The following is a 55,564-nucleotide window of genomic DNA, read 5'->3' on the forward strand; positions in this document are numbered from 1 at the left end:
CTCGACTCGCTCGACGCCGTCAAGGCCGAAGCCGCCGCTGCAGAACAGCAGCTGCAGGGCGAAACCCTGACCGGCGCCGGCGATGAGATCACCGACGCCGAGTTCGAGTCGTTGCTCGACCAATTGCATGGCAAAGGCCAGTTCTCGCCCGAGGTCGTCGCCAGCGAGCCGGTGGTGGTCACTGCCAGCGCCCCGGCAAGTGACGAGATCACCGACGAAGAATTCGAGTCGCTGCTCGACCAGCTGCATGGCAAAGGCACGTTCCAGGCCGATGCGTTGCCGGCCGCCAGCGCAGCGGTGGCAAGCGATGCGCCGGCGGCTGCCAGCAGCGAAGAAATCAGCGAGCACGAGTTCGAAGCGCTGCTCGATCAGTTGCACGGCAAAGGCAAGTTCTCCGGCGACACCGTCGCCGCCGAGGCGCCAGCTGCCGTTGTTGCCCCTGTGGCTGCCAAGCCGCAAAGCCAGCCCGTTGCCAAACCGGCACCTGCCGCTGCAGCCAAGCCCGCCGCACCCGCCCGTGCCCCGGCACCGGCGGCCGAGAAGCATGCGGTCAGCGAAGCGGAAACCACGGTACGCGTCGACACCGCGCGCCTGGACGAGATCATGAACATGGTCGGCGAACTGGTGCTGGTGCGTAACCGCCTGGTGCGCCTGGGCCTGAACAGCGGCGACGAGGCCATGTCCAAGGCCGTGTCGAACCTCGACGTGGTCACTGCCGACCTGCAGACCGCGGTGATGAAAACCCGCATGCAGCCGATCAAGAAAGTCTTCGGCCGCTTCCCGCGCCTGGTTCGTGACCTGGCTCGCCAGCTCAAGAAAGAGATCAACCTGGAGCTGGTCGGTGAAGAAACCGACCTGGACAAGAACCTGGTCGAGGCCCTGGCCGACCCGCTGGTGCACCTGGTGCGCAACGCGGTCGACCACGGTATCGAAATGCCTGACGAGCGTGAAGCCTCGGGCAAGGCGCGCACTGGCCGTGTGGTGCTGTCGGCCGAGCAGGAAGGCGATCACATCCTGTTGTCGATCTCGGACGACGGCAAGGGCATGGACCCGAACATCCTGCGTGCCAAGGCCGTGGAAAAGGGCCTGATGGACAAGGACGCCGCCGAGCGCCTGAGCGAGTCGGACTGCTACAACCTGATCTTTGCCCCAGGCTTCTCGACCAAAACGGAAATTTCCGACGTGTCCGGCCGTGGTGTCGGCATGGACGTGGTGAAGACCAAGATTTCCCAGCTCAACGGCTCGATCAACATCTTCTCGGCCAAGGGCCAGGGTTCGAAGATCGTCATCAAGGTGCCGTTGACCCTGGCGATCATGCCGACCCTGATGGTGATGCTGGGCAACCAGGCGTTCGCCTTCCCGCTGGTCAACGTCAACGAGATCTTCCACCTCGACCTGTCGCGCACCAACGTGGTCGACGGCCAGGAAGTGGTGATCGTGCGCGACAAGGCGCTGCCGCTGTTCTACCTCAAGCGCTGGCTGGTCCAGGGCCAGGTGCATGAAGAACAGCGCGAGGGCCATGTGGTGATCCTCTCGGTCGGTACCCAGCGTATCGGCTTCGTGGTCGACCAACTGGTGGGCCAGGAGGAGGTGGTGATCAAGCCGCTGGGCAAGATGCTGCAGGGCACCCCGGGCATGTCCGGCGCCACCATCACCGGTGACGGTCGCATTGCGCTGATCCTCGACGTACCGAGCATGCTCAAGCGTTACGCGGCGCGGCGTATTTGATTTCGGTGGCGCGCCCTGGCGGGCTGCGCCACCTAATGGAGTGTTTATGGCAGTCAAGGTCCTGGTGGTGGATGATTCCGGTTTCTTCCGCCGCCGCGTCTCGGAAATCCTCTCGGCGGACCCGACGATCCAGGTCGTGGGTACCGCGACCAACGGCAGGGAAGCGATCGACCAGGCACTGGCGCTCAAACCTGATGTCATCACCATGGACTACGAAATGCCCATGATGGATGGCATCACCGCCGTGCGGCACATCATGCAGCGCTGCCCGACGCCGGTGTTGATGTTCTCCTCGCTGACCCACGAAGGCGCCCGGGTAACCCTCGACGCGCTGGATGCCGGTGCGGTGGATTACCTGCCGAAGAACTTCGAAGACATTTCGCGCAACCCGGACAAGGTCAAGCAGATGCTGTGCGAAAAGGTGCATACCATTTCGCGCAGTAACCGCCGCTTTGGCGGTTACGCAAGCCCCGCGCCGGTCACCGCGCCAGCCTCGGCCAGCGTAGCCCACGCCCCGGCCAGCAGCCTTGCCAGCCACGCCCCGGCGCGTGCGGCAGCGCCAGCCCGTGCAACGGCCGCGGCACCTGCACACGCGCCAACGCATTCGCCAGCGCCCAAGCGCAAGCCCTACAAGCTGGTGGCCATCGGTACGTCCACCGGCGGCCCGGTCGCCCTGCAACGGGTGCTGACGCAGCTGCCGGGCAACTTCCCGGCGCCGATCGTGCTCATCCAGCACATGCCGGCGGCGTTCACCAAGGCATTTGCCGAGCGCCTCGACAAACTGTGCAGGATCAGCGTCAAGGAAGCCGAGGATGGAGACGTGTTGCGCCCGGGCCTGGCCCTGTTGGCGCCTGGCGGCAAGCAGATGATGATCGATGGGCGTGGCACGGTGAAGATCCTGCCCGGTGACGAGCGCCTGAACTACAAGCCGTGCGTGGACATCACCTTCGGCTCGGCGGCCAAGTCGTACGGCGACAAGGTACTGTCGGTAGTGCTCACCGGCATGGGTGCCGACGGCCGTGAAGGTGCGCGCCTGCTCAAGCAAGGTGGCAGCACCGTGTGGGCCCAGGATGAAGCCAGCTGCGTGATCTATGGCATGCCCATGGCCATCGTCAAAGCCAACCTGGCCGATGCGGTGTACAGCCTGGATGAAATTGGCAAGCACCTGGTCGAGGCCTGCGTCTGATGGATGTTTTGAGCCTTATTGGCCTGATTCTGGCGTTCGTTGCCATTGTCGGCGGCAACTTCCTCGAAGGCGGGCACGTCGGTGCGCTGCTCAATGGCCCGGCGGCGTTGATCGTGCTTGGCGGTACCCTTGCAGCGGCGCTGTTGCAGTCGCCGCTGGCGTCGTTCAAGCGTGCCTTGCAGATCTTGCGCTGGATCATCTTCCCGCCGCGGGTCGACCTGGCTGGCGGCATCGACCGGGTGGTGAACTGGAGCCTGACGGCACGCAAGGAGGGCCTGCTGGGCTTGGAGGGCGTGGCGGATGCCGAGCCCGACCCTTACGCGCGCAAGGGCTTGCAGTTGCTGGTCGATGGCGCCGAGCCCGAATCGATCCGCAGCATCCTGGAGGTGGATTTCCTCACCCAGGAAGGCCGCGATATCCAGGCAGCCAAAGTGTTCGAAAGCATGGGCGGCTACGCGCCGACCATCGGTATCATCGGTGCGGTCATGGGCCTGATCCATGTGATGGGCAACCTGGCCGACCCTTCTCAGCTGGGTAACGGCATTGCCGTGGCCTTCGTTGCCACCATCTACGGCGTAGCCAGCGCCAACCTGATCCTGCTGCCCGTCGCCAACAAGCTCAAGGCCATCGTCATACGCCAGTCGCGCTACCGCGAGATGCTGCTTGAGGGTTTGTTGTCGATTGCCGAGGGTGAAAACCCGCGCTCGATCGAGCTGAAGCTGCAAGGCTTCATGGAGTAACCCATGCGTCGCCGTCGTCATACCGAGGAACACGAAAACCACGAGCGCTGGCTGGTGTCGTACGCCGACTTCATCACCTTGCTGTTCGCCTTTTTCGTGGTCATGTATTCGATTTCTTCGATCAACGAGGGCAAGTACAAGGTCATCTCGCAAGCGCTGCTGGGGGTGTTCAACGACCCTGAGCGGAGCATGAAGCCGATCCCCATTGGCGATGAGCAGCCGCTTAGCGTCAGGCCGGCCGAGCCGTTGATCAAGGACAGCGAACAGATTGATGCGGGCCTTGCGCAGAACAGCGTCGACCCACTGAAAACCATCAGCGACGACGTGCGCGATGCGTTTGGCGACTTGATCAAGTCCGACCAGATGACCGTGCGCGGCAACGAGCTGTGGGTTGAGATCGAGCTCAACTCGTCGTTGCTGTTCGGCAGCGGTGATGCCATGCCCAGCGACAAGGCGTTCGACATCATCGAAAAGGTCGCGAACATCCTCAAGCCGTTCGCCAACCCGGTGCACGTTGAGGGCTTTACCGACAACCTGCCGATCCGCACGGCGCAGTACCCGACCAACTGGGAGTTGTCGTCGGCGCGTGCAGCGAGCATCGTGCGCCTGCTGGCGATGGAGGGGGTGAACCCCGGGCGCATGGCGTCGGTAGGTTATGGCGAATATCAGCCGGTGGCCAGCAACGACACGGCCGAGGGCCGTGCGCGCAACCGCCGAGTGGTGCTGGTGATATCCCGCAACCTCGAAGTGCGCCGCAGTTTGACCGGTTCCGGCACGGCCAACGCCACCCCGGACGCCGCCTTGCGCCGTGCTGGCACACAAAGTGCACCGGCAACGCCAGTAACGACGGCGGGGCAGTGACTCGTCAATTCTCTGTCGCCCCATACCCTGTGGGAGCCGGCTTGCCGGCGATGCAGGCAACGCGGTGTGTGGCACCGGCTCTGCCGGTGATCGCCGGCAAGCCGGCTCCCACAAGGGGTCGCGGCATCAATGAATCAAGAGTTGTCCTATGAGAGTCTGGGCAGTAGCCAATCAAAAAGGCGGGGTCGGCAAGACCACCACCACCATCGCCCTGGCCGGCCTGCTGGCTGAGGCGGGCAAGCGCGTGGTGGTCGTCGACCTCGACCCCCACGGCTCGATGACCAGCTATTTCGGGCACAACCCCGATGCCCTGGAGCACAGCTGCTACGACTTGTTCCTGCACAAGGGCCAGGTGCCTGACGGCCTGCCCGGGCAACTGCTGCTGCCTACCAGCCACGAGCGCATCTCGCTGCTGCCGTCGAGCACCGCACTGGCGGTGCTCGAGCGTCAGTCGCCCGGGCAGAGTGGCCTGGGCCTGGTGGTCGCCAAGAGTCTGGCGCAATTGTGGCAGGACTTCGACTTTGCCCTGATCGACAGCCCGCCGCTGCTCGGCGTGCTGATGGTCAATGCCCTGGCCGCCAGCCAGCAGTTGGTTATCCCGGTGCAGACCGAGTTCCTGGCGGTCAAGGGCCTGGAGCGGATGATTGGCACGCTGGCCATGATCAACCGTTCGCGCAAGCAGGCCTTGCCGTACCAGATCGTGCCGACCCTGTTCGACCGCCGTACCCAGGCCTCGCTGGGCACCCTCAAGGTGCTGCGCGATACCTATGAGCAGCAGGTGTGGCAGGGCTATATCCCGGTCGACACACGCTTGCGCGATGCCAGCCGCAACGGCGTCACGCCGTCACAATTCGATGGCAAGAGCCGCGGTGTGATCGCCTACCGGGCGCTGCTCAAGCACTTGCTCACCTACAAGACTGCCGTGCAGGTGGCGTCATGACCGTGAAAACCGGCACCCGGCCGCAACTGGCGCTGCAATCGTATCTCGATGGCCTGCTGCAGGAAGCCACCGAGGCTGAGGACCTACTTGACCTGCCCGCCGCGAGCGACGAGTTTGCCGCCGCCGTGCGCGAGGAGCAGGCCCGCGATGTACGCCAGCAGGCCCCTGTTGCCAGCAGCGTTGCGAAGCCTTTTGCCGAACCGCAGCTGAAGGTTCTGCCAACGGTGTTGCCTGTCGAAGAGCCGGTGGTGGCGGTGGTCGAGGCCGAGGTGGTGGCCGAAGCCAGCATCCCTGTCCTGACTGAGGTCCAGGCCCCTGAACCCGTCGCGCCGCTGGTCGAAGTGCACCTGCCTGCGCCGGATGTGCCGGCACCGCCTGCCACGCTCGACGGTCGACCGGCCTGGGCTGCCGAGCCGTTCGAGTGCCTGCTGTTCGACGTAGCCGGGCTGACCCTGGCGGTGCCGCTGGTGTGCCTGGGGTCCATCTACAGCCTGGAAGGCCAGGAACTGACACCGCTGTTCGGCCAGCCCGACTGGTTTCTCGGCATCCTAACCTGCCAGGCGGGCAACCTGAAGGTACTGGACACCGCACGCTGGGTGATGCCCGACCGCTACCGCGACGATTTTCGCCAGGGCCTGCATTACGTGATTTCCGTCCAGGGCTACGAATGGGGGCTGGCGGTGCACCAGGTCAGCCGCTCGCTGCGCCTGGACCCGTCCGAGATCAAGTGGCGCAGCCAGCGTGGCCAGCGCCCGTGGTTGGCCGGCACGGTGATCGAACACATGTGTGCGCTGCTGGACGTCGCCGAACTGGCCGAGCTGATCGCCAGTGGCGCAGTCAAACAGCTGCATGCCAAACACAAATAACTGCGAACACACCGCCATTGGCGGATTTTGAGGGCTAGGGGAATGAAAAAGTCGTCTGCACAGGGTTCTGAAGATCCGATCCTGCAGTGGGTAACCTTCCGGCTGGACAATGAGTCCTACGGCATCAATGTGATGCAGGTGCAGGAAGTGCTGCGTTACACCGAGATCGCCCCGGTACCGGGCGCGCCAAGCTATGTGTTGGGCATCATCAACCTGCGTGGCAATGTGGTGACGGTGATCGATACCCGTCAGCGCTTCGGCCTGATGCCCACCGAGGTGACCGACAACACCCGTATCGTCATCATCGAGGCCGACAAGCAAGTGGTCGGCATCCTGGTCGACAGCGTGGCCGAGGTGGTCTACCTGCGCCAGTCGGAGATCGAGACTGCGCCAAACGTGGGTAACGAAGAATCTGCCAAGTTCATCCAGGGCGTGTGCAACAAGAACGGCGAGCTGCTGATCCTGGTCGAGCTGGACAAGATGATGACCGAGGAAGAGTGGTCCGAACTGGAGAACATCTGAGTTGATTTTCGAGGTTGCTGTCATCTTCCTGGCGCTGCTGTGGGCGCTGAGCCTGTGGTTTTTCCTCAACTACAGCAAGCGCCAGCGCGAGCTGGCTGCCCAGCAGGCCCAGGGTGATGCGCTGCGTGACCAGCGCATCAAGGACCTGGCCAAGCGCCTGGATGACTACCAGAACGGTACCGTGCGCATGGGCGAAGCCATCCACGCGTTGCGCACCGAGGTGGCCACTGTGCCCGACCGGCTGGAGCGCCTGGAGCAACGTGACCCGAGCGATGTCACCTTCAGCCAGGCAGCCAAGCTGGTGGGCATGGGTGCAAGCATTTCCGAACTGACCGAAACCTGCGGGCTGACCCAGGCCGAGGCGGAGCTGATGAGCAAGCTGCACCGGGCTCCTTGACGGCGGTTGGCAAGTAACTGCGTCAGCAGGGTCGTCGTCTGTTTAGTCGAGTGACGCCTGCGCGGCGCTCGACCTGAACAGCGCTGTGAGACCTGCTCAGTGGCCTTGCGCATTGCCCGCATGGGCCACCTGTTCGAGCGGCAGCAGGCGCTGTTCTGGTAAACGGAGTAGTCATCGAGGTCGTCGAACAGTCCGCCCTTGGACAATCCCTCACCCAGGGTGCTGTCGTGCCCACGCGCTTATTGCAGCGCCAGCTTGACGATCAGGGCGGGGCACACGGCTGAGCAGGGACGTGACATGACGTTTGCCTGCCTGGCCAATCACGGGCGAAGGGGTGGGGGGAAGCTTTACGAACGGCATCTCAGTTGTTCACCCACGAGTGGTTGCCGCCGACCTTGGCAAAACGGTTCAGGGGCAGCAGCTTTTTCAGCGCTGCGTTGGCCTGTGCAACGTCGATGAAGCGGTAGCTATTGATACGCGGCATGGTGTGCAGGTTGATGATCTGGCGCAGGGTACGCAGACCCGGCAGGTGGCGGTCGACCACCTCGGTGACCAGCGCCGGGCCGGTGAGATAGCTGAGTTTGCTGGCATAGCGGTAGAAACCAGCCGGGTCCTGCGCCAGGCTCGGTCGGCTGTCGTAGAAGTCTGCGGCGGTCTGATAGCGTGCGAGCATTTCCTCGGAAATGGCCTCGAGCACGGGGTTGCCTGGGTGGCTGCCGATGAGGCTGGTGTTGTACAGGCAGTTCATGCTCATTTTCTCGTTGGACATGGGCGGTGCCAGCAGCAGGCCATTGGGCGCGGTGCGCAGCTCGACCTGATCGATCGATTCGCCGGGCGCCCCTACCGGCTGTCCATCGATGATCTCGCGGTGCTCCCCGGCTGCCAGCAACGAGTCGTCGACATCCATATACAACCCGCCTTCGTGATGCAGCATCGGGTAACGCAGAACATCGGATGCCGAGGCGTAGTTGGTCGCAATGCCGCCGTTGCCATCCAGTGCTGCCTCGTATTGCGCGTGATAGCGGCTCTGGCGAAACGCTCGGAAAAATGCTTGTTCCTCAAGTGGAAGCACCTGCAGGCCGGGCGCCCTGGCTGCCAGCAGGCTTGTGTTTTGTTCATAGGCTGTAGGTGAGGCCTTCGACAGGAACAGCCTTAGGCTGTATTCACTGTCGCTGAGGCGCTCGGCGTTGGCGGCAAGGTTGGCCAGTAATGGTTCGCTGATGACGTTGTTGCCGACCCACAGGCTGGATATCCGTTTGGGAATTGGCACGCTGTCTGGCGCTAGTGTCGGGATATGCACAGGCAGCGGCAAATCGATACCCAAAGCACGCAGGCTGCGGGTGCGCATGGTGTTGGTCACTGGGCGGGGTGTGTCGAGCGCGACCAGGTCGCGGCTGTGGGGGACTGCGATGAATGCTGGCGGGTTGACTTCGTTCAGGTCGTCCTTGCGAATGAATGCATCCCGCTCCAGGTCGTAGACCATGCGCGCGTTGTAGGTCTGGATGCTGGCGTCGAGGGTATCGAATTCGCCATCGTAGCGCGGTACACGTACCACCGCCCCGGCAATTGCCGGGTCGCCTTCGGCAAGGGGCGCGATGGGGTCGTGGTTGTGAAAATAGACCGCTCCCTCTGGCTCTGGAAGCCGCGGTGGTCTGGTCGGGCTCAACGGATAGCCGAACTGCCCGTTGACCTCGCGTGGCATGACAAAGCCGTCACTTTTGAATTCGAACAGGGCCTTGATGCTTGCCGTACCCTCCATCGCCAGCGGTGCGGCGTTGAACAGCCCCCAGGCAATGTTGCCAACACCATCCTGCTTGGCTTTCAGGCTACGGCCATTGATCACCTGGTCCAGGCCCAGGCCCAGCTGGGCAATGCCCCCGATCGCCAGCAGCGGTGCGAGCCCTGGAACTACCAGGCACAGGGGTGCCAGCAGGTTGAGGGTATTGGTGAGGTAGCCACGCCATTTGCCCTTGGTTACCTGGCTATCGGTGGTAATGACAAAGTCTGCATCGTCGTAACTGCGCTGGCGCTGGCGTTCGGTCAAGGCCGCGAACATATCCCCGGTCAGTTTGGGGTTGTATTTGCCAGGTTTGTAGTTGACATAGGTTCTGGGTGCCCAGACGCCATCATCGTTGAAAAAGCCATGTTCAGGCGGCAGTCGGTGACGGTTTGGATAATCGCCAAGGCCCTCTAGGGCGGTGTCCAGACCACTGAAATCGAGGCCTGGGGGACGGTCGGCGAGCCTGAAGTGCTGCTTGAGTGCGTCGCGCCGGGTAGGGTCTTTGCACTGATCGCCCACCCAGTCCTTGAGTAGGTTCTCGCTTTCGAATTCGAGCAAAGGCGAGCTGTTACCTGGCATGTACAGCAGGGTCAGATCGCTGCGAGGGTCGTTGATGTACAACAGGTCGGTGGCCGCATAGCCATAGATGTTCAGCGTGCTTACCCGTACTTTGCGGCGTCGCGGCATCAGGCCAGCGGCTCGCCATGCCAGTTTCCTGGCGGCATCGCTCAGGCGTCCCTGGCTGACTTGGGCGTTGCAGGCGGCGATGAAATTCAGCTTGCTGGCTAAGCGGTGATTGCTCAGGTGCTGTTGCCAGTAAGTGTCGAGCATGGTTTTGAACGGGCCGTGAAAATCCAATACCTCTATGAAATGCTGGAAGGCTTCAGCCGGTACCTGAACGTGGGTCGAAGCATCGTAACGAGCAGGGTGCGACCGCTGGAACAAGCCGTTGTACACTTCGAAGGCGGCGCCCTGATGGCCGAAGCCCAGCGCTGGCAGGCGATCGACCAGCTTCAAGGGCCCCTGGGGAAAAGCTCCCGCCCAGGGGCTGGCAAACAGCGCGCCGATCAGGTTGTTGTCGGACTCCCCTTGCCAGTTGCCCAGCAGCGCCTGGGTCATGCTCTGGGTCTGCTGGACCTCTGCCAGATACCCTTGCTCATCCGGCCGGTAGTGCAGGGTGACCACATCGACCAGGTCCGGGTCGATGTTCACACCTTGCCCGGCAAGCCACGCGCGGATCATGCGGTTGGCTTCGCGGTCCGGGCGCGGGATATTGGCCAGATGGTCTACGACGAACTGCACACCCTTGGCGTTGATTCTACTGTCGATCATGCGGGTCACCTTGTACGTGGGGGGCTGACAAGGTTGAGCGCGGGGGAGGGAGCGGGGTGGTACATGTTTCTAGGCGTGAAGATGCTGCGACAGGCCCCTATCAGCCTTCACCCTCGAAGCCGGCGGGTACCTTGCCGCGCAGGTGCCAGGCAAAGGCAATGATCTCGGCAATGGTGAGGTACAGTGCCTCGGGTATTTGATCGCCCAGCTCCAACCGCGCCAGCAGGCTGACCAACTCGGCGTTCTCGTAGATCGGCACTTCGTGTTCGCGGGCAATCGCCAGGATTTCTTCTGCCAGCGCGTCGTCGCCCTTGGCACTGAGCGTGGGGGCCTGCTGGCCGTCGTAGCTCAGGGCAATGGCCTGGCGCGGTTGTTTGCTGCTCATGCGGTTTCGTCCACCCAGCGTTGTTCCACACGTGTGCGCGGCCCTTGTGGCGGGATGCCTGGGTGGCATTCCAGCTCGCCGACGTCCACGCCCCGGGCTAGCAGGCGGTCGCGCAGCGCGCCGAGTTGGCTGTCGATCAGGCGTGCGGTCTGCTCGCGTTCGGCCCACAGTTGGCCGGACAGCCTTCCCTGAAGCAATTGCGCCTGAACCTGCAGGGGGCCGAGCGGCGCCAGGTCGAAGGCTAGCTCGATACGCCAGAGTGCCTGCAGGGGGTCCTGTTGTTCACGTTGGCGATCAGCCTGCTGTTGTGGGGTTTCCTCGCGCTGCATCTTGACCTGCAGGGGGATGAACTCTTGGCCATGGCGCACCGGGATTTCGGTTTGCCAAGTGGTCTGCTGGTTGCCGTTATCCAGCGTGCCGGATTGTTGCAAGCTGCTCAGGGCGTGGCTCTGCAGGCGTGAAATGGCGGCGGCGGCCAGGCGCAGCAACTGTTGCAGGTCGCCTTCATGTTCCATTGCCTGCAGCAGCCTTGAGGGCAGGGGGAAACTGCCCGGTTGCTGCCGCGGGCTGACCCGGTCGAGCATGCCCAGGGCGCTACGGGCCATGGCCGGCAATGCCTGGGCCAGGGCCGCCGAAGCCAGTATAGGGCTGGCCGGGGCGTTCGCTTGCGCCTGTGCCACCAGCCTGACCAGTTGTGCCTTCAAATCGGTCGCCACACTGGCGCTGAGGCCACCGAGCAGTTTTGCTTCGAGGAAGGTGCCGCTGTTGCTCAAGGCCTGGGCAAGCGCCTTGCCATCGCCCAGTTGGCGGGCGTCCGGCAGGTTGGCCAGTAGCCGCTCGGCACTGGCGCGTAGTTCGCCATTGCCACTCGGGTCGCTGGCCATTTGCTGCAGGGCATTGAGCAAGCCCGGCAACGAGGCCTGTCGGCCTTGTTGGGTGAGCAATTGCTGGGCGATGTTGAGCTGGTCCTGGCGGCCGCTGAGTGGCACGAATTGCAGCGACTGGTCGCCTTGCACGCGCGCGCTGAGCAGGCTGCCCACCGGTAAGGGGCGCGGGCTGTCGATGGTCAGGATGGAACCGGCCTGGGCGCTGTTGAGCAAACTCACCAGGGCGCGGTAGCTGGCCGGGGCCAGCAGTTGGTTGGTCAGTACTTTGCCTTGCAACAGGGTGCCCACCGGCACCTTGCTGGTATCGAGCTGGGTGAGGGTGGTGATGTTGCTGGCATTGGCCTGCTGGACGATGACCGCCAGGCGGTTGCTTTCTGGCTGGCTGACGGTGAACTGGCTGCCTCGCGGGAAGGGTTGGCTGGCATTGGCCTGGAGCTGCGCCTGGTTGCCGTTGGCCAGCATCAGCCGCAGCACCAGCTGGAATTCATTGCCCGACTGGCGCAGCGTCAGCACTTCGGCTTGCGCCGTTTCACCCGGCTTGAGCAGCCCGGGTTGCGCTTGCGTCAGGTTCAGCAGGTCACCGGTCAGCGCGGCCTTGATTGCCTGCGGGTTGACCACGGTTTGTGCGCCGAGACTATTGATTTCAGTCATGATTGTATACAACCTGTCGAACCCGCCCCTTGGCAGCGCGGCCGTGCATGTAATAATGCCGCCCGTCCGCCACTGCCAGTATAACGGCAGCGCGTGGGGCGACTTGAGCCGTAAACTGGATAAGGCGAAACCGTGACCCTTCACCTCCAAGCCGCAGGCCTGGCCTGCGAGCGCGACTGGCGCCTGCTGTTCGAGCACCTCGATTTCGAGTTGCGCCCGGGCGACATGCTGCAGATCAGTGGCCCCAACGGCAGCGGCAAGACCAGCCTGCTGCGCCTGTTGGCCGGGCTGATGCAGCCGACCGCCGGGCAGATCCTGCTGGGCGGCAAGCCATTGGCCGAACAGCGGCATGCCTTGGCCAGCATCCTGCTGTGGATCGGCCATGCTGCGGGCATCAAGGACCTGCTCACCGCCGAGGAGAACCTGGCGTGGTTGTGCGCACTGCACCAGCCGGCCAGCACCGAGGTGATCTGGGCTGCGCTGGCGGCCGTCGGCCTGCGCGGTTTCGAAGACGTACCCTGCCATACCCTGTCTGCCGGCCAGCAGCGCCGGGTGGCATTGGCCCGGCTGTACCTGGACAGCCCGCCACTGTGGATTCTCGACGAGCCGTTCACGGCCCTCGACAAGCAGGGCGTGGCTCAGCTCGAAGCGCACCTGGCGGCCCATTGCGAGCAGGGCGGCACCGTGGTGCTGACCACCCATCACAGCCTCGAGCGCAAGCCTTCCGGCTACCGCGAATTGAACCTGGGGCAATGGGCGGCATGAGCGTATTCATTCTGTTGCTGCGCCGCGAAGCGCGGCTGTTGTTCCGCCGGCCGGCAGAGCTGGCTAACCCACTGGTGTTCTTCGCCATCGTGGTGGCGCTGTTCCCGCTGGCGGTTGGCCCGGAAAGCCAATTGTTGCAAACCTTGTCGCCAGGCTTGGTCTGGGTTGCGGCCCTGCTGGCCGTGCTGCTGTCGTTGGACGGGCTGTTCCGCAGCGATTTCGAGGATGGCTCCCTGGAGCAATGGGTGTTGTCACCGCACCCGCTGGCGATGCTGGTGCTGGCCAAGGTGCTGGCGCACTGGATCTTTTCCGGGCTGGCGCTGGTATTGTTGGCGCCACTGCTGGCATTGATGCTGGGGCTGCCGAGCCATTGCCTGCCGGTGTTGCTCGGCTCGCTGCTGCTGGGCACGCCGGTGCTGAGCCTGCTGGGCGCGGTCGGCGCGGCGTTGACGGTGGGCCTGAAGCGCGGTGGGTTGCTGCTGGCGTTGCTGATTCTGCCGTTGTATATCCCAGTGTTGATCCTGGGCAGTGGTGCGTTGCAGGCAGCGTTGCAGAATATGCCGGCCACCGGCCACCTGCTCTGGCTGGCCAGCCTCACGGCCCTGGCGGTCACACTGGCACCCTTTGCGATAGCGGCCGGCCTGAAGATCAGCGTCGGTGAATAACGAGTCCCGGGCTCTCAAGCCCGGCTAATACCCTGGATGTACCCTGATGAAAATTAGCTGGACGTGGTTCCACAAACTGGGCTCCCCCAAATGGTTCTATGCCATCAGCGGCCGCATGCTGCCGTGGCTGACCGTCTCCGCCATCCTGCTGCTGGCCACCGGGGTGGTCTGGGGCCTGGCGTTTGCCCCTGAGGATTACCAGCAGGGCAACAGTTTCCGCATCATCTATATCCATGTGCCGGCCGCCATGCTGGCGCAGTCCTGCTACGTGCTGCTGGCGGTCGCCGGGGTGGTGGGGCTGGTGTGGAAGATGAAGCTGGCCGATGTTGCCCTGCAGTGCGCTGCGCCCATTGGCGCCTGGATGACCGCCGTGGCGCTGGTCACCGGGGCCATCTGGGGCAAGCCGACCTGGGGCAGCTGGTGGGTGTGGGATGCGCGGCTGACGTCGATGTTGATCCTGCTGTTCCTGTACTTCGGCATCATCGCCCTGGGCCAGGCGATCAGTAACCGTGACAGCGCGGCCAAGGCCTGCGCGGTGCTGGCCATCGTCGGGGTGATCAACATTCCGATCATCAAGTATTCGGTTGAATGGTGGAACACCCTGCACCAGGGCGCCACCTTCACCCTGACCGAAAAGCCCGCCATGCCCGCCGAGATGTGGCTGCCGCTGCTGTGTACGGCGCTGGGCTTCTATTGCTTCTTCGGCGCCGTGCTACTGCTGCGCATGCGCCTTGAAGTGCTCAAGCGCGAGGCGCGCGCCAGCTGGGTCAGGGAAGAGGTGTTGAACAGCCTGGGTCGGAGGGCCGCGTGATGAGCTTTTCTTCATTCGGCGATTTTCTCGCCATGGGCCACCATGGCCTGTACGTCTGGTCGGCCTACGGGATCTGCCTGGCGGTGCTGGCGCTCAATGTCGCCGCGCCGCTGCTGGCCCGGCGTCGCTATCTGCAAGAAGAGGCGCGCCGTTTGCGCCGGGAGAACAACCAGTGAATCCGCAGCGCAAGAAACGCCTGTTCCTGATTCTCGGCCTGCTGGTCGGGGTCGCGGTTGCCGTCGGCTTTGCCTTGAGCGCCCTGCAACAGAATATCAACCTGTTCTATACCCCGACGCAGATCGCCAATGGCGAAGCGCCGCTGGACACGCGCATTCGCGCCGGTGGCATGGTGGAGAAGGGCTCGCTTGAGCGCTCGGCCGATTCGCTCGATGTGCGCTTCGTGGTCACCGACTTCAACAAGTCGGTGCCGATCACCTACCGCGGTATCCTCCCCGACCTGTTCCGCGAAGGGCAGGGCATTGTCGCGCTGGGCAAGCTCAATGCCGAGGGCGTGGTGGTGGCCGATGAAGTGCTGGCCAAGCACGATGAAAAATATATGCCGCCGGAAGTCACCAAGGCCCTGAAGGAAAGCGGCCAGGCGGCCACCGGTACGGAGGCCAAGCCATGAACGCGGCGCTGGTAATCCCTGAACTCGGCCAGTTGGCGATGATCCTGGCCATCTGCTTTGCCGTGGTTCAGGCCACGGTGCCGTTGCTCGGCGCCTGGCGTGGCGACAGCCTGTGGATGAGCCTGGCTCGCCCGGCAGCCTGGGGGCAATTTGCCTTCCTGGCGTTTGCCTTCGCCTGCCTCACCCACGCCTTCATGACCGACAACTTCTCGGTCGCCTATGTGGCCAGCAACTCCAACAGCGCCTTGCCCTGGTACTACAAGTTCAGCGCCGTGTGGGGCGCGCACGAGGGGTCGTTGCTGCTCTGGGCGTTGATCCTGGGTGGCTGGACCTTCGCCGTCTCGGTGTTCTCGCGCCAGTTGCCGCAAGTGATGCTGGCGCGGGTGCTGGCGGTGATGGGCATGATCAGCGTAGGGTTCCTGAGCTTTCTGATCATCACCTCCAACCCCTTTCAGCGCCTGTTGCCGCAGGTGCCAACCGATGGCCGCGACCTCAACCCGTTGCTGCAGGACTTTGGCCTGATCGTCCACCCGCCGATGCTGTACATGGGCTACGTGGGTTTTTCCGTCGCCTTCGCCTTCGCCATCGCCGCCTTGCTGGGCGGGCGCCTGGACGCGGCCTGGGCCCGCTGGTCGCGGCCGTGGACCATCGTCGCCTGGGCGTTTCTCGGCGTGGGCATCACCCTGGGCTCCTGGTGGGCCTATTACGAGCTGGGCTGGGGCGGCTGGTGGTTCTGGGACCCGGTGGAAAATGCCTCGTTCATGCCCTGGCTGGTGGGCACGGCGCTGATCCACTCGCTGGCGGTGACGGAAAAGCGCGGCGTGTTCAAGAGCTGGACCGTGCTGCTGGCGATTGCCGCGTTCTCGTTGAGCCTGCTGGGCACCTTCCTGGTTCGCTCCGGCGTGCTGACCTCGGTGCATGCGTTTGCCGCCGACCCGTCTCGCGGCGTGTTCATCTTGATCTTCCTGCTGTTCGTGGTCGGCGGTTCGCTGACCCTGTTCGCCCTGCGCGCCCCGGTGGTGAAAAGCCAGGTCGGCTTTGCCCTGTGGTCGCGCGAAACGCTGCTGCTGGCCAACAACCTGGTGCTGGTGGTGGCGGCCTCGATGATCCTGCTCGGCACCCTCTACCCCTTGGTGCTCGATGCCCTCACCGGGGCCAAGCTGTCGGTGGGGCCGCCGTATTTCGACGCGCTGTTCCTGCCGCTGATGGCGCTGCTGATGATCGTGCTCGGCGTGGGTGTGGTGGTACGCTGGAAGGACACCCCCGGCAAGTGGCTGGCCAGCATGCTGACCCCGGTGCTGATCGGCAGCGCCGTGCTGGCGCCCGTGGCAGGCTTCATCGTCGATGACTTCGACTGGCCGACCCTGACCGCCTTCGCCTTGGCGGCCTGGGTGGTGCTCAGCGGGCTGCGCGACGTGCTCGACAAAACCCGCCACAAGGGCCTGGCCAAGGGCGTGCGTGGCCTCACGCGCAGTTACTGGGGCATGCAGCTGGCGCACCTGGGCCTGGCGGTGTGCGCCCTGGGCGTGGTGCTGTCGAGCAACAACAGTGCCGAGCGTGACCTGCGCCTGGCGCCGGGCGAAAGCGTAGAGCTGGGTGGTTACCAGTTCCTGTTCCAGGGGGCCAAGCACTTCGAAGGCCCGAACTTCATCTCCGACAAGGGCACCGTTGTAGTCAGCCGTGACGGCCGTGAAGTGACCACGCTGCACCCTGAAAAACGCCTGTACACCGTGCAGCAGTCGATGATGACCGAGGCGGGCATCGATGCCGGCTTCACCCGTGACCTGTACGTCGCCCTTGGCGAGCCGCTGGAAAACGGCGCCTGGGCCGTACGTGTGCATATCAAGCCTTACGTCCGCTGGATCTGGCTGGGTGGTCTGCTGACCGGCCTGGGCGGTTTGCTGGCGGCCTTCGACCGGCGCTACCGCGTCAAGGTCAAGACCCGGGTGCGTGATGTCCTGGGCGTGTCTGGAGCAGCTGCATGAAGCGTTGGATCATGGTGGTGCCACTGGCAGTATTCCTGCTGATGGCGGTTTTCCTCTACAAAGGGCTGTTTCTCAAGCCGGATGAGTTGCCGTCGGCAATGATCGGCAAGCCGTTCCCGGCGTTCTCCCTGGCCTCGACTCAAGGTGATCGCAACCTGACCCAGGCCGACCTCATCGGCCGCCCGGCGCTGGTCAACGTATGGGCCACCTGGTGCCCGTCGTGCAAGGTCGAGCACCCATACCTGAATCAACTGGCCCAGCAGGGCGTGGTGATCCATGGCATCAACTACAAGGACGACAACGCCGCCGCCGTGAAATGGCTGGCCGAGTTCCACAACCCGTACCAGCTGGACATCCGCGACGAGCAGGGCAGCCTGGGCCTGGACCTGGGGGTATACGGTGCGCCAGAAACTTTCCTGATCGACGCCAAGGGCATCATCCGCTACAAGCACGTTGGCATCGTCGATGCGACGGTGTGGCGCGAGCAGTTGGCGCCGCTGTATCAGGGCCTGGTGGACGAGGCCAAGCCATGAAGCGCTGGCTTGCTGCCGCCGTTCTCGGCTTGAGTGTGGCTGGCATGGCCAGGGCGGCCATCGATACCTACCAGTTCCGCGACGACGCCGAGCGCGAGCGCTATCAGCAACTGACCAAGGAACTGCGCTGCCCCAAATGCCAGAACCAGGACATCGCCGATTCCAACGCGCCGATAGCCGCCGACCTGCGCCGCGAGATCTTCCGCATGCTCGGCGAAGGCAAGAGCAACCAGCAGATCGTCGACTTCATGGTCGACCGCTATGGCGACTTCGTGCGCTACAAGCCGGCGCTCAGTGGGCGTACCTGGTTGCTCTGGTTCGGCCCGGGCATCCTGCTGGTGGGTGGCTTCGTGGCGCTGGCGGTCATTGTCCGTCGGCGTCGCGTGCCGGCTGCCCAAGGCTCGCATGAGCTGTCCGTCGAAGAACGCGAGCGTCTCGCCAAACTGCTGGATAAAGAACAGAACCATGACTGAATTCTGGCTAAGCGCGGGCCTCTTGTTGCTCGCCGCCCTCGGTTTTCTGCTGATCCCGATCCTGCGTGGCCGTAGCCGCCAGCAGGAAGAAGACCGCACCGCATTGAACGTTGCCCTGTATCAGGAGCGTGTCGCCGAACTCGCGGCCCAGCAGGCCGCTGGTGTACTGGACGCAACGCAACTGGCCAACGGCCGCGACGAAGCTGCGCGTGAGCTGCTGGCCGACACCGAGGGTGCCGAGGCGCCGCGCCAGGGCCACCTGGGCAAGGTGCTGCCCCTGTTGGCCGCGGTGCTGGTGCCAGCCGTGGCGCTTGGCTTGTACCTGCACTTTGGCGCCGCCGACAAGGTCGAGCTGACGCAGGAGTTCGCCGCAGCGCCCAAGTCGATGGAGGAAATGACCACGCGCCTGGAGCGCGCCGTCCAGGCCCAGCCGGACTCCGCCGAAGGCCTGTACTTCCTTGGTCGCGCCTACATGGCCGAGCAGCGCCCTGCAGATGCCGCCAAGGCCTACGAGCGCGCCGTGGCCTTGGCCGGCCGCCAGCCAGAGTTGCTGGGCCAGTGGGCCCAGGCTCAGTACTTTGCCGCCAACAAGCAATGGAGCCCGCAGGTGCAGGCGCTGACCGACGAGGCGCTCAAGGCCGACCCGAACGAAGTCACCAGCCTCGGCCTGCGTGGCATCGCCGCATTCGAGGGCGGGCGTTATCAGGAGGCTATCGATTACTGGAAGCGCCTGCTGGCGCAACTGCCTGAAGGCGATGCCTCGCGGGCAGCGCTGCAAGGCGGTATCGACCGCGCGGCTGAGCGCCTGGGCAGCACCGGTGCCAAGCCTTCGGTAGCGGTGGCTGCGCGCTTGAAAGTGCGGGTTGAACTGGCAGCCGCCTTGAAGGACAAGGTCAAACCCGACGACACCGTGTTCATCTTCGCCCGTGCCAGCAACGGCCCGCCCATGCCACTGGCGGCCAAGCGAGTGACCGTGGCGCAGTTGCCACTGGAAGTCGAGTTGTCCGACGCCGATGCGATGATGCCGCAGATGAAACTGTCCGACTTTGCTGAAGTCCAACTGGTTGCACGCGTATCGCGGGCGGGCCAGCCCACCCATGGCGAGTGGATCGGCCAGGGCGCACCGCTGGCCAACACTACCCAGGCCCTTCAGCACCTGACCATCGACAGCCCCGACCAGTAAGAGAACACTGCCATGCGAAACGCCGTCCGCCTGACCCTGATCACCCTGGCCTTGGGTTTGTCCGCGTGTACGGTGCGTGAGCCGTACGAGCAGCCGGCACCGCCGATCGAGACGGTGCCGCCGCACAAGGGGCCGGTGGTCAGGCCGTTGCCGGGCAGCCAGCCTTCCACCCAGCCGAGCAAGCCTGCGGCGATCCCCAAACCGATGCCGCGCACGTCTGCCAGCTTTGCCCCGCCACCGGGCGGGGCCAGCCACTGGGACCCCAAGCTGGGTGTGTATGTGCTGGAGAAAAAGCCCAACACCTTCTACCGGCAGCGCACCTATTACCGCTATGAAAACAGCGGCTGGAGCTGGTCGCTGAGCCCGGATGGCCCGTGGCAGGAAACCGACAGCAGTGGAGTGCCGGGCGGGCTTGGGCGGGCGTTCGCGCAGTAAACGTGTGGGCTTGTAAGTGCTCGTCGATGATTATGTGTCGCCCCTGAGATCGAGCGCCGCCCGCGCGGCGCATCGCGGCTAAAGCCGCTCCTACATTTGTTGCAACGTGCCATGGCCTGATAGGCCATAGTTGTCAGCCTTGTTGGCATGACGCCATATTTTGGCTGGCGCTGCCGCCGCTTCACTTGTCTTCAGTCCTGCGCCAAGGCGAACAGCCATGGCCTGACTGGAACGGCACGTTGCAACAAATGTGGGAGCGGGCTTGACCCGCGAAGCGCCGCGCGGGCGGCGCTGGATCTCAAGGGCCACACAAAAACATCGGCAAGCGCTCACAGACTCCCCATAATGCCCCTTCGAATTCGAGCCGGAGGGTGAGCATGAGGAAAACAGTCCTGGTACTGGTGGAGACCGTCGACGATTACCTGCCGCTGCTGGAACAGGCCGGCTACCGCCTGATACGCGCCCCGTCCCCGCAACTGCGCGCCGACGCCATCCAGCGCCACGCCGCCGAAATCGATGCCGTGCTCACTCGCGGCCCATTGGGCCTGACCGCTGCCGAAATCGAAGCCTTGCCCAAGCTGCAGATCATCTGCGTGATCGGCGCCGGTTACGAACAAGTAGACCTGGCCTCTGCCGCTGGCCGCGGCATCACCGTTACCAATGGCGCCGGCGCCAATGCCGCCGCTGTGGCTGACCACACCCTGGCCATGCTGCTGGCGCTGCTGCGCGACATCCCGCGTGCCGATGCCAGCACACGGCGGGGCAAGTGGAACCGGGTGATCAGCCCCTCTGTGAGCGGCAAACGGCTCGGCATTCTCGGCCTGGGCGCAGTGGGCCTGGCCATTGCCAAACGTGGCAATCTCGGCTTCGACATGACCGTCAGTTACCACAGCCGCACACCACGCCAGGACGTGCCCTACGCCTGGTACGAGAGCCCTGTGCAACTGGCTGGCGCCGTCGACATCCTGGTTGTGGCCACCCCTGGCGGTGCCAATACGCGTCATCTGGTCGATGCGCAGGTGCTGCAAGCGTTGGGCACCGAGGGCTACCTGGTGAATATCGCCCGTGCCAGCGTGGTGGACACCCAGGCGCTGGTCGAAGCACTGCAGCGTGGCCAACTGGCTGGCGCTGCACTGGACGTGTTCGATGACGAACCGGCCGTCCCCGATGCCCTCAAGGCCCTCGACAACACCGTGCTCACGCCCCATGTCGCCGGCCAGTCGCCGGAGGCTGCGCGTGACACGGTCGCCCTGGTGCTGCGTAACCTGCAGGCCTTTTTTGCCGGCGAGCCGGTGCTCACCCCGGTCAAATCGTAACCCTCGCTTTCGATCCAGGCCGGCGCTGGCCCGCCGGGGCTGCGAGCCGTTATGCGGGGGCGATCTATACTTGCCCTCCCAGCCAACGCGAGGAGCCCCACCATGACCTTGGAAAAGCACGGCAGTTGCCTCTGCGGCGACACCCGGATGCACGTCACTGTCGACAATACCCGCATCTGTGCCTGCCATTGCAGCATGTGCCGCAAATGGACCGGTGGGCCGTTGCTGGTCGTCCATTGCAGCCAGCCGCCGCAGGTCGAGGGACGCACGCCCAGCGTCTATGACTCCTCTGATTGGGCCCAGCGCGGCTTCTGCGGGCGCTGCGGTACTCACCTTTATTACCGGCTCAAGGCCAATGACGCCTATGCGGTGCCGGTGGGCCTGCTCGACGGCGATGATGCCTGGGATTTCGACTTGCAGATCTTCGTCGAACAGAAACCCGCTTGGTACTGCTTCGCCAACCAGACCACCGAGCTGACCGGGGAGCAAGCGTTCGAGCAGCTGGGTTGAGCGGCGCCTGCTTGCCAAACACGTGGATTGCTGAGAAAAGGGCGGCCTTGAATTTCACCGTTGGAGGATGCCCATGAGCAGCGAACTGCAGATCACCGACCTCGTCGAAGGCGAGGGTAAAGCCGCCGTCAAAGGTGCCCTCATCACCACCCAGTACACCGGCTGGCTGGCCGATGGCAGCGAGTTCGATTCATCCTGGTCGCGCGGCAAACCCTTTCAGTGCGTGATCGGCACCGGCCGCGTGATCAAGGGCTGGGACCAGGGCCTGATGGGGATGCGCGTGGGTGGCAAGCGCAAACTGCAGGTGCCAGCGCACCTGGGCTATGGCGTGCGCAGCGTGGGGGCGATACCGCCGAATTCGGACCTGACGTTCGAGATCGAGCTGCTGGAAGTGCTGACGCGGGATGATTGAGTAGTCCACTTCCTGCGCAAGGTCGAAAAGTACTACATGCCCTGTTGACCCGCGTCTGATTGAGAGGTGAAACCGGTATGGCTACCCTTGCAAACAGGTTAAGTGAAGGGGTAAATCCATGAAATCGTATTTTTCCTCGCGCGCAGTGCGTGAGGCAAACGCTTTGCTGGTCGCGTCGGGGGCACGAATGGAAATTGAGCTGCCGCGAGAATTGACAGGCATTGTCAGCAGCACGAGAAAAACACGCTCGGAGTTGAAGGCTGCGTTCGAGGCCGCCTACTCTCGGATACAAAAGGGGTAACAGCCTTATGGCCGACGGTTGTTACAACCACATTTATTCGGTCCTTGTAGAGAATGAGCAGGACACATTGGGGGTCATTGCGTATTCGTTGTATAAACGGCAGAAGATCGAATACATCAAAACATTCAAGGTCAAGTACGGCAGGGAGCCAAAGGACGACGACCTGACGCCGTTCCACGATGTGAGCAATAGTGAAACCCAACTTGAAAGCTACCGTAACCAGGCCAGCCAGCTAGCTCAGGGCTTTCTCGATGCATCTATCTCTACACAGGCGATGGAGCTCCAACAGTACTATTCCGACAAGGCCAGCAGTGAGATCAGGAATGCCAAACCGGGCTTTTGGCTTGGGGTGGCACAGAGCCTCGTGGGATCCGTTCTGTTCGTGTTCATGCTCGGCTTCCTTGTGTTTTTCACCTGGAGCCTGAATCAAGGCCCGAAACAGGTGATCGAGCAGGTTTTCGACGTGACCATCATCAATACCGTTTCCACGCAAGACTCCGCCCAGCTACCCTCGCTTCAATGAAAACGAGGTCCGGATATTCACCTTTCCAGAAATAATTCAGCAACACCCATGCCTTAGGCTCTGTACGAAAAGTATTGAGACGCAGGGCAGGCAAGGCGAAAACAGCCGAGGAAGCGGAGTGTACTGGAGTACATGAGCATTCCGAGGCTGTTTTCAACGCAGCACGGACAAGTCTCAAGGCTTTTCGTACAGAGCCTAGCCTAAGCGTTGCCCACGGAACGGCATTCACGCTCAAGGAGGAACCAAACGGGTTGAGGGCACTCTGACCCCTACTCGTTGCCAGGGATGGCATTCACTACAGGGACGCCTGGGCGCTTCAGCCATGGGCAATGTGGCGGGTCAACCCGATACTCATTGCCACAAGAGCCTGCTTACATGAAGTTGCCAACTTTCCTTCGACGTCGACGCCACCTGCTGCTGAGCCTGGCCCTCGTCGCTGCGGCCGTGCCACTGGCACTGGAGGTGGTCGAAAGCCGCGCTGAACCGGTGGACGGTACCCAGACGCTGGTGTTTCTGCGCCATGCCGAAAAGCCCGGTGAAGGGTTGGGGCAGTTGAACTGCCAAGGGTTGAATCGCGCGCTGGACCTGGCCACGCTGCTGCCTGAGCGTTTCGGCAAGGCCGATTATGTGTTTGCTGCCAACCCCACGCGGCATGTCGAAGAAGGCAGTACCGACCAAAGTTACAGCTACATTCGCCCGTTGATGACCATCACCCCCAGCGCCATCCGTCTGGGCTTGCCGGTGAACATCGATTACGGCGCCAACGACACGGATGATCTCGCAGACGAACTGCTCAGCGAAAAATACCGCAACGCCACCGTCTACACGGCCTGGTCCCATGGCTACCTGCCCGAACTCATCAATACCGTGGCCGGCAAGGCGCTGGGCGATGAGCGGGTGATCACCGAGGACTGGAACGGCGATGACTTCGACACCCTGTATGTGCTGACCCTGACCTGGCACGACGGCAAGGCCAGCTTGCTGAGCCGTAACGTGCGCCAGGGCCTGAATGGCGGCGAGCATAGCTGCCCGACCTGATCCACTGTTACTGTCTAGGTACGGGAGCCGAAACAGGGGCAATGCATGAAGCAGCACGTGACGGTCATTGGAGGTGGGGTGATTGGCCTGGCAACCGCCTATGCGCTGGTGCGCGAGGGGATGTCGGTAGACCTGGTCGAGGCGCGCGACAGCCTGGCGTCTGCCACCAGTTTCGCCAATGGCGGGCAGCTGTCATACCGCTATGTCGCGCCCTTGGCCGATGCCGGTGTGCCGTGGCAGGCATTGGGCTGGATGCTGCAGGGGGATTCGCCGTTGCGTTTGCGCTTGCGCATGGACCCGGCGCAGTGGCGCTGGTTGATGGGGTTCATGCTCGCCTGCCGCAGCAGCGTCAACCGTCGCAACGGCGCACAGTTGCTCGCGCTGGCACTGCAAAGCCAGGCCACGTTGGCCCGCTGGCGCGAGGACGATGGCATCACCGATTTTGCCTGGCGACGTAACGGCAAACTGGTCGCCTTCCGCAGTGCACGGGCGTTCGCCCATGGGCGTGAGCGTTTGCTTGAGCCGCAGGGCCAACGGGTGCTCGATGCCAACGAACTCAGGAGCCTGGAGCCCGCCTTGGCCGAGGTGCCGTTCGTGGGGGGTGTATTGACGCCCGATGAGGAAGTCGCCGACTGTCACCGCTTCTGTGAACGCCTGGCCGCGCACCTGCAGGCATCTGGGCAGTGTCGGTTCTTGCTAGGCAAGCCAGTTACTCAGCTGCACACGCACCAGGACCAGATCGTCGCGCTGCAGCTGGGAGGTGAGCGGGTCGATGTGCAGCGCCTGGTACTGTGCGCCGGTCATCGCAGTGCCGGGCTACGGCTGCCGGGCCTGAAACTGCCGGTTTATCCTTTGAAGGGCTACAGCCTGTCTGCGCCGATCGGCGCGGAGCATCGGGCGCCGGAGGTCAGCATTACCGATTACGAGCGCAAGGTCGTCTATGCGCGCCTGGATCGGCAGCTGCGGGTGGCGGCGATGGTCGATATCGTCGGGTTCGACGAGTCGGTGGATGCGCGCCGGCTTGAAAGCATGCGCCGGTTGGCGCGCGATACGTTGCCGGCCGCGGCGGATTATGGGCAGGCGGTGGAGTGGGCGGGGATGCGGCCGGCCACGCCTACCGGGGTGCCGATTATCGGCGCTACGGCCTACCGAAACCTTTGGCTGAACGTGGGGCATGGCGCATTGGGGTTTACCTTGGCCTGTGGCAGTGCGCAGCGGTTGGCCAGGATGATGGTTTGACTGCACCGGCCTCATCGCCGGCAAGCCGGCTCCCACAGGGTATGGCGATGAGGCCGGTACCAACCTAGCGCCCGAACTGCATCGGCCAGCCCACCACTTTCTTCGCCCGCGGCGTGGCGTAGGTCCGCACTTTCGACGTGCTCAACCCCATTCGCACCAGCGACTCGGCAATGGTCACCGCTGCACTCACACCATCTACCACCGGCACCCCGGTGCGCTGGCGGATCTGCTCATCCAGCCCGGCCATGCCGCCGCAACCCAGGCAGATCACTTCTGCCTTGTCATCGCGCACCGCGCGTTCGGCCTGTTCGACGATGGCCTGAACCGCGCGTTGCGGGTCGGCCTCAAGCTCGAGCACGGCCAGGCCGCTGGCGCGCACCGAGGCACATCGCGCGTACAAACCCGATAGTTTCAGGCGGTCCTCGATCAGCGGCACGGTACGGTCGAGCGTGGTCACCACCGAGTAGGCGTGGCCCAGGTACATCGCGGTGCTGGCTGCGGCGTCGGTGATGTCCACCACCGGCACGTTCAGCAGCTCCTGCAGGCCTTCGCGGCCATGTTCGCCGTAACCGGCCTGAATGACCGCATCGTACGGGCCCTCGTAGGCGAGTACACGGTCCATCACGGCGATGGCTGCCAGGTAGCTCTCGAAGTTGCCTTCCACCGATTCGGCCCCGAACCAGGGGGTCAGGCCGACGATTTCGGTGCCGGGCGAGGCCACGCTGCGCGCCTGTTCGGCGATGGCTTCGGTAATGGCTTCGGTGGTGTTCACGTTGGCGATCAGAATACGCATGGGTACTGCTCCTTGATCAGTGGCTGCTGTGGTCGACGGCGATGCACTCGCCGCTGACATCAGCGTATTGACGGTTGCGCGGGGCTATCAGCAGGTACACCGCCGCAGCGATGCCAGCGCCGATCAGCCACGAAAACGGCGCAATGGCATGGAAGTTGGGCACCAGTGCCAGGACGATGGCCAACAGCGCTGCAGGCACGAAGGCGGCGACAGCGCGCAGGTTGATGCCTTTGCTGTAGTGGTAGGCACCGGCCGGGTGTTCGCTGTACAGCTCCGGCACGTTGATGCAGCCTTTTCGCAGCAGCCAGTAGTCGGCCATGATCACCCCGTACAGCGGGCCGAGCAGGGCGCCCAGGCCGGACAGGAAATACACGATCACCACCGGGCTGTTGTAGAGGTTCCATGGCAGGATCAGCACCGCCAGGGTGGCGCTGATCAGGCCGGCGCGGCGGAAGTTCAGGTGGCGCGGCGCCAGGTTGCTGAGCACGAACGCTGGGGCGACGAAGTTGGCCATGATGTTCACCGCAACGGTGACGATCAGGAACGCCAGGCAACCCAGGACCAGGAACGCGGTGCTGGGGATGCTGGCAACGATCTGCGTCGGGCTGTCGATGATCTGGCCGTTGATCTTGAACTGCGCGCCGCACAGCACCACGGTGATCATTGCGAACACCAGAATGTTCACTGGCAAGCCCCAGAAGTTACCGACCCGGATGGTCTTGCGGCAGGGCGAGGAGCGGGCGAAGTCGCAGAAGTTGAGCACCAGGGTGCCGTAGATCGCCAGCCACAGCGCGCCACCGGCGAAGATATTGCGCCACATCTCGTAACCGGTCAGCGGTTCGGCCACCGACCAGGCAATCCGCGCATCGGCCTTGAAGTACATGAACAGCGCCAGGCTGGCCACGGTCAGCAGGATCACCGGGCCGGCGAAGGCTTCGTAACGGCGCACCATCTCCATGCCGTAGGCGAGGATCACCAGTTGCACCAGCCAGATGGCCACGAAGCACACCCAGCCCAGGCTCGAAAGCCCCAGGATACTGTTGTGGTCATAGCTGGCCAGTTGCGGCCACACAGCCGTGAGCAGCACCCGCAGCACCACCGAGGCCAGGTAGGTCTGGATACCGAACCAGGCGATGGCGATGACGGCGCGGATCAGCGCCGGGATCTGCGCGCCATGGATACCAAAGGCAATGCGGCTGATGACCGGGAACGGCACCCCGGTCTTTTGCCCCATGTAGCCGGACAAGTTCATGAAGAAGTACACCAGCGCCGCGCCGATCGCCAATGACATCAATATCTGCCAGCCACCCAGGCCCAGGGCGAACAAGCCCATGGCAAAGGAATAGTTGGCGATGTTGTGAACGTCATTGGTCCACAACGCGAAGATGCTGTAGCGCCCCCAGCGCCGGCCCTCGAGGCGGGTTGGTGCGAGGTCGCGGTTATGCAGGCGGGGGCTCAGTTCAAGGGGGGGCGCATGACCGGCGAGGGTGGATGAGGGGGTGCTGCTGGCGACGGATTGTTCAGGCGCGAGGTCGAGGCTGGTACGCATTCCGGCAGGCTCCTGATGCACGTGGACTGCGATGAGCGGGCATGCGCACGGGCTCGCCATCTCGTCGGTGCAGCGTTGGCATCACTGGGTTCTGGGCGCGGCGGCCGGGTTAGGCCGGCGTCGCGGGTTCTTGTGTATTTATGTTTTGTTTAACGTGTATACAAAACACGAACACACAAAAGCGAGTTCCATGCCAGGCCACAATCAGTGCTCAGGTAGCCACTATGTTGAATCTTTATTGTTTAAAGGTAAGTGGATGAAATAAATGAGATATAAGTTGACCGAATGAACAGGTTTAAATTTTCATAGGATGAATTAGTTGATCAGTTGGTCAAAATTAGTTGCGGAAGTGGTGTAACGTATTGGGGCATTGCTAGCACTTATGCACACAAAAATGGCACCTATGGTGACATTCGTGTGTACAAAAATTAGTCAGGTTTTCTTGGCCCTCCGTCCATAGGTGGCAGGCGCCGCTTGACCGGGCTTTTCTTGATGATCGCCGTGTTGGTTTCGGCCAGTACATTGATGCGGTCGAGCAGCGTGTCGAGCTGCTCCATTGAGCGCACATGCAGGCGGGCGATGAAGCAGTCCTCGCCCGTTACCTTGTCGCACTCGGTGAATTCCGGGATGGCGACGATTTGCCGTTCCACCTCCTGCAATTGCCCAGGCAACGGGCGAATACGCACGATGGCCTGCAGTTGGTAGCCGAAACTGCGGGGGTCGACATCCACGGTGTAACCGCGCAGCACACCGCGTTCCTCCAGGCGGCGCAGGCGCTCGCTGACGCTGGGGGCCGACAGCCCGCTAATCTGCGCCAGCGCTTTGAGCGAGCGGCGAGAATCTTCCATCAAGGCATTGATCAGCAATTGGTCTATCGTATCGGTCATCTTCGCCTCGTCAGGTAGAACCAGAGATTTGCCTTGATAGTAAAGGCTAGTTCGGAAAATGGCCTTGGTTATCCGCTGGAAGGCTGCTGCGAACCCCTTGCATACTGTGGCCATCGTCAATGGGAGGTGTGGGATGGACAGTTCTTTGCGCCGCGGCTCGCTGGAAATGGTGGCTGCCATGTTGATTTCTGGAACTATCGGCTGGTTCGTGCTGGTGTCCGGGCAGCCGGTGCTGGAGGTGGTGTTCTGGCGCTGCGTGTTCGGTACTGACACGTTGCTGGTGATCTGCGCCGCCTTCGGTTTCCTCAAGCCGGGCATGGTCAGCCGTACTGCCTTCCTGTTGGCCATCGTCAGCGGTGTAGCCATCGTCGGCAACTGGGTGTTGCTGTTCGCCTCTTATTCGCGGGCATCGATTGCCATCGGTACGGCGGTGTACAACGTTCAGCCGTTCATGCTGGTGGGGCTGGCGGCGATCTTTCTGGGCGAGAAGATCACGGCGGCCAAGGTCACCTGGTTGAGCGTGGCCTTCCTCGGCATGTTGGCGATCGTCAGCGCCCATGGTGCGGGGCAGGGCAGCGGCGAGGACTATTTGCTGGGTATTGGCCTGGCCCTGGGCGCGGCGCTCTTGTATGCCATCGCCGCACTCATCATCAAGCGCCTGAAAGGCACGCCCCCGCACCTGATTGCCTTGGTCCAGGTAGCCACCGGCGTGCTGTTGCTGGCGCCTTGGGTCAAGCTTGGCGGGCTGCCTGGCGAGCCGTCAGCACTGGCCAGCCTGTTGACCCTGGGCATGGTCCACACCGGGTTGATGTACGTGCTGCTGTACAGCGCCATCCAGCGGCTGCCCACAGCGCTGACCGGTGCGCTGTCGTTCATCTACCCGATTGCTGCGATTCTGGTCGACTGGGTGGCGTTCGGCCACCGACTGGTGCCATTGCAGTGGCTCGGCGTGGTGTTGATCCTGCTGGCAGCGGCGGGGATGCAGCAGGGTTGGTGGTTCCGTTCGGCGCAACTCGCAGCCAAAGGGTAGAATGCTCCCTTTTACCTGCTTGCGACCCGCCATGACTTCGCCGATCCAAACCCTCGAACAGCATCTGCTCACCGCCCTCGACCCCGCCCCGCAGGAAACCCGGCGCCTGTTCCATGGCCGCGGCCGCTGCTGGCCGGGGCTGGAGCAGGTCACCGTCGACTGGCTGCAGGGCGTGTTGTCGGTGGCGCTGTTTCGCGAACCGCCGCAAGGTCAGCTGGCGGAGCTGGAGGCCATGCTGCGTAACCTGGCCGAGCGCCCGCAATGGGGTGGCCAGGCTATCCTCATTCAGCACCGCTACCTGCCGGACAGCCCGGGCCAGTGGCTGTGGGGCGAACCATGCCAGCAGCGCGAGGTGATCGAAGATGGCCTGACCTACCTGCTCGACCTCGGCGTGCGGCAGAACAACGGCCTGTTCCTGGACATGCGCTATGGCCGGCGCTGGGTGCGCGAGCAGGCAGCGGGCAAGCGGGTGCTCAACCTGTTTGCCTATACCTGTGGTTTTTCGGTGGCTGCCATCGCGGGCGGCGCCGAACAGGTGGTCAACCTGGACATGGCCAAGTCGGCACTGTCGCGTGGCCGCGACAACCATCGGCTCAATGGCCACGACGCCTCGCGGGTGGCGTACCTGGGCCATGAGCTGTTCAAGTCGTGGGGCAAGGTGCGCAAGTATGGGCCGTATGACCTGATCATCATCGACCCACCGACCTTCCAGAAGGGCAGTTTCGTGCTGACCCAGGATTACGCGAAGATCTTGCGCCGGTTGCCGGAATTGTTGAGCGAGGGGGGGACGGTGCTGGCGTGTGTAAATGATCCGGGCATTGGGCCAGAGTTTCTGATCGAGGGGATGGCGGAGCAGGCGCCAACGTTGGCCTTCATCGAGCGATTGGAAAACCCGCCGGAGTTTCCTGATGCGGACCCGGCGGGTGGCTTGAAGGCTTTGGTATTCCGCCAGGTTTGATGCTGGTCACACTGGCCCCATCGCCCGGCTCGCACATTTACTGCGGTGCTGCATAACCCTGTGGGAGCCGGCTCGCCGGCGATAGGCCGGACCTGCCTGCATCAAGCTGTAACTCCACGCACCGGCAGCGGATACACCTGAGCAAAAAACACATTCTCGGTCTGGTCCACACGCTTTTTAAGCCGCTCGTTGAACGCCCGGCTCACCGCATACTGACCGCCGGAAATAGTGCGGAACTGCGCCGTCAGCACAAACCCGTTCAAGTCCATGCGGTCCACCCCGAACACCTGCAGTGGCCCCTGCAGGTTGATGCGCAGCATGGGGTCGTCGCTGATCGACTGCCCCACCTCATGGATCAACGCCAGCGATTCATCCACATCGCTGTCATAGGTGAACTGCACCGAGAAGAACGCGTAGGCGAATTGCCGTGACTGGTTGGTGACCGCCTTGATCTGCCCGAACGGTACCGAGTGCACGAAGCCCTTGCCATCGCGCAGGCGCAAGGTGCGGATGGTCAGGCTCTCGACGGTGCCGGCGTGGCCGGAGTCGAGCACGACCCAGTCGCCGATCGAGATGGTGTCTTCGATCAGGATGAACAGCCCGGTGATCACATCCTGCACCAGTTGCTGGGAGCCAAAACCGATGGCCAGGCCGATCACCCCGGCACCGGCCAGCAGGGGCGCGACATTGATGCCCAGGTTGGCCATGGTGGTGATGGTGCAGATGACCACCAGGATGACCTTGATGGCGTTGCGCAGCATGGGCAGGATGGTCCGCACCCGGGTACTGGGCTGGCGCGCGGCGCGCCGGCCGGCTGGAGGTTTGAGGGCCTCCTGGATGGCGGTGTCGAGCACCACCCACAGCAGCCAGGTGACCAGCAGGATCAGGCCGATGCTCGACAGCGAGTTGCTGATGGCCTGCCCCAGGCTGTTGCTCAACGCGAAGCCGATCACCGAGACGCCCCAGATGCGCCCCAGCAGCTCGATGAAGGCCACCGCCATGGCAATGCGCAGCAGTGCGTGGGCGAGACTGCGCAGCAGCTCCTTGTAGGGCCGCACCCGTTGCCCGGGGTCGGCTTCGCGCGGTGCCAGCAGGTGTTGCAACAAAGTGCTGAGAAACACCGTGCTGACCAGCAATACCGTCGTCAGCAGCGCGTTCTGCAGGGCCTTCTGGCTTTCTTCGCCGGCACCGATCAGGTGGATGGCCGAGACCAGGATCATCAGCAGGATCGGCAAGTACCACACGACCGAAAAGATCCGCAGGGTTTCCTGGACGGCGCGGTGTTGCACGCGGTCCTTGAAGGCGCGGTTACGGATCAGGTGCGCCACCGGGCGGCGCAGGCGGATCACCAGGCTGGCAAAGATGATCGTCGCGGCAAGGCCGGTGAACACCGCGACGCTGGCAGTGATATTGCCGCCCAGTTGGCGGGCGATCTGCGGGCTGGTCAAGGCATCGCTCCAGGCCGCCAGAAAGCCGATGAGAAACAGCGGTCGCGGCGCCAGGCGCTTGATCACGGCCACGGCGGGGCGCTTGTGGCCGGCATCGAACACGGTGACCAGGCACAGGATGATCGAGGTGGAGAACAGGCCGCTGCTGGTGGCGTAGGCCAGGCTCAGCCCCAGGGCGCGAGCGATTGATGGGTCGAGAAAACGGCTGACGTAAAGCGTCAAGGGCAGGCTGGCCAGCGCGGGCAAGGTATACGGCAGCAGGTAGCCGAGCAGGCTGCTGGCGCGTTGACGCTGGCGCAGCCAGGGTGTGGCCGTGGCGCGCTTGCTGCACCAGCGGCCGAGACTGGTCAGCACGGCGAAGCTCGCGGCCCAGGTCAGCGTCAGCAGGATGAAGTTGCCAGCCAGTTGCAGCGAATCACTGGCCGAGTGGCGATCGACCAGGCGTTCCATTTCCTTGGCGGCGCGGTCGGTGCGCAGGCGCCAGGCGTCGACCAGATGGGCGTCGAGGTCCAGCTCCTGGGCCGCACTGTCCAGGCCGTCGGCCAGGGCACCTAGCAAGCCACCTTGCAGGACCGGTTCCGGTTCGGCGGGTTGTTCTTCGGCGGGGGCGGGGTCTGCGGCAAGCAGGTGGGTGCTCAGCAGGCAGCCGAGCAGCAGGGTTGAGAGGTAGCGCAGCACTGGAGTACTCCTTGGGCCGGGATGAGCGGTGCAGGGTTACTCAAGGAACTGATGGGTGATGGGGGTAAAAAGTTCGATGTGGTGTGTTGGCAGTACAGGCCTCTTCGCGGGGCAAGTCGGGTCGCCGCACCGCCGCTCCCACAGGGCCCGTGCAACGCATAGAGTGGGAGCCGGCTTGCCGGCGATAGGGCCGGTACTGCCTGCATCGATTACTGGCCGGTATAGATCTGGTCGAACACGCCACCGTCATTGAAGTGGGTTTTCTGTACGGTGCGCCAGTCACCAAAGGTCTTCTCAACCGACAAGAAGTCGACTTTCGGGAAGCGGTCGGTGTACTTGGCCAGCACGGTTGCATCGCGCGGGCGCAGGTAGTTCTGCGCGGCGATTTCCTGGGCTGCCGGCGACCACAGGTACTGCAGGTATTCCTCGGCCACGGCCTGGGTGCCCTTCTTGGCCACGACCTTGTCGACCACGCTCACCGGCGGCTCGGCTTCGGCCGATACGCTTGGGTAGATCACTTCGAACTGGTCGCGGCCGAACTCGCGGGCGATCATCTCGGCTTCGTTCTCGAACGTTACCAGCACATCGCCGATCTGGTTGGTCATGAAGGTGGTGGTGGCGGCGCGGCCACCGGTATCCAGCACCGGCGCCTGCTTGAACAGCTTGCCGACGAAATCACGGGCCTTGGCCTCGTCGCCGCCTTGCTTGAGCACATAGCCCCATGCCGAGAGGTAGGTGTAGCGGCCGTTACCCGAGGTTTTCGGGTTGGGCACGATCACCTGCACGCCCTCCTTGAGCAAGTCAGGCCAGTCCTTCAGCGCCTTGGGGTTGCCCTTGCGCACAATGAACACGGTGGCCGAGGTGAACGGCGCGCTGTTGTTCGGCAGGCGCGTCACCCAGTCGTCCGGCACCAGCTTGCCGTTGTCGGCCAAGGCGTTGATGTCGGTGGCCATGTTCATGGTGATGACATCGGCTGGCAGGCCATCGATCACCGCACGCGCTTGCTTGCTCGAACCGCCGAAGGACATCTGCACGTTGACCTTCTCGTTGTGCTCGGCTTCCCAGTGCTTCTGGAACGCCGAGTTGTAGTCCTTGTAGAAGTCGCGCATCACATCGTAGGAAACGTTGAGCAGGGTTGGGGCAGCCTGGGCGAGGTTGCCCAAGGCAAGGCCTGCGGCGAGCAGCGAGGCGCTGAAGAGTTTTTTCACGATGCTTCCTTGTTCTTGAACAGTTATGGGCAGAGTGCCAGCGACTATAGCGGGTGCCCTGCAGCTGTTTAAAGAACAAAAAACGCTTTGGTTATTCCCGCTGCCTGCGTGGGCGCTTTTCATGGAGGCAGCGCCTGCTCTGTGGATACCCTCGGGAATACGGTAACCAAGGTAGCCTGGAACACGGTTATCTGGGCGGCCCGAGGCTCTGCACAAAATTTTGTGTACCGCAGTCACTGTAGGAGCTGGCTTGCCGGCGATCGGCTGCGAAGCAGTCGTAAATGCTGAATCCGCACTCTGTCTGGCACTGCGCAGATACCGGACTTACGACTGCTTCGCAGCCGATCGCCGGCAAGCCAGCTCCTACAGGACATATTCATATGGGGCCTAGTAAAACTGCCAGTTGCTGAAAAGGGTGGGCTATCGCAGATTCTGGGCAGGGATTCTGACTATGAGCGATCTGGCATGAGACATAAAAGCGAACCGTCGCCTGAGGGAAATTTTCTCGGCAAAAAGGTTATGAAGCAGCCGCCGCTGTCGTATACAGCTTACGGGGGGCTATGGGCTCGGCCTGACGTGTCATTGGGGTTCAATGGCGAATGGAAAAACGAGATTTTGCAAGCGTACGGTCTGGGCCAGGGACATCGCTTTTATAGCCCTGCATTGATGCGATTTCTCAGTCCAGACGCGTTGAGCCCGTTTGGGGAGGGTGGAGTTAACACATACTGTTATTGCGTGGGTGATCCGATAAACAGGCTCGATCCTTCAGGTAAAAGTTTCATGAAGATGTTGATGCCTGGGCGTAAAACTGGTTCAACTGAATTTGCAAAAAATGTTGGTATATCCAAGGGGGTTGTCAAGGCAATTGTGAAGTATGCACATGGGGAGGTGTCGATATCTAGGCGCTTTGATGGTGAGTTTCATGAGGCATTTAAAGCTCATGTAGCAGATGGGAAGTTGACTGACGTCTCGACAAGCCTTACTCGCGATAGCCATTTTGAGCAGAAAAGATATTTCAGGCTCGGTGACATAACGATCGAGGTTGGAAGTGAGCGCATTCTTTATCTTGATGCGATGTTAAAAAATGATGGTTATGTGCTGTTTGAACCCGTTATGCCGAATGCTATGCCAGCAGTAAGAAGTTCTTGATCAAATGGCCATCTTGCGACGACATTTCGCGCGCTTAATCGGTATTGATGAGCCATTCGCCCACAGCTCGAATCGATGTTCGGTGGAAGGCTCCGTCTTCGATTCGCGCGGCATCCCGCAGGGCCCCCATGGCGTTTAGCCGCCAAGTGCACCTGTGGGGTTGCCCGCATAGGGGCCGTAACAGTCGGCATCACAACTTCGGAAACAGTGCATTCCCGCAGCGCGAGCAAAACGCTGCACCATGCTCATGGCTCTGCTTGCTGCACGTCGGGCAGTCATGCTGCAACTGTTCCCCGCGCATGGCGTTGGCCAGCTCTGCGGTAAAAATCCCGGTTGGCACGGCGATGATCGAGTAACCGGTGATCATCACCAGCGACGATAGCACTTGGCCGAGCGGGGTCTTCGGCACTATATCGCCAAAACCCACTGTGGTCAGGGTGACAATCGCCCAGTAGATGCCTTTTGGGATGCTGGTGAAGCCGTGCTCCGGGCCTTCGATGACGTACATCAAGGTGCCGAACACGGTCACCAAGGTGGAAACGGTGACCAGAAAGACGATGATCTTCTGCTTGCTGCCGCGCAGCGCCGCCATCAGGTAGTTGGCCTGCTTGAGGTACTGGCCGAGCTTGAGCACGCGGAAGATCCGCAGCATGCGGATGACACGGATGATCAGCAGGTACTGCGCGTCGCTGTAGTAAATGGCGATGACCCCCGGGACGATCGCTAGCAGGTCGACCAGGCCGTAGAAGCTGAATGCGTAGCGCAGCGGCTTCGGCGAGCAGTACAGGCGTGTCAGGTATTCGGCCAGGAAGATTGCGGTGAAGCCCCATTCGATACCAGCCAGAAGGCCTGCGTAGCCCTGGTGAACAGCGTCAATGCTGTCGAGGATCACCGTGACCAGGCTGGCCAGGATGATCAGCAGGAGGGTCTTGTCGAAGCGTCGGCCGGCTACGGTGTCGGTCTGGAAGACGATGATATAGAGCCGTTCGCGCAGGCTCGCTGGGTTGTTCATGGGCTCGGTCCATAGGGCGATGGGCTGAGCCTAGGGGCTGGCTTTCAGCTGTGCAAGCGGCTCGCGTTCCCGCGCTGATTGAGCGACGCCAGATGATTGCCAAAGTGCATCAGCCAGCAGGCTACCACGAAGGGCGCGGTGAGCCCGGCGACAGGCAGCAGTTTGAACAACGGCTGGAGCACAAGCGCCAGGGCTATGGCCATCAGGGTGACCCATGGCCGTTCGCCTTGCCGGCTGAACGCCAGCGCCGCCAGCGCCGCGTTGAACCCGTACAGCCCCATCCAGGCAGCCTGTGTCTGCTCAGCCAGCAACGCCACGCCGCCGCCGATGGCCGAGCCGATCACGGCCCACATGGCGGCATAGGGGTTGGCAATGAACATGCCGACGATAATCAGCAGCCCGGCCAATGGATTATCAAGCAGGAAAATCTGGCCGACACCGCGCGCGAGGGCATACAGCGGGTCTGGCTCGGCAAAGATGGCCGTCGAGGGGGCAGCGATCAGCAGAGTGCCCCAGCCTAGCAGCACGAACGGCGCGGTGTAGGCGATCAGCAACTTGCCGCCGCGCTTGCGCCACTGGTGGGTGATGATGCTGGACAGCCCGCCGGCCGCGATGATCAGCGGCGGCATGATTGCCGACCACGGCAACACCGCGCTGATCAGGATGCCGATCAGTACGCCGTTGTAGCAATAAAGCCCGGCCTGGCGGTCGGCGCGGTCGTAGCCGCGGCGCTGGGCCGTCAGCAGGCCGGCGAGGGCACCGAGCAGGGCGCCGCCGACCAGGTTGGGAGCGGTCAGCAGGATGGCCAGTAGGCAGCACAGGCCGCACAGGGGGTTGCGCAGCAGCAGCACCTGGCTGAAACCGTTGAGCAGCGCCGTGGCCCAGTCGGGGCACGGGTTGACGAAATTTTTGCTGTACATGGGCAGTCGGTAAGGTTGATTGATGAGCGGTGGGCCTCTTTGGGCCTCGGTTTTCCGCAGGGCTTTGTAATGGGTGCAAGGGGAGGGCTTTGCCCTCCATTCGCTGGCAAGCCAGCTCCCACAGGTACAGCGGCGCTTTCAAGAGCAGCAGAGTACCTGTGGGAGCCGGCTTGCCGGCGAAAGGGGCGCAGAGCGCCCCCAACAATCTCAGACCAAGGTCTCGATCCGCAGCGTATTAGTCGAACCCGGCTTGCCGAAAGGCACGCCGGCGGTGATCAGCAGCGTGTCGCCACGGCTGGCCATGCCTTGTGCCTGGGCGATCTCCAGCGCGGTCGAGCAGATTTCGTCGACCTGGCGCAGGCGGTCGTTGACCACCGAGTGCACGCCCCAGGCCACGCTCAGGCGGCGGGCGGTGATCAGGTTTGGCGTCAGGTTGAGGATCGGTGCGCGTGGCCGCTCGCGTGCAGCGCGCAGGGTCGAGGCGCCCGACTCGCTGTAGTTGACCAGCACGGCTACCGGCAGAATGCCGCTGATACGGCGGATCGCGCAGCTGATGGCGTCCGACACGGTGGCCTCAGCCTTCGGCCGGCTTACGTCGAGCTGGGCCTGGTAGTCCGGGCCGTTTTCCACCTGGCGGATGATCTTGCTCATCATCTGCACGGCTTCCAGCGGGTAGTCACCCGAGGCGGTTTCGGCCGACAGCATCACCGCGTCGGCACCTTCGGCCACTGCGTTGGCCACGTCGGTGACTTCGGCGCGGGTCGGTGCCGGCGAGAAGCGCATCGACTCGAGCATCTGCGTGGCTACCACTACCGGTTTACCCAGCTGGCGGCAGGTGCCGATGATACTTTTCTGGATGTGCGGCACGCTCTCGGCCGGTACCTCTACGCCCAGATCGCCCCGCGCCACCATGATGGCGTCGGACAGCTCGGCGATGGCCTGCAGCTGCTCGACCGCCGATGGCTTCTCGATCTTGGCCATCAGGTAGGCGCGGTCGCCGATCAGCTGGCGCGCCTCAAGGATGTCTTCCGGGCGCTGCACGAACGACAGTGCCACCCAGTCCACGCCCAGCTCCAGGCCGAAGGCCAGGTCTCGGCGGTCTTTTTCGGTAAGCGGGGACAGGTCCAGCACCGCTTGCGGCACGTTGACGCCCTTGCGGTCGGACAACTCACCGCCGTTCAGCACGGTGGTATCGATAGCGTCGGCGTGCTTGGCGGTCACCCGCAGGCGCAGGCGGCCGTCGTCCACCAGCAGGTCCATGCCAGGCTGCAGCGCGGCGATGATTTCCGGGTGGGGCAGGTTGACCCGCTCGTTGTTGCCGGGCGTCGCGTCCAGGTCCAGGCGCAGTGACTGGCCGCGCTGCAGTTGCACCTTGCCTTCGGCCAGGCGGCCAACGCGCAGTTTCGGCCCCTGCAGGTCCATCAGAATGCCCAGCGGGTAATTCAGCTGCTGCTCGACTTCGCGGATCCACTGGTAGCGCAGGGCGTGGTCGGCGTGTTCGCCGTGGCTGAAGTTGAGGCGGAAGATGTTTACCCCGGCTTCGACCAGCTGGCGGATGTCATCGATGCCGTTGATCGCAGGGCCGAGGGTGGCGAGGATTTTGACTTTTTTATCAGGCGTCATGATTGTGCAGTCTCGAGGATCAGGATGGCGCGGAAGTCGTTGACGTTGGTGCGGGTCGGTTCGGTGACGATCAGCGCATCAAGCGCGGCGAAGTAGCCGTAACCGTTGTTGTTGTCCAGCTCATCGCTGGCCGACAGGCCCAGGGCTTCGGCGCGGGCGTAGCTGCAGGGCGTCATGAAGGCGCCGGCGTTCTCTTCCGAGCCGTCGATGCCGTCGGTGTCACCGGCCAGGGCATACACGCCTGGCAGGCCCTTGAGGCTTTCGGTGAGGCTGAGCAAAAACTCGGCGTTGCGCCCGCCACGGCCATTGCCGCGCACGGTGACGGTGGTTTCGCCGCCAGACAGGATTACGCAAGGCGCCTTGAGCGGCTGGCCGTGCAGGACGATCTGCCGGGCGATGCCGGCATGCACTTTGGCCACTTCGCGCGATTCGCCTTCCAGGTCACCGAGGATCAGCGGGCTGAAGCCGGCCTGGCGGGCCTTTACTGCAGCCGCCTCGAGCGATTGCTGGGGCTTGGCGATCAGCTGGAAGTGGCTGCGGGCCAGGGCCGGGTCGTCGGCCTTGACGGTTTCGGAGGCCGGGTTGTTGAGCCAGTCGATGACCGCCTTGGGCGCTTCGATGTTGTAGCGCTTGAGGATCGCCAGGGCGTCAGCCGAGGTGCTCGGGTCGGCCACGGTGGGGCCGGATGCGATGACTGTGGCCAGGTCGCCAGGCACATCGGAAATGGCATAGGTGTAGACGGTGGCCGGCCAGCAGGCCTTGGCCAGGCGGCCGCCCTTGATCGCCGAGAGGTGCTTGCGCACGCAGTTCATCTCGCCGATGGTGGCGCCGGACTTGAGCAGCGCCTTGTTGATGTGTTGCTTGTCGGCCAGGGTCAGGCCTTCGGCTGGCAACGCCAGCAGGGCGGAACCACCGCCGGAAAGCAGGAAGATGACGCGGTCGTCTTCGTTGAGGTTGCTGACCAGTTCCAGCACGCGCTTGGCCACGGCCAGGCCGGCGGCATCAGGGACCGGGTGGGCGGCTTCGACCACTTCGATCTTCTGGCAGTTGGCGCCATGACCGTAACGGGTGACCACCAGCCCGGAGACTTCGCCCTGCCAGCTTTTTTCGACCACTTCGGCCATGGCGGCTGCGGCCTTGCCGGCGCCGATGACGATGACCCGGCCGCTACGGTCGGCGGGCAGGTAGGGTTCGAGGACTTGGCGTGGGTGGGCGGCGGCGATGGCTGTGTCGAACAGGTCGCGGAGAAGTTTTTGCGGATCGACCGACATGGCAGGCTCCCAATTATTGTTGTTCTGCAGAATCGAAAACGCCCCTGGAACTGCCTCCGTGCAGGCCGAACCAGGGGCGGGTGTTGCTCGGTGCGGGGGCTGCGCAATAGCCCCCGAATTCAGCTTATTTGCCTTCGCCGCGGATCGAGAAGTTGGCCATGTGCTCCAGGCCTTTGATCAGCGCGGAGTGGTCCCAGTTGCCGCCACCCAGTGCCACGCAGGTGCTGAACACTTGCTGGGCGTTGGAGGTGTTGGGCAGGTTGATGCCCAGTTCCTTGGCGCCTTGCAGGGCCAGGTTGAGGTCCTTCTGGTGCAGGTTGATGCGGAAGCCTGGGTCGAAGGTGCCTTTGATCATGCGCTCGGCATGCACTTCGAGGATTTTCGACGAGGCGAAGCCGCCCATCAGTGCTTCACGTACCTTGGCAGGGTCGGCGCCGTTCTTGGCGGCGAACAGCAGGGCTTCACTGACGGCCTGGATGTTCAGGGCGACGATGATCTGGTTAGCTACTTTGGCAGTCTGGCCGTCGCCGTTGCCGCCGACGCGGGTGATGTTCTTGCCCATGGCTTCGAACAGCGGCAGGGCGCGCTCGAAGGCTTTCGGGCAGCCACCGACCATGATGCTCAGGGTCGCGGCCTTGGCACCGACTTCGCCGCCGGACACCGGGGCGTCCAGGTAGGCGGCGCCAGTGGCCTTGATCTTCTCGGCGAAGGCCTTGGTAGCGGTCGGCGAGATCGAGCTCATGTCGATCACCACCTTGTTCGGGCCTACACCTTCGGCCACGCCGTTTTCGCCGAACAGGACGCTTTCGACCTGCGGGGTGTCCGGGACCATGATAATGATGAACTCGGCTTCCTGGGCAACCTCTTTCGGGTTGGCCAGAGCCACTGCGCCAGCGGCGATCAGGTCAGCCGGGGCGGCGTCGTGGTGGGTGGAAACGAAGATGCTGTGACCTGCTTTTTGCAGGTTCTGCGCCATGGGTTTGCCCATGATGCCGGTGCCGAGGAAACCGATTTTAGCCATGAGAATTTGCCTCTTTGTAATTATTGAATCTCAAGTGCAACCCGGACCTTGTGGGAGCGGGCTTGCCCGCGAAAGCGGCTGTGAAGCCACTACTGCATTCGCGGGCAAGCCCGCTCCCACAGGTTCGGTGTTCTAGCCTTTAGATTGCGTTATGGGTTTTCAGCCAGCCCAGACCGGCTTCGGTGGTGGTCTTGGGCTTGTACTCCGCGCCAATCCAGCCCTGGTAGCCGATACGGTCCAGGTGCTCGAACAGGAAGCGGTAGTTGATCTCGCCGGTACCCGGTTCGTTGCGGCCCGGGTTGTCGGCGAGCTGGATGTGGTTGATCAGCTGCAGGTTGGCTTCCATGGTGCGCGCCAGGTCACCTTCCATGATCTGCATGTGGTAGATGTCGTACTGCAGGAACAGGTTGTCACTGCCGACTTCGGCCTGGATTTCCAGCGCCTGTTGGGTGGTGTTCAGGTAGAAGCCTGGGATGTCGCGGGTGTTGATCATTTCCATGACCAGGCGGATCCCTGCGGCTTTCAATTTTTCGGCGGCAAACCTCAGGTTGTCGACGAAGGTCTTGCGTACGTCAGCGCACTGCAAGCCTTGCGGGCGGACACCGGCCAGGGCGTTGACCTGGGTGTTGCCCAGCACCTTGGCGTATTCGATGGCCTTGTCGACACCGGCGCGGAACTCTTCCACGCGGTCGGGGTGGCAGGTGATGCCACGCTCGCCTTTGGCCCAGTCGCCGGCCGGCAGGTTGAACAGCACTTGGGTCAGGCCGTGCGCATCGAGCTGCTGTTTGATTTCAGCCGCGCTGAAGTCATACGGGAAGAGGTATTCGACGCCGCTGAAACCAGCATCGGCGGCAGCCTTGAAGCGGGCCAGGAAGTCCTGTTCGGTGAACAGCATGGACAGGTTGGCAGCGAAGCGAGGCATGAGTTGTCTCCTTGCGATGAAGGCCCCCAGGGCATGCCTGGGGGCGTCAGGCGATCAGTCCAGCAGCGAGATGGCGGTTGGCGCGTCGTTACCGACCAGGGCCAGGTCTTCGAACTCGTTGACCGCGTTGATCTCGGTGCCCATGGAAATGTTGGTCACACGCTCGAGAATCACTTCGACCACCACCGGCACGCGGAACTCTTCGGCCATTTTCTGTGCCTTGAGCAGGGCAGGGGCGATCTGGCCTGGCTCGAACACACGGATGGCTTTACAGCCCAGGCCTTCGACCACGGCGACGTGGTCGACACCGTAGGTGGCGGCGTCGGTGGAGTTGATGTTCTCGAACGCCAGTTGTACACAGTAATCCATGTCGAAGCCACGCTGCGCCTGGCGGATCAGGCCCAGGTAGGCGTTGTTCACCAGTACGTGGACATACGGCAGGTTGAACTGCGCGCCCACGGCCAGTTCTTCGATCATGAACTGGAAGTCGTAGTCACCCGACAGTGCCACGACCTTGCGTTTCGGGTCGGCCTTGACCACACCCAGCGCTGCAGGGATGGTCCAGCCCAGCGGGCCGGCCTGGCCGCAGTTGATCCAGTGACGTGGCTTGTACACGTGCAGGAACTGCGCACCGGCGATCTGCGACAGGCCGATGGTGCTGACGTAGGTGGTGTCCTTGCCGAACACTTGGTTCATTTCTTCGTACACACGCTGCGGCTTGACCGGCACGTTGTCGAAGTGGGTCTTGCGCTGCAGGCTCGACTTGCGTTCCTGGCAGTCTTGCAGCCACGCCTTGCGGCACTTCAGCTTGCCGGCGGCTTTCCACTCGCGGGCCACTTCGAGGAACACGTCCAGCGCCTTGCCAGCGTCCGAAACGATACCCAGGTCCGGGGTGAACACGCGGCCGATCTGGGTCGGTTCGATGTCGACGTGCACGAACTTGCGGCCTTCGGTGTAGACATCAACCGAACCGGTGTGGCGGTTGGCCCAGCGGTTACCGATACCGAACACCAGGTCGGATTTCAGCAGGGTGGCGTTGCCATAGCGGTGCGAAGTCTGCAGGCCGACCATGCCGACCATCAGTTCGTGGTCGTCCGGGATGGTGCCCCAGCCCATCAGGGTCGGGATAACCGGTACGCCGGTCAGTTCGGCGAACTCGACCAGCTTGTCGCTGGCGTCGGCGTTGATGATGCCGCCACCGGCCACCAGCAGTGGGCGCTCGGCGTCGTTGAGCAGGGCCAGGGCTTTTTCAGCCTGCACGCGGGTAGCGGACGGCTTGTTGACGGCCAGCGGCTCGTAGGCGTCGATATCGAATTCGATTTCGGCCATCTGCACGTCGAATGGCAGGTCGATCAGCACAGGGCCTGGGCGGCCGGTGCGCATTTCATAGAAGGCCTTCTGGAAGGCGTAAGGCACCTGGCCTGGCTCCAGAACGGTGGTCGCCCACTTGGTCACCGGCTTGACGATGCTGGTGATATCGACCGCCTGGAAGTCTTCCTTGTGCAGGCGTGCACGCGGGGCCTGGCCGGTGATGCAGAGAATCGGGATGGAGTCGGCCGATGCACTGTACAGGCCGGTGACCATGTCGGTGCCGGCTGGGCCGGAGGTGCCGATGCACACGCCGATGTTGCCCGGGTTGGCGCGGGTGTAACCCTCGGCCATGTGCGAGGCGCCTTCAACGTGACGAGCGAGGACGTGATCGATGCCACCGACTTTCTTCAGGGCCGAGTACAACGGGTTGATGGCAGCCCCTGGGATGCCGAACGCGGTATCTACACCTTCACGGCGCATGACCAGAACGGCTGCATCGATTGCTCTCATTTTGCTCATGGGTTGTGCCTCATCGATTTTGTAATTGTATACAACTTGCTTTGTGCCAGAGTGTATTCACGCCTGGCGGTTCAGGTCAATGGGTTTTCATCGGGGGAGGTTGCTTTCGTCCGAGCGCCCAGGAAAACGGCGATTTGCGTCATCGCATACGATCGTTTCAATTTATTGTATACAAAAGTGATTGCAGTTGTGTTCTATTTGGTTGATCGATTTTCAACTGCCCTCAGGGCTTCTCACAACAAGAAGAGGACCTTTCCATGAACGTTTTGAACCTCAAAGTCGCTGTCAGCCTGGTAAACGCCGCACTGGCGGCAGGCCGCAAGATCAATGCCGCGCCGTTGACGGTGGTGGTGCTGGATGCCGGTGGGCATGTGCTGGCTTTACAGCGCGAAGACGGCGCTAGCCTGATTCGCCCTGAAGTGGCCACAGGCAAGGCCTGGGGGGCGATTGCCCTGGGCAAGGGCTCGCGTCTGCTGGCGCTGGATGCGCAGCAGCGGCCGGCGTTTTTCGCGGCGTTGAATGGTTTGGGTGAGCGGCCGGTGGTGCCAGCGCCGGGTGGCGTGCTGGTTCGCGATCAGGACGGTAAAGTGCTGGGTGCGGTGGGGATCAGCGGGGATACGTCGGATATCGACGAGCAGTGTGCGATCAGTGCGATCGAAGAGGTGGGGTTGAAGGCGGATGCGGGTGTAGCGGCCTGAATCTCTATAGGCTGTATTGGCCTCACCGCCGGCAAGCCGGCTCCCACAGGTACACCACCGTTACCAAATAGTGTGGCGTGCCTGTGGGAGCTGGCTTGCCGGCGATAGGGCTGCAGAGCAGCCCCTTGGCCCTGTCAGGCGGCCTCGGGCTCACAGCCCTTGAGGACCAGCCGAATGATGGTCTCGGCTGCTGCTTCATAATCACTGTCGGCCAGCTTGGCCTTGCCGGTGATCACGGAAATCTGCCAGTCGAAATCCGCATAGGTCTGGGTCGCCGCCCAGATGCTGAACATCAGATGGTGCGCATCGACCTTGGCAATTTGCCCGCGCTCGATCCAGCGCTGGATACATTCGATGTTATGGCGTGCCTGCTCGTTGAGCTGCTCCACCTGGTTGGGCGAAAGGTGCGGTGCGCCGTGCATGATCTCGCTGGCGAAAACCTTGGAGGCATGGGGCAAGTCGCGCGAGATGCGGATTTTCGAGCGGATGTACGCACTCAATACTTCTTTGGGGTCACCGTCGGCATTGAACGGCGTAGATGCCTGCATGATCGGAGCGATGATGCTCTCCAGGACCTCGCGGTAAAGGTTGTCCTTGGATTTGAAGTAGTAGTACACGTTGGGCTTGGGCAGGCCGGCCTTGGCCGCGATATCGCTGGTCTTGGTGGCGGCGAAGCCCTTGTCGGCGAATTCCTCGCTGGCCGCGCGCAGGATCAGTTCCTTGTTGCGCTCGCGAATGGTGCTCATGGTCAGGGATCTTCCTCGTGTCTGGCCACCTCTAAGAGGGATCGGGCATGGTAGCACCGGGCCCGAGGGGCGCTCAAGGCAGCGACTTTCGGCTAGACTCCGGCCCACTCACTTCACGGGAAACAGGCAAACATGGCAGGAAGCAGTCTACTGGTACTGATCGACGACATCGCCACGGTGCTCGATGACGTTTCGCTGATGACCAAGGTCGCGGCGAAGAAAACCGCGGGCGTGCTGGGCGACGACCTGGCGCTCAATGCCCAGCAGGTAACCGGCGTGCGTGCCGAGCGTGAGATCCCGGTGGTGTGGGCGGTGGCCAAGGGCTCGTTCGTCAACAAGGCGATCCTGGTGCCGGCGGCGCTGCTGATCAGCGCGTTCATCCCTTGGGCAGTGACCCCGTTGCTGATGATCGGTGGCGCGTACCTGTGTTTCGAGGGCTTTGAAAAGCTCGCGCACAAGTTCCTGCATAGCAAGGAGGAAGACGCCGAGCAGCACAGCTCGCACAGTGAGGCGGTGGCAGACCCGAACATTGACCTTGTGGCTTATGAGAAAACCAAGATCAAGGGCGCGGTGCGCACCGACTTCATCCTCTCGGCCGAAATCATCGCCATTACCTTGGGCACGGTGGCCGACGCGCCGCTGACCCAGCAGATCATCGTGCTGTCGGGCATCGCCATTGTCATGACCGTGGGTGTGTATGGGCTGGTAGGCGGTATCGTCAAGCTCGATGACCTGGGCTTGTGGATGACCCAGAAGGCTTCCAGGGTGGCCCAAGCGGTGGGTAACGGCATCCTGCGGGCCGCGCCGTACATGATGAAGAGCCTGTCGGTGATCGGCACTGCGGCGATGTTTTTGGTCGGTGGCGGGATTCTGGTGCACGGGGTTGCGCCGCTGCATCATGCCATCGAGGGGTTCAGTGAAGGGCGGGGCGGGGCGCTGACCGGGGCGTTGCTCAACGGCGGTGTGGGGATTGTTGCGGGTGCCGCGGTGCTTGCTGTCGTAGCGCTGGCCGGCAAGCTGTGGCGGGCGGTAAAGCCAGCCACTTGATGCGTATGGCCGGGGCAAGCCCCGGATCGCCGGCAAGCCGGCTCCCACAGGTACCCCACCTATCTCAGGCGCGGCGCTATCTCTGTAGGAGCCGGCTTGCCGGCGATGGGCTGCAGAGCAGCCCCGCTATCAGAAGTGAACCTTGACCAGGAAGCTCGCCGTGTTTTGGTCGGTGGTGAACCCGTCGGAATCCTTGATCCCGTACTTGTTCTTCCAGTAGTCATACTCGAAACCCACGTACAGCTGCTTGTCACCCAGGTGCAACGCCTTGCCCAGGTCATATTTGACCTGCGGGTTGAAGTGCAGGTTGGCGTGGTATTCGCCACGGCGGTTCTCGTCGTTGTCGACCACCCAGTCCATGAAGCCGTCGATGAGGATGTCGGACGAGCCTACAGGGATGGTGTAGGACCACACCGGGGTGATCTGCCAGACATTGTCACCGGCGCGGCTGCCATCGGTGGTGCGCTGGTAGAAGTTCAGCTGGAAGTAGTCGAAGCCTGGGATATCCAGGTCGAAGCCCGGGCCGATCAGGTAGGACTCGGTATCACCTTCGCCGAACTCGTAGGTCATCGCCAGCAGCACGTCCTTGACCGGGCCGAAGGCCAGCTTCTGGTCGAAGATCTTGCCGAACGACAAGCGCGGGCTGATCTCGCCGTAGTAGGTGTTGTCGCCGTTACCGGCGTCCTTCTTGCCGTTGTAGAAAATCTTGTCGACGAAGATGAAGTTGTCGCCGTACTTCCAGCCATCGGCGTGCTCGAAGGTCACGGTTTGCTGGATTGCCGGGTTGACCTTGAAGTTCTTGCCCCACAGGTAGGTCAGGCTGTTGTTCTGCCACTGCAGCAGGTCGTCGGCATAGGTGGTGCCGCAGGCCAGCAGGCCGCCCGCGAGAATCAGGCTGTTGATGGTACGCATTGCAGATGTCGCTCCCTTGATTGATCTGTTGTCAGCGCTCGGTGTTGGCGCTGTTTTTGTCTTTTGAGTCAGCTTTTTTCGATAGGCCACAGCTATTTGGCAAGAGCTGCGCCAACTTTCCCGGGTTAGCTACAACCTTCCTGCTCGACTCGTTCCGAACGGTTGAAAATGGGTATTTCAGGCTGGCAACACGTTGGCTAACCGCCCGAATTCATTGACTGAGCGGTCAGTAAACGCGGGCAGGATCCGTCCTGCCCTGATCGAGGGGGCGCGCAGATTACTGGCTTGCGCGCCGGGCCTCAAGTGCTCTGTCCTGGAGCACAGTGAATCAAACTTGGGCGTTTGATCAGGTTTTCAGAAATGCACCTTGATCAGTGCGCTGGCAACGCTCTGGTTGCTCTCCAGATTGCCGCGGCTGTCGATGCCATATTTGTCCTTCCAGTAGCTGTATTCGAAGCCGACATACAGCTGTTTGGCGCCCAGGTTCAGCGCCTTGCCCAAGTCGTATTTGACCTGTGGGTTGAAGTGCAGGTTGGCGTGGTAGGTGCCGCGGCGGTTCTGGTCGTTGTCGGGTACCCAGTCCATGTAGCCGTCGATCAGAATGTCCGACCGGCCGACGGGGATGGTGTAGGACCAGCCGGGCGTGATCTGCCAGACATCGTCACCGGGGCGGCCGCCCTCTGTGTTGCGTAGGTAGAAGTTCAGGGTGAAATAGTTGAAGCCGGGAATGTCCAGGTCGAAGCCGGGGCCGATCAGGTAGGCCTCGTTGTCGCCTTCGCCGCGCTCGTAGGTCATGGCCAGCAGTACGTCCTTGACCGGGCCGAAGGCCAGCTTCTGGTCAAAGATCTTGCCGAACGACAGGCGCGGGCTGAATTCACCGTAGTAGGTGGTCACGCCTTTGCTGGCATCGGGCTTGCCGTTGTAGAAGATCTTGTCGACAAACAGGAAGGTGTCGCCGTACTTCCATTTGTTGGCGTGCTCGAACGTGATGGTCTGCTGGATATCAGGGTTGACCTTGAAGTCCTTGCCGTACAGATAGGTCAGGCTTTCGCCATGCCACAGCAGCCATTCGCCTGCGTGCGCGGGGAGGGTGGCCAGCAGGCTGCTGCCCAGCAACAGGCTTGATGCGATGCGCTTCATGTTGTGATTCCCGGACTTATTGTTTTTGTTGGCGGTGTTTTCGGCGCGCAGGCGCCCCGGGCAGCCCATTCCGGCGGGCCGACGGCACAGCGGTTGTTGCGAAAGACAAGAAAGGGCGACATTGCGCCGCCCTGCAACTCAGTGCTGGTGGCAGGCGTCGTTATGCGCCGCGCGATCAGCGCCACCGAGGATGTTGAACAGCACGTTCAGCACCAAGGCACTGACCGTGGCCATGGCAATGCCACTGTGGGTGATGGGTTCCATCCACTGCGGCATCTGCGCGAAGAACTCCGGGCGCACTACAGGGATCAGGCCGAAGCCCACACTGACCGCAACCAGCAGCTGGTTGCGACGGTCGCCGATGTCCGCTTCCTGGAGGATCTTGATCCCGGTGGCGGTGACCATGCCGAACATGGCAATGGACGCGCCGCCCAGAACCGCAGGCGGGATCGAGGCAATCAGGAAGGCGGCCTTGGGCAGCAGGCTGAGCAGGATCAGCAGCCCGCCGGCCACGATGGTGACGAAGCGGCAACGTACCCCGGTCATCTGCACCAGGCCGATGTTCTGCGCAAAGGAGGAGTGGGTGAAGGTGTTGAAGAACCCGGCAATGAACGACGCACCGGCGTCGCACAGCAGGCCACGGCGCAGCATGCCAGGGGTGACTTCACGATCGGTCACCTTGCCCAGGGCGAGGAACATGCCGGTGGACTCGACGAAGATGATCACCACCACCAGGCACATCGACAGGATCGGTGCCAGGCTGAAGGTCGGCATGCCGAAGTGCAGTGGGGTGACCACTTGCAGCCACGGTGCTTCGTTCAGGCCGGACAGGTCAACCATGCCGATGGAACCCGCCAGGATGTAGCCCAGGCCCATGCCCATCAGCACCGACACGTTGACCCAGAAGCCACGCATGAAGCGGTTGATCAGCAGGATCACGGCCAGCACCAGGCCCGCCACCATCAGGTAGATCGGCGAGCCGAAGGCTTCTGCCTCATGGCCGCCACCGGCCCAGTTGACCGCAACCGGGAACAGCGAAAGGCCGATCGAGGTAATGACGGTGCCGGTGACCAGCGGCGGGAAGAAGCGTACGACCTTGGACATGAACGGCGCGATCAGCATGCCGAAGAACCCGGCGGCGATGGTCGCCCCGAATATCCCCTGCAGGCCCACGCCAGGCATGCCAGCCATGGCCACCATGCTGCCGACGGCAGCGAAACTGGCGCCCATCATCACCGGCATGCGGATCCCTACCGGGCCGATACCGAACGACTGGATGATGGTGGCGACGCCTGCGACCAGCAGGTCGGCGTTGATCAGGAAAGCGACTTCTTCACGGGACAATCCGGCAGCCTGGCCAATGATCAAAGGCACGGCAATCGCCCCTCCGTACATCAGCAGAACGTGTTGCAGGCCAACCAGGATCAGTTGGAACAGGGGCAGAGGCTCTCGCGGCGGCGCAACAGGAATGTACGCCTTGCGTGACTCGGACATGCAGCACCTCGAGTTTTGTTTTTATTCTCGGATCCAAGCGCCAGGCGATTGGCCTGGGCGCTCGATGCTTGCTTGTTGCGTGTTGCTTGTAATTCGGGCCGGCAGTGCCGGCCCTTTTTGCGGCGCAAGGCCGCCCCTGCCAGGGCGCGCGGACGCCCGGCAGGAGAGGTGTATCAGTTGACTTGAGCGCCTTTGGCGATCCAGTCACCGACGAGCTTGCGCTCTTCGGCGGTCATCTGGGTGATGTTGCCCAGCGGCATGATCTGGCTGGCAACCGCTTGCGCCTGAATGCGCGCGGCCTGGGCCTGGATCTGTTGCGGGGTGTCGAACATCACGCCGGCAGGGGCGGCGCTGAACAGTGGGCTGGTCGGTTTGGACGAGTGGCACACGGTGCAGCGTTCCTGGATGACAGTGTGGATCTTGTCGAAGGCATCGCCGCCTGCCTGGGCAGTAGCCTGGGCCGGGGCCTCGGTTGCTGCTGGGGCTTGAGCTGCCTTGGCAGCGTCCTCGGCGCGCTGCTCGGCAGCGGTCTTGCCGCCCACGGCGGTCGCCGGCAGTGGCTGGTACTCAACCTTCGCCGCCGCCTGCTCTGGTGCAACAGCCATCGGCTTGGGGCCGGTGACGTAAGCCAGGCAGATCATCGCCAGGGCGCCGACAGGCAGGGTCCAGGCGTACTTGGCGCTGTCGTGGCGGGTGTTGAAGTAGTGGCGGATCAGTACCGCAGCTACTGCAATGCCGGCCAGGATCAGCCAGTTGTACTGGCTACCGTAGGTGCTCGGGAAGTGGTTGCTGATCATGATGAACAGCACCGGCAGGGTGAAGTAGTTGTTGTGACGCGAACGCAGCAGGCCCTTGGCCGGCAGGCGTGGGTCCGGGGTGGTGTTGGCTTCGATCGCGGCTACCAGCTGGCGCTGGGCAGGCATGATGATGCGGAACACGTTACCGACCATGATGGTGCCGATGATGGCGCCAGTGTGCAGGTACGCGCCACGGCCGCTGAACACTTGGCTGAAGCCCCAGCATGCGGCGATGATCAGTACGAACAGCACGCCGCCAAGCAGCGCCGGGCGTTTGCCCAATGGCGAATCGCAGAGCAGGTCGTAGATGAACCAGCCGGCCACCAGCGAACCGATACCGATGGCCACGCCCTCGGCACCGCTCAGGGTGCTGCCAGGGGCCAGCAGGTACAGGGTCGGGTTCCAGTAGAACACTACGCACAGCAGGGCGATACCGGACATCCAGGTGAAATAGGCTTCCCATTTGAACCAGTGCAGGTTCTCGGGCATCTTCGGTGGCGCCAGCTTGTACTTCTCGAGGTGGTAGATACCACCGCCGTGGATGGCCCAGAGGTCACCCGACAGCCCGTCACGCGGATTGCTCCGGTTCAGGTTGTTTTCCAGCCAGACGAAGTAGAACGATGCACCGATCCAGGCGACCCCGGTGATCATGTGAACCCAGCGAATGCTCAGGTTCAGCCATTCGTGAAGGTGTGCTTCCACAGTATGTACCTCTGCCAGTCACCAAACGATGACCGACCTTTTCTTATTGGTGGGGATTGAGGATCAGCATCTGTTCCTCGGTGAAGTAATGCTCATCGCAGTTGTTGCCAGAACCACTGCGATCAACCACCAGGAAATCATCCCGCTTTTCGATCGTAAGCACCGGGTGGTGCCAAACGCCGCGATGGTAATTGACGCCCTGCCTGCCATTACTGCGGAAGGCACGGACCAAGCCTGATACAGGTGCATCGCCAACCGGCGCGACCACGATCAGAAAGGGGTTGCCGAGCAGCGGGATGAAAGCCTGGCTGCCCAGCGGATGGCGTTCCAGCATGCGCACGGTCAGCGGCATGTCCTGCGCGTCGGCGCGGAAGATGCTGATGATCGCATTGTCTTCAGGCTCGGCGGTCTCGACCGTGGCGAGCTTGTGAAAGCGCATGGTCGAGCCATTGTTGATCATGAAGTGGTCACTGCCATCGGTTTCGATAACGTCACCGAAGGCGGCGAAGGCTTCTTTGGTCAGGGGCTCGATCATCAGGGTGCGCATGCGGTTATCTCTTCTATGTTCGTTATTCTGGATAAGGCTCTTTCGTTGCTGTGGCGATTACAGCTGCAGCAAGCGGAACAGGGCGATCAGGTTGATCTGCGCCAGGGCTTCCTTGAACTCGGCATCCGCGTCGTTGTGAATGCGTTTTTCGAAAGCGGCGAGGATCTGGTGCCGGTTGCTGCCCTTGACCGCCATGATGAACGGGAACTGGAACTTGGCCTTGTAGGCATCGTTCAGCTCGGTGAAACGGGCGAACTCTTCGGCGGTGCACTGGTGGATACCGGCGCCGGCCTGCTCGTTGGTGCTCGATTCGGTCAGCTCGCCCTGCACGGCGGCTTTGCCAGCCAGGTCCGGGTGAGCGTTGATCAGTGCCAGCTGGTCTGCGTGGTTGGCGCTGAGCAGGATGTCGCTCATGCGCTGGTGCAGCGCCTCGATCTCGTCCAGCTCGGCCAGTTGACCGAGGTCATAGGCTTTTTCGGCGACCCACGGCGAGTGCTCGTAGATATCAGCGAAGGCCTTGACGAAGGCGTCACGGTCCAGGGTCGATGGCTTGAGGGTCTTGAAGGCGGTCATCAGGCGTTCTCTTTCTTGTACGGGTGGGTGGCGTGCCAGTGGCGGGCGATGTCCGCTCGACGGGCGAACCAGACCTGGTCGTGGCTCTTGGCATAGTCGACGAAGCGCTTCAGCGCGGCCAGGCGCGCCGGGCGGCCGACCAGGCGGCAGTGCAGGCCGATGGAGAGCATTTTCGGTGCCTCGGCGCCTTCTTCGTACAGCACGTCGAAGGCGTCTTTGAGGTACTGGAAGAACTGCTCGCCGCAGTTGAAGCCCTGCACCTGGGTGAAGCGCATGTCGTTGGTGTCGAGGGTGTACGGGATCACCAGGTGCGGCTTGCCGGTCGGGTTGTTCGGCTCCCAGTAGGGCAGGTCGTCGTCGTAGGTGTCGCTGTCATAGAGGAAGCCGCCTTCCTCCATGACCAGACGGCGGGTGTTCGGGCCGGTGCGGCCGGTGTACCAGCCTACCGGGCGCTCGCCGGTCAGTTCGGTGAGGATGCGGATGGCCTCGAGCATATGCTCGCGCTCCTGGGCCTCGTCCATGTTCTGGTAGTCGATCCAGCGGTAGCCGTGGCTGCAGATTTCATGGCCGGCTTCGACCATGGCGCGGATCACATCCGGGTGGCGCTGTGCGGCCATGGCCACGGCGAACACGGTGAGGGGGACGCCGCTGTCCTTGAACAGCTTCAGCAGGCGCCACACACCGGCGCGGCTGCCGTACTCGTACAGCGACTCCATGCTCATGTTGCGCTGGCCCTGCAGCGGCTGGGCAGCGACCATCTCGGACAAGAAGGCTTCGGACTCTTTGTCACCGTGCAGGATGTTGCGTTCGCCGCCTTCCTCGTAATTGAGGACGAAAGACAGCGCGATGCGAGCGTTGCCCGGCCATTGCGGGTGAGGAGGGTTGTTGCCGTAACCGATCAGGTCGCGAGGGTAGTCAGCGCTCACTGCAGTCTTCCTTCTTGTGCGTTAGTGCGGGTGGTGGGCGGGCCGCGTCGGTATGTCGCACCACCGGATGGGCTGATTGTATACAACTTCTGAAATCTTTTGTAAGCCTGTTTTTCCGCATTTCTTCCCTTTTGTCGCCGCGCAGCGACCTGGGAATACAGTGCAAGAAACCTGCCTGATTGGTCAGCTAATTACGTTTGCCTCGCTACAGGGCCTGTATTTGCGACCGGTGGGTCGTTTATGGGCAGGAAATGCTGGGTGCGACGGATAGGTTCAAAAAATTGTGTACAATCTAGCGATGGAATGTCTTAATGGCGTCATTCCCGCCTGCCGCAGGCGCTATGCTGGTGCGATGGCTGAGTATTTTTTGCCCACAGATTGAACAAGAGGCGACACGCAATGGGACGTTTGACCACACACGTACTGGATGCCGCGCATGGCTGCCCGGGCAGCTCGATCAAGGTCGAGCTGTACCGCGTCGAAGGCCAGCAGCTGGAGTTGGTGAACACCGCCCTGACCAACAGCGATGGCCGCGTCGACGCGCCGCTGCTGCAGGGTGACGACTACCGCACCGGTGTTTACCAGTTGCAGTTCAGCGCTGGTGATTACTATCGCGCCCGTGGCGTGCAGTTGCCGGCCCAGGCGTTTCTGGATGTTGTCGTGCTGCGCTTTGGCATCGACGAGGCGCAGGAGCACTACCACGTGCCGCTGCTGATTTCGCCGTACAGCTATTCGACCTATCGTGGAAGCTAGTTGGTCGCTAGAAGAATCTTCGTAGGTCCTTTGGCCCGCTCTCACACTGGCGGGCTTTTTTTATTTCGGATATTCGGCATTTTATCACCTGGATAAAGAAACACCTTCCCCGTTTTATAGGGCGAATGGTCATGGGGTGACACAGCTATCGCGCCCGCAGCGTTTGCGGCCATGCCTACGATTGCAGCCCCTACTTGTTCGCTTGAGCCACTGCTGTAAGCCTCCTTTGCAACTTCAAACCATTCGGGGACTGTTTCGAAGAACATGCTTGATTCGCTCATGCTCTTCCTCAAAGGCCGAGAGGGCAGTGTGAGGGGGGAGCCAGCACTCAAGCGGTCGTTGCTTTGCGATCTTCTGATATAGCTGTCACCTTTCCAGGCTGGAAGGTTGGTGTCGCCATGTGCACCCAGACCGCCGTTTATCCCAAAAACGGTTCTGCCATATACCGTTGATGTATCGATCTCATCGTGCACTCGCTTGCGAGTCGGCGAGAATTGCTCATAGGGCACCTCGCCCGTGGTGACTATGCGCTTGATTGTGATGCCTATGGCCTTGAGCACTTCCCAAGGAGAATGCCCGTCACGGTCCACCCTGTTGATAGGGTCTCCCTTACAGTAGGCGTATGCATTGATGCCGCCTCTTCCAAACGGGCTCAAATTATCTGGGCTGCAGAATCTTGCCTGCGTCGGGCAGTATATGCGGTAGCCGTTGCCGAGCTGGTAAAACCCGAAAACCGGGTCCCGGCATTCGCCATTGAAACCAATCCGGCCTTTGCCTGCCACTGAGTAGCCATAAGGGGTGTAGACACATTGGCCAAGCATCATGGTGTGCATTGGGAATGCCCCTTGCAATTACGCCTGTGCGGTGTTGAGCGTTTGTATCAGGCCCCGACGATTATCACACCTGACAAAAATGGCAGTGCGGTCCGGTCAGTGTGAGAGCTGCCTTGCAGAGAATGAGCGAAGAACGAAGGGCGCCGAAGCGCCCTTTTTACTGAGGTGGGTTAGAGGAACACAAACTTGGCAATGAAGATCGCGCACAGCACCCACAGGCTGGCCGAGATCTCCTTGTACTTGCCAGTACCCGCCTTCAATGCCACATAACTGATAAAGCCCAGGGCAATACCATCGGCCACCGAGAAGGTCAGCGGCATCATGATCACCGTGACGATCGCCGGAATGCTGTCGGTGGCTTCGTCCCAGTGGATGTGCGCCATGCTGCCCATCATCAGCATGGCCACGTAGATCAACGCACCCGCAGTGGCGTACGCCGGAATCATCCCGGCCAGCGGGGCGAAGAACATCGCTGCGACAAACAGCAAGCCGACCACTACTGCCGTAAGGCCGGTACGCCCGCCAGCGGCCACACCCGCGGCGCTCTCTACATAGCTGGTAACCGGCGGCACGCCAACCACTGCGCCGAATACGCTGGAAGCACTGTCAGCCTTCAACGCGCGCGACAAGCCTTCGATACGCCCATCCGGCGCCACCAGGTTGGCTCGCTGCGCCACGCCCATCAGGGTGCCGGCAGTGTCGAACATGTGCACGAACAGGAACGCCAGCACCACACTGATCATGCTGACGTTGAACACGCCTGCCACGTCCATCGCCATCCAGGTCGGTGCCAGGCTCGGCGGCATCGACATCACGCCGCCAAACTTCACCAGGCCCAGGCCCCAGCCCGCCAGAGTGACGCCGATGATGCTGATCAGGATTGCGCCAAACACGCGCTTGTAGCTGAGGATGGCGATCAGCAGGAAGCACACCGCTGCCAGCAACGGGCCGGGCTCATGCAGCGAGCCCAGCTTGATCAGCGTGGCCGGGCTGTCGACGATGATG

General features: G+C 62.5%; 55 protein-coding genes and 1 pseudogene (2 of these 56 running past the window's edge). 31 read left to right on the forward strand and 25 right to left on the reverse strand.

The annotated features are described in order from the left end of the window. The 8 genes from ACFY68_RS13015 to ACFY68_RS13050 form a co-directional block, all read left to right on the forward strand. Positions 1–1,728, forward strand: partial view of a chemotaxis protein CheA gene (locus ACFY68_RS13015; protein ID WP_387527681.1) — the 3' portion only. Its footprint begins 486 nt before the window's first position; only the last 1,728 of its 2,214 coding nucleotides appear in the window; the start codon falls outside the window, past its left edge; its stop codon occupies positions 1,726–1,728. A gap of 46 nt (positions 1,729–1,774) precedes the next feature. Then, positions 1,775–2,914: a chemotaxis response regulator protein-glutamate methylesterase gene (locus tag ACFY68_RS13020; protein ID WP_387527684.1), complete on the forward strand. Its 1,140-nt coding sequence runs from the start codon at positions 1,775–1,777 to the stop codon at positions 2,912–2,914. Then, on the forward strand, positions 2,914–3,654 hold the full coding sequence (locus ACFY68_RS13025; protein ID WP_346614004.1) for a flagellar motor protein: 741 nt from the start codon (positions 2,914–2,916) through the stop codon (positions 3,652–3,654). Before ACFY68_RS13020 ends, ACFY68_RS13025 begins: the two co-directional genes overlap by 1 nt. Positions 3,655–3,657: 3 nt before the next feature. Then, on the forward strand, positions 3,658–4,515 hold the full coding sequence (gene motD / locus ACFY68_RS13030; RefSeq protein WP_387527687.1) for a flagellar motor protein MotD: 858 nt from the start codon (positions 3,658–3,660) through the stop codon (positions 4,513–4,515). Positions 4,516–4,663: 148 nt separating this feature from the next. Continuing rightward, the gene (locus ACFY68_RS13035; RefSeq protein ID WP_387527690.1) at positions 4,664–5,455 is read left to right on the forward strand and encodes a ParA family protein; all 792 of its coding nucleotides are present in this window, start codon (positions 4,664–4,666) and stop codon (positions 5,453–5,455) included. After that, positions 5,452–6,321 (forward strand): CheW domain-containing protein, encoded by an 870-nt coding sequence (locus ACFY68_RS13040; protein WP_387527693.1) that lies wholly within the window; start codon positions 5,452–5,454, stop codon positions 6,319–6,321. The genes ACFY68_RS13035 and ACFY68_RS13040 overlap by 4 nt, the downstream gene beginning before the upstream one ends. A gap of 42 nt (positions 6,322–6,363) precedes the next feature. Beyond that, on the forward strand, positions 6,364–6,843 hold the full coding sequence (locus ACFY68_RS13045) for a chemotaxis protein CheW (protein ID WP_003254393.1): 480 nt from the start codon (positions 6,364–6,366) through the stop codon (positions 6,841–6,843). A 1-nt stretch (position 6,844) separates the two neighbouring features. Further along, positions 6,845–7,240, forward strand: a complete 396-nt coding sequence (locus ACFY68_RS13050; RefSeq protein WP_387527703.1) for a DUF2802 domain-containing protein — start codon at positions 6,845–6,847, stop codon at positions 7,238–7,240. A 361-nt stretch (positions 7,241–7,601) separates the two neighbouring features. Here ACFY68_RS13050 and ACFY68_RS13055 read toward each other — a convergent pair whose 3' ends face one another. From ACFY68_RS13055 to ACFY68_RS13065, 3 genes are all read right to left on the reverse strand, one after another. Continuing rightward, entirely contained in the window at positions 7,602–10,352 is a 2,751-nt protein-coding gene (locus ACFY68_RS13055; protein WP_387527706.1) for a dermonecrotic toxin domain-containing protein, read from the reverse strand. Between the two features lie 100 nt (positions 10,353–10,452). Beyond that, entirely contained in the window at positions 10,453–10,737 is a 285-nt protein-coding gene (locus ACFY68_RS13060) for an EscU/YscU/HrcU family type III secretion system export apparatus switch protein (RefSeq protein WP_387527709.1), read from the reverse strand. Beyond that, positions 10,734–12,275: a flagellar hook-length control protein FliK gene (locus tag ACFY68_RS13065; RefSeq protein WP_387527711.1), complete on the reverse strand. Its 1,542-nt coding sequence runs from the start codon at positions 12,273–12,275 to the stop codon at positions 10,734–10,736. The genes ACFY68_RS13060 and ACFY68_RS13065 overlap by 4 nt, the downstream gene beginning before the upstream one ends. A 132-nt stretch (positions 12,276–12,407) precedes the next feature. On the opposite strand from ACFY68_RS13065, the gene ccmA reads away from it, so the two are divergent. The 16 genes from ccmA (at position 12,408) to ACFY68_RS13145 (ending at position 25,092) form a co-directional block, all read left to right on the forward strand. Further along, positions 12,408–13,040, forward strand: coding sequence for a cytochrome c biogenesis heme-transporting ATPase CcmA (gene ccmA, locus ACFY68_RS13070; RefSeq protein ID WP_387527714.1), 633 nt, complete (start codon positions 12,408–12,410; stop codon positions 13,038–13,040). Continuing rightward, the gene (gene ccmB, locus ACFY68_RS13075; protein ID WP_371263234.1) at positions 13,028–13,705 is read left to right on the forward strand and encodes a heme exporter protein CcmB; all 678 of its coding nucleotides are present in this window, start codon (positions 13,028–13,030) and stop codon (positions 13,703–13,705) included. The genes ccmA and ccmB overlap by 13 nt, the downstream gene beginning before the upstream one ends. Before the next feature lie 46 nt (positions 13,706–13,751). Further along, positions 13,752–14,516 (forward strand): heme ABC transporter permease, encoded by a 765-nt coding sequence (locus ACFY68_RS13080; protein WP_387527718.1) that lies wholly within the window; start codon positions 13,752–13,754, stop codon positions 14,514–14,516. Further along, positions 14,516–14,692 (forward strand): heme exporter protein CcmD, encoded by a 177-nt coding sequence (gene ccmD, locus ACFY68_RS13085; protein ID WP_346614015.1) that lies wholly within the window; start codon positions 14,516–14,518, stop codon positions 14,690–14,692. Before ACFY68_RS13080 ends, ccmD begins: the two co-directional genes overlap by 1 nt. Further along, positions 14,689–15,144 (forward strand): cytochrome c maturation protein CcmE, encoded by a 456-nt coding sequence (gene ccmE / locus ACFY68_RS13090; RefSeq protein ID WP_346614016.1) that lies wholly within the window; start codon positions 14,689–14,691, stop codon positions 15,142–15,144. The genes ccmD and ccmE overlap by 4 nt, the downstream gene beginning before the upstream one ends. Beyond that, complete coding sequence (locus ACFY68_RS13095) at positions 15,141–17,129, forward strand: heme lyase CcmF/NrfE family subunit (protein ID WP_387527722.1); 1,989 nt, start codon at positions 15,141–15,143, stop codon at positions 17,127–17,129. The genes ccmE and ACFY68_RS13095 overlap by 4 nt, the downstream gene beginning before the upstream one ends. After that, positions 17,126–17,662: a DsbE family thiol:disulfide interchange protein gene (locus tag ACFY68_RS13100; RefSeq protein WP_387527725.1), complete on the forward strand. Its 537-nt coding sequence runs from the start codon at positions 17,126–17,128 to the stop codon at positions 17,660–17,662. The genes ACFY68_RS13095 and ACFY68_RS13100 overlap by 4 nt, the downstream gene beginning before the upstream one ends. After that, entirely contained in the window at positions 17,659–18,135 is a 477-nt protein-coding gene (locus ACFY68_RS13105; RefSeq protein WP_346614019.1) for a cytochrome c-type biogenesis protein, read from the forward strand. Before ACFY68_RS13100 ends, ACFY68_RS13105 begins: the two co-directional genes overlap by 4 nt. Further along, complete coding sequence (gene ccmI / locus ACFY68_RS13110; protein WP_387527728.1) at positions 18,128–19,318, forward strand: c-type cytochrome biogenesis protein CcmI; 1,191 nt, start codon at positions 18,128–18,130, stop codon at positions 19,316–19,318. Before ACFY68_RS13105 ends, ccmI begins: the two co-directional genes overlap by 8 nt. Positions 19,319–19,330: 12 nt before the next feature. Continuing rightward, positions 19,331–19,753: a hypothetical protein gene (locus ACFY68_RS13115; RefSeq protein ID WP_387527731.1), complete on the forward strand. Its 423-nt coding sequence runs from the start codon at positions 19,331–19,333 to the stop codon at positions 19,751–19,753. 377 nt (positions 19,754–20,130) lie between these two features. Next, positions 20,131–21,069 (forward strand): 2-hydroxyacid dehydrogenase, encoded by a 939-nt coding sequence (locus ACFY68_RS13120; RefSeq protein WP_387527734.1) that lies wholly within the window; start codon positions 20,131–20,133, stop codon positions 21,067–21,069. 102 nt (positions 21,070–21,171) lie between these two features. Continuing rightward, complete coding sequence (locus tag ACFY68_RS13125; protein WP_387527737.1) at positions 21,172–21,579, forward strand: GFA family protein; 408 nt, start codon at positions 21,172–21,174, stop codon at positions 21,577–21,579. A 73-nt stretch (positions 21,580–21,652) separates the two neighbouring features. Then, a complete protein-coding gene (locus ACFY68_RS13130) occupies positions 21,653–21,991 on the forward strand; it encodes an FKBP-type peptidyl-prolyl cis-trans isomerase (protein WP_387527740.1) in 339 nt (112 codons plus the stop codon). Between the two features lie 308 nt (positions 21,992–22,299). Then, positions 22,300–22,815: a hypothetical protein gene (locus ACFY68_RS13135; protein WP_346614025.1), complete on the forward strand. Its 516-nt coding sequence runs from the start codon at positions 22,300–22,302 to the stop codon at positions 22,813–22,815. A gap of 375 nt (positions 22,816–23,190) precedes the next feature. Further along, the gene (locus ACFY68_RS13140; protein ID WP_346614026.1) at positions 23,191–23,853 is read left to right on the forward strand and encodes a histidine phosphatase family protein; all 663 of its coding nucleotides are present in this window, start codon (positions 23,191–23,193) and stop codon (positions 23,851–23,853) included. A gap of 45 nt (positions 23,854–23,898) precedes the next feature. Beyond that, positions 23,899–25,092, forward strand: coding sequence for a D-amino acid dehydrogenase (locus ACFY68_RS13145; protein WP_387527743.1), 1,194 nt, complete (start codon positions 23,899–23,901; stop codon positions 25,090–25,092). A 64-nt stretch (positions 25,093–25,156) separates the two neighbouring features. Here ACFY68_RS13145 and ACFY68_RS13150 read toward each other — a convergent pair whose 3' ends face one another. The 3 genes from ACFY68_RS13150 to ACFY68_RS13160 form a co-directional block, all read right to left on the reverse strand. Beyond that, the gene (locus ACFY68_RS13150; protein ID WP_387527746.1) at positions 25,157–25,885 is read right to left on the reverse strand and encodes an aspartate/glutamate racemase family protein; all 729 of its coding nucleotides are present in this window, start codon (positions 25,883–25,885) and stop codon (positions 25,157–25,159) included. Positions 25,886–25,901: 16 nt separating this feature from the next. Next, positions 25,902–27,434, reverse strand: coding sequence for an NCS1 family nucleobase:cation symporter-1 (locus ACFY68_RS13155; protein ID WP_387527749.1), 1,533 nt, complete (start codon positions 27,432–27,434; stop codon positions 25,902–25,904). A gap of 428 nt (positions 27,435–27,862) precedes the next feature. Further along, on the reverse strand, positions 27,863–28,321 hold the full coding sequence (locus tag ACFY68_RS13160) for an Lrp/AsnC family transcriptional regulator (protein WP_387527752.1): 459 nt from the start codon (positions 28,319–28,321) through the stop codon (positions 27,863–27,865). 133 nt (positions 28,322–28,454) lie between these two features. Between ACFY68_RS13160 and ACFY68_RS13165 the strand changes: the two genes are divergently transcribed. Further along, positions 28,455–29,351: a DMT family transporter gene (locus ACFY68_RS13165; protein WP_387527755.1), complete on the forward strand. Its 897-nt coding sequence runs from the start codon at positions 28,455–28,457 to the stop codon at positions 29,349–29,351. Positions 29,352–29,382: 31 nt separating this feature from the next. Beyond that, positions 29,383–30,309: a class I SAM-dependent methyltransferase gene (locus ACFY68_RS13170; protein WP_387527758.1), complete on the forward strand. Its 927-nt coding sequence runs from the start codon at positions 29,383–29,385 to the stop codon at positions 30,307–30,309. A gap of 101 nt (positions 30,310–30,410) precedes the next feature. Here the strand turns inward: ACFY68_RS13170 and ACFY68_RS13175 are convergent, their stop codons facing one another. Together ACFY68_RS13175 and ACFY68_RS13180 are read right to left on the reverse strand one after the other, a co-directional pair. Then, positions 30,411–32,435: a mechanosensitive ion channel family protein gene (locus ACFY68_RS13175; protein ID WP_387527761.1), complete on the reverse strand. Its 2,025-nt coding sequence runs from the start codon at positions 32,433–32,435 to the stop codon at positions 30,411–30,413. A 209-nt stretch (positions 32,436–32,644) separates the two neighbouring features. Beyond that, positions 32,645–33,643 (reverse strand): sulfate ABC transporter substrate-binding protein, encoded by a 999-nt coding sequence (locus ACFY68_RS13180; protein WP_387527764.1) that lies wholly within the window; start codon positions 33,641–33,643, stop codon positions 32,645–32,647. A 519-nt stretch (positions 33,644–34,162) separates the two neighbouring features. Here ACFY68_RS13180 and ACFY68_RS13185 point away from each other — a divergent pair. Beyond that, positions 34,163–34,354, forward strand: a pseudogene (locus tag ACFY68_RS13185) (RHS repeat-associated core domain-containing protein); the annotation flags it as partial. A 69-nt stretch (positions 34,355–34,423) separates the two neighbouring features. Beyond that, a complete protein-coding gene (locus ACFY68_RS13190; RefSeq protein WP_387527991.1) occupies positions 34,424–34,792 on the forward strand; it encodes a hypothetical protein in 369 nt (122 codons plus the stop codon). A 190-nt stretch (positions 34,793–34,982) separates the two neighbouring features. Here ACFY68_RS13190 and ACFY68_RS13195 read toward each other — a convergent pair whose 3' ends face one another. The 7 genes from ACFY68_RS13195 to gcl all read right to left on the reverse strand — a co-directional run bounded on the left by ACFY68_RS13195 (position 34,983) and on the right by gcl (position 43,391). Next, a complete protein-coding gene (locus ACFY68_RS13195) occupies positions 34,983–35,804 on the reverse strand; it encodes an ion transporter (protein WP_387527767.1) in 822 nt (273 codons plus the stop codon). Between the two features lie 44 nt (positions 35,805–35,848). Further along, complete coding sequence (locus ACFY68_RS13200) at positions 35,849–36,724, reverse strand: urea transporter (protein ID WP_387527770.1); 876 nt, start codon at positions 36,722–36,724, stop codon at positions 35,849–35,851. A 207-nt stretch (positions 36,725–36,931) separates the two neighbouring features. Next, complete coding sequence (pyk, locus tag ACFY68_RS13205; RefSeq protein ID WP_387527773.1) at positions 36,932–38,347, reverse strand: pyruvate kinase; 1,416 nt, start codon at positions 38,345–38,347, stop codon at positions 36,932–36,934. After that, on the reverse strand, positions 38,344–39,618 hold the full coding sequence (locus tag ACFY68_RS13210) for a glycerate kinase (RefSeq protein WP_387527776.1): 1,275 nt from the start codon (positions 39,616–39,618) through the stop codon (positions 38,344–38,346). Before ACFY68_RS13210 ends, pyk begins: the two co-directional genes overlap by 4 nt. A gap of 124 nt (positions 39,619–39,742) precedes the next feature. Continuing rightward, positions 39,743–40,639, reverse strand: coding sequence for a 2-hydroxy-3-oxopropionate reductase (locus tag ACFY68_RS13215; protein ID WP_387527779.1), 897 nt, complete (start codon positions 40,637–40,639; stop codon positions 39,743–39,745). A gap of 139 nt (positions 40,640–40,778) precedes the next feature. Next, entirely contained in the window at positions 40,779–41,561 is a 783-nt protein-coding gene (gene hyi / locus ACFY68_RS13220; RefSeq protein WP_387527782.1) for a hydroxypyruvate isomerase, read from the reverse strand. Between the two features lie 54 nt (positions 41,562–41,615). After that, positions 41,616–43,391 carry a glyoxylate carboligase gene (gene gcl / locus ACFY68_RS13225; RefSeq protein ID WP_346614040.1) on the reverse strand — a complete coding sequence of 592 codons (1,776 nt, stop codon included), beginning with the start codon at positions 43,389–43,391 and terminating at the stop codon, positions 41,616–41,618. Positions 43,392–43,648: 257 nt separating this feature from the next. Here gcl and ACFY68_RS13230 point away from each other — a divergent pair, with 257 nt between their 5' ends. Then, positions 43,649–44,089: a heme-binding protein gene (locus ACFY68_RS13230; protein ID WP_346614041.1), complete on the forward strand. Its 441-nt coding sequence runs from the start codon at positions 43,649–43,651 to the stop codon at positions 44,087–44,089. 134 nt (positions 44,090–44,223) lie between these two features. Here the strand turns inward: ACFY68_RS13230 and ACFY68_RS13235 are convergent, their stop codons facing one another. After that, positions 44,224–44,835, reverse strand: a complete 612-nt coding sequence (locus ACFY68_RS13235) for a TetR/AcrR family transcriptional regulator (protein ID WP_346614042.1) — start codon at positions 44,833–44,835, stop codon at positions 44,224–44,226. A gap of 132 nt (positions 44,836–44,967) precedes the next feature. Between ACFY68_RS13235 and ACFY68_RS13240 the strand changes: the two genes are divergently transcribed. After that, a complete protein-coding gene (locus ACFY68_RS13240) occupies positions 44,968–45,882 on the forward strand; it encodes a DUF808 domain-containing protein (protein ID WP_387527786.1) in 915 nt (304 codons plus the stop codon). Positions 45,883–46,011: 129 nt separating this feature from the next. Here the strand turns inward: ACFY68_RS13240 and ACFY68_RS13245 are convergent, their stop codons facing one another. The 7 genes from ACFY68_RS13245 to puuE all read right to left on the reverse strand — a co-directional run bounded on the left by ACFY68_RS13245 (position 46,012) and on the right by puuE (position 52,973). Next, positions 46,012–46,794 carry an outer membrane protein OmpK gene (locus ACFY68_RS13245; RefSeq protein ID WP_346614044.1) on the reverse strand — a complete coding sequence of 261 codons (783 nt, stop codon included), beginning with the start codon at positions 46,792–46,794 and terminating at the stop codon, positions 46,012–46,014. 354 nt (positions 46,795–47,148) lie between these two features. Then, a complete protein-coding gene (locus tag ACFY68_RS13250) occupies positions 47,149–47,934 on the reverse strand; it encodes an outer membrane protein OmpK (protein ID WP_387527790.1) in 786 nt (261 codons plus the stop codon). Between the two features lie 138 nt (positions 47,935–48,072). Continuing rightward, positions 48,073–49,428, reverse strand: coding sequence for a nucleobase:cation symporter-2 family protein (locus ACFY68_RS13255; protein ID WP_387527792.1), 1,356 nt, complete (start codon positions 49,426–49,428; stop codon positions 48,073–48,075). Positions 49,429–49,601: 173 nt separating this feature from the next. Continuing rightward, entirely contained in the window at positions 49,602–50,927 is a 1,326-nt protein-coding gene (locus tag ACFY68_RS13260; protein ID WP_387527795.1) for a urate hydroxylase PuuD, read from the reverse strand. 43 nt (positions 50,928–50,970) lie between these two features. Continuing rightward, positions 50,971–51,474, reverse strand: a complete 504-nt coding sequence (locus ACFY68_RS13265) for an ureidoglycolate lyase (RefSeq protein ID WP_346614048.1) — start codon at positions 51,472–51,474, stop codon at positions 50,971–50,973. Between the two features lie 57 nt (positions 51,475–51,531). After that, complete coding sequence (gene uraD, locus ACFY68_RS13270) at positions 51,532–52,047, reverse strand: 2-oxo-4-hydroxy-4-carboxy-5-ureidoimidazoline decarboxylase (protein ID WP_387527798.1); 516 nt, start codon at positions 52,045–52,047, stop codon at positions 51,532–51,534. Then, complete coding sequence (puuE, locus tag ACFY68_RS13275; RefSeq protein WP_346614050.1) at positions 52,047–52,973, reverse strand: allantoinase PuuE; 927 nt, start codon at positions 52,971–52,973, stop codon at positions 52,047–52,049. Before puuE ends, uraD begins: the two co-directional genes overlap by 1 nt. 399 nt (positions 52,974–53,372) lie before the next feature. Here puuE and uraH point away from each other — a divergent pair, with 399 nt between their 5' ends. Next, a complete protein-coding gene (uraH, locus tag ACFY68_RS13280; protein ID WP_198749790.1) occupies positions 53,373–53,726 on the forward strand; it encodes a hydroxyisourate hydrolase in 354 nt (117 codons plus the stop codon). A 41-nt stretch (positions 53,727–53,767) separates the two neighbouring features. On the opposite strand, the gene ACFY68_RS13285 is transcribed toward uraH, so the two are convergent. Together ACFY68_RS13285 and ACFY68_RS13290 are read right to left on the reverse strand one after the other, a co-directional pair. Then, positions 53,768–54,559: an RHS repeat-associated core domain-containing protein gene (locus tag ACFY68_RS13285; RefSeq protein ID WP_387527803.1), complete on the reverse strand. Its 792-nt coding sequence runs from the start codon at positions 54,557–54,559 to the stop codon at positions 53,768–53,770. Positions 54,560–54,729: 170 nt separating this feature from the next. Further along, positions 54,730–55,564, reverse strand: partial view of an NCS2 family permease gene (locus tag ACFY68_RS13290; protein WP_387527806.1) — the 3' portion only. Its footprint extends 515 nt past the window's final position; only the last 835 of its 1,350 coding nucleotides appear in the window; its start codon lies beyond the right edge, outside the window; its stop codon occupies positions 54,730–54,732.

The organism is Pseudomonas sp. NPDC012596 (assembly GCF_042902325.1).
Taxonomy (GTDB): Bacteria; Pseudomonadota; Gammaproteobacteria; order Pseudomonadales; family Pseudomonadaceae; genus Aquipseudomonas.

What these genes read in the sequence shown, in the direction of transcription:
- ACFY68_RS13020 (WP_387527684.1), top strand. Translation starts at nt 1,775, where the DNA reads ATGGCAGTCAAGGTCCTGGTGGTGGATGATTCCGGTTTCTTCCGCCGC.
- ACFY68_RS13025 (WP_346614004.1), top strand. Translation starts at nt 2,914, where the DNA reads ATGGATGTTTTGAGCCTTATTGGCCTGATTCTGGCGTTCGTTGCCATT.
- motD (WP_387527687.1), top strand. Translation starts at nt 3,658, where the DNA reads ATGCGTCGCCGTCGTCATACCGAGGAACACGAAAACCACGAGCGCTGG.
- ACFY68_RS13035 (WP_387527690.1), top strand. Translation starts at nt 4,664, where the DNA reads ATGAGAGTCTGGGCAGTAGCCAATCAAAAAGGCGGGGTCGGCAAGACC.
- ACFY68_RS13040 (WP_387527693.1), top strand. Translation starts at nt 5,452, where the DNA reads ATGACCGTGAAAACCGGCACCCGGCCGCAACTGGCGCTGCAATCGTAT.
- ACFY68_RS13045 (WP_003254393.1), top strand. Translation starts at nt 6,364, where the DNA reads ATGAAAAAGTCGTCTGCACAGGGTTCTGAAGATCCGATCCTGCAGTGG.
- ACFY68_RS13055 (WP_387527706.1), bottom strand. Translation starts at nt 10,352, where the DNA reads ATGATCGACAGTAGAATCAACGCCAAGGGTGTGCAGTTCGTCGTAGAC.
- ACFY68_RS13060 (WP_387527709.1), bottom strand. Translation starts at nt 10,737, where the DNA reads ATGAGCAGCAAACAACCGCGCCAGGCCATTGCCCTGAGCTACGACGGC.
- ACFY68_RS13065 (WP_387527711.1), bottom strand. Translation starts at nt 12,275, where the DNA reads ATGACTGAAATCAATAGTCTCGGCGCACAAACCGTGGTCAACCCGCAG.
- ccmB (WP_371263234.1), top strand. Translation starts at nt 13,028, where the DNA reads ATGGGCGGCATGAGCGTATTCATTCTGTTGCTGCGCCGCGAAGCGCGG.
- ACFY68_RS13080 (WP_387527718.1), top strand. Translation starts at nt 13,752, where the DNA reads ATGAAAATTAGCTGGACGTGGTTCCACAAACTGGGCTCCCCCAAATGG.
- ccmD (WP_346614015.1), top strand. Translation starts at nt 14,516, where the DNA reads ATGAGCTTTTCTTCATTCGGCGATTTTCTCGCCATGGGCCACCATGGC.
- ACFY68_RS13095 (WP_387527722.1), top strand. Translation starts at nt 15,141, where the DNA reads ATGAACGCGGCGCTGGTAATCCCTGAACTCGGCCAGTTGGCGATGATC.
- ACFY68_RS13100 (WP_387527725.1), top strand. Translation starts at nt 17,126, where the DNA reads ATGAAGCGTTGGATCATGGTGGTGCCACTGGCAGTATTCCTGCTGATG.
- ACFY68_RS13105 (WP_346614019.1), top strand. Translation starts at nt 17,659, where the DNA reads ATGAAGCGCTGGCTTGCTGCCGCCGTTCTCGGCTTGAGTGTGGCTGGC.
- ccmI (WP_387527728.1), top strand. Translation starts at nt 18,128, where the DNA reads ATGACTGAATTCTGGCTAAGCGCGGGCCTCTTGTTGCTCGCCGCCCTC.
- ACFY68_RS13115 (WP_387527731.1), top strand. Translation starts at nt 19,331, where the DNA reads ATGCGAAACGCCGTCCGCCTGACCCTGATCACCCTGGCCTTGGGTTTG.
- ACFY68_RS13120 (WP_387527734.1), top strand. Translation starts at nt 20,131, where the DNA reads ATGAGGAAAACAGTCCTGGTACTGGTGGAGACCGTCGACGATTACCTG.
- ACFY68_RS13125 (WP_387527737.1), top strand. Translation starts at nt 21,172, where the DNA reads ATGACCTTGGAAAAGCACGGCAGTTGCCTCTGCGGCGACACCCGGATG.
- ACFY68_RS13130 (WP_387527740.1), top strand. Translation starts at nt 21,653, where the DNA reads ATGAGCAGCGAACTGCAGATCACCGACCTCGTCGAAGGCGAGGGTAAA.
- ACFY68_RS13135 (WP_346614025.1), top strand. Translation starts at nt 22,300, where the DNA reads ATGGCCGACGGTTGTTACAACCACATTTATTCGGTCCTTGTAGAGAAT.
- ACFY68_RS13140 (WP_346614026.1), top strand. Translation starts at nt 23,191, where the DNA reads ATGAAGTTGCCAACTTTCCTTCGACGTCGACGCCACCTGCTGCTGAGC.
- ACFY68_RS13145 (WP_387527743.1), top strand. Translation starts at nt 23,899, where the DNA reads ATGAAGCAGCACGTGACGGTCATTGGAGGTGGGGTGATTGGCCTGGCA.
- ACFY68_RS13150 (WP_387527746.1), bottom strand. Translation starts at nt 25,885, where the DNA reads ATGCGTATTCTGATCGCCAACGTGAACACCACCGAAGCCATTACCGAA.
- ACFY68_RS13155 (WP_387527749.1), bottom strand. Translation starts at nt 27,434, where the DNA reads ATGCGTACCAGCCTCGACCTCGCGCCTGAACAATCCGTCGCCAGCAGC.
- ACFY68_RS13160 (WP_387527752.1), bottom strand. Translation starts at nt 28,321, where the DNA reads ATGACCGATACGATAGACCAATTGCTGATCAATGCCTTGATGGAAGAT.
- ACFY68_RS13165 (WP_387527755.1), top strand. Translation starts at nt 28,455, where the DNA reads ATGGACAGTTCTTTGCGCCGCGGCTCGCTGGAAATGGTGGCTGCCATG.
- ACFY68_RS13170 (WP_387527758.1), top strand. Translation starts at nt 29,383, where the DNA reads ATGACTTCGCCGATCCAAACCCTCGAACAGCATCTGCTCACCGCCCTC.
- ACFY68_RS13190 (WP_387527991.1), top strand. Translation starts at nt 34,424, where the DNA reads ATGAAGATGTTGATGCCTGGGCGTAAAACTGGTTCAACTGAATTTGCA.
- ACFY68_RS13195 (WP_387527767.1), bottom strand. Translation starts at nt 35,804, where the DNA reads ATGAACAACCCAGCGAGCCTGCGCGAACGGCTCTATATCATCGTCTTC.
- ACFY68_RS13200 (WP_387527770.1), bottom strand. Translation starts at nt 36,724, where the DNA reads ATGTACAGCAAAAATTTCGTCAACCCGTGCCCCGACTGGGCCACGGCG.
- pyk (WP_387527773.1), bottom strand. Translation starts at nt 38,347, where the DNA reads ATGACGCCTGATAAAAAAGTCAAAATCCTCGCCACCCTCGGCCCTGCG.
- ACFY68_RS13210 (WP_387527776.1), bottom strand. Translation starts at nt 39,618, where the DNA reads ATGTCGGTCGATCCGCAAAAACTTCTCCGCGACCTGTTCGACACAGCC.
- ACFY68_RS13215 (WP_387527779.1), bottom strand. Translation starts at nt 40,639, where the DNA reads ATGGCTAAAATCGGTTTCCTCGGCACCGGCATCATGGGCAAACCCATG.
- hyi (WP_387527782.1), bottom strand. Translation starts at nt 41,561, where the DNA reads ATGCCTCGCTTCGCTGCCAACCTGTCCATGCTGTTCACCGAACAGGAC.
- gcl (WP_346614040.1), bottom strand. Translation starts at nt 43,391, where the DNA reads ATGAGCAAAATGAGAGCAATCGATGCAGCCGTTCTGGTCATGCGCCGT.
- ACFY68_RS13230 (WP_346614041.1), top strand. Translation starts at nt 43,649, where the DNA reads ATGAACGTTTTGAACCTCAAAGTCGCTGTCAGCCTGGTAAACGCCGCA.
- ACFY68_RS13235 (WP_346614042.1), bottom strand. Translation starts at nt 44,835, where the DNA reads ATGAGCACCATTCGCGAGCGCAACAAGGAACTGATCCTGCGCGCGGCC.
- ACFY68_RS13240 (WP_387527786.1), top strand. Translation starts at nt 44,968, where the DNA reads ATGGCAGGAAGCAGTCTACTGGTACTGATCGACGACATCGCCACGGTG.
- ACFY68_RS13245 (WP_346614044.1), bottom strand. Translation starts at nt 46,794, where the DNA reads ATGCGTACCATCAACAGCCTGATTCTCGCGGGCGGCCTGCTGGCCTGC.
- ACFY68_RS13250 (WP_387527790.1), bottom strand. Translation starts at nt 47,934, where the DNA reads ATGAAGCGCATCGCATCAAGCCTGTTGCTGGGCAGCAGCCTGCTGGCC.
- ACFY68_RS13255 (WP_387527792.1), bottom strand. Translation starts at nt 49,428, where the DNA reads ATGTCCGAGTCACGCAAGGCGTACATTCCTGTTGCGCCGCCGCGAGAG.
- ACFY68_RS13265 (WP_346614048.1), bottom strand. Translation starts at nt 51,474, where the DNA reads ATGCGCACCCTGATGATCGAGCCCCTGACCAAAGAAGCCTTCGCCGCC.
- uraD (WP_387527798.1), bottom strand. Translation starts at nt 52,047, where the DNA reads ATGACCGCCTTCAAGACCCTCAAGCCATCGACCCTGGACCGTGACGCC.
- uraH (WP_198749790.1), top strand. Translation starts at nt 53,373, where the DNA reads ATGGGACGTTTGACCACACACGTACTGGATGCCGCGCATGGCTGCCCG.
- ACFY68_RS13285 (WP_387527803.1), bottom strand. Translation starts at nt 54,559, where the DNA reads ATGCACACCATGATGCTTGGCCAATGTGTCTACACCCCTTATGGCTAC.